Source organism: Acinetobacter sp. ANC_7553 (assembly GCF_056779895.1).
Window position 1 is genome coordinate 1 of record NZ_JBWYIV010000011.1, and the last position, 57671, is coordinate 57671.

A 57671-nucleotide genomic window follows, 5' to 3' on the forward strand; every position below is an offset into this window, starting at 1 on the left:
GGCATATCCAGTGGGATGTTCACATCCATTCGTACATGAAACAGCATGTCTCACTCCTGATGTATCACGTCGCTTATTTGCGGCGAAGGTTGTCAATCTTGTCTAAATCCAACTCAATACCTAAACCATTGCCTTGAGGCAGATGTAATTCGAAATCACGATATTGAAGCGGGGTCTTTAAAATTTCGTCAGTTAACAGCAATGGACCAAACAATTCAGTGCCATATGCCAAATTCTCAAAGGTCGAGAACAAATGTGCAGAAGCGATGGTGCCAACAGAACCTTCAAGCATCGTGCCACCATACAGATCTACACCAGCGAGGTTTGCAATGGTTGCTACATCACGACCTTCGAGTAGGCCACCAGACTGAGCAACTTTTACAGCAAACACAGAAGCAGCATTGCGCTTTGCTAAACGATAAGCTGTACTTGGACCCATCAATGACTCATCCGCCATAATGGCAATATCAAAACGACGAGTTAAACGCTCCATGGCATCAATATTGTCAATCGCACATGGCTGTTCAATTAGATCCACACCACCATCTTGCAGCAGTTGAATACCTTTGATCGCTTCTAACTCAGACCAAGCACGGTTCACATCGACACGGATAGAAATATCAGCGCCTAACGCTTTTTTGATGGTGAGAACATGCTCAACATCTGCTTCTACAGCACGAGAACCAATTTTTAATTTAAAGAAGTTATGACGCTTAGCTTCGATCATCTTTTTCGCTTCAGCGATATCTTTATCCGTATCACCAGAAGCCAACACCCAAAGTACAGGGACGCTGTCACGCAGACGGCCACCTAGCACTTCAGACAGCGGCAAGCCTAAACGTTGAGCTTGAATATCGAGTAAAGCAGTTTGAATGGCACATTTTGCAAAACGGTTGCCATTAATATTCTTCTTCAACACTTGCATAATTTGAGCAACGTTGAGATCAGTAAAAGTTTTGAGTAGTGGAGCAAAATAAGTATCGATATTGGTTTTGATACTTTCAGGGCTTTCTTCACCATAGCCTAAGCCACCGATGGTGGTTGCTTCGCCCCAACCAATGAAACCATCCGAAGTTTCGATTTTAATGAGGACTAAGGTTTGAGTTTGCATCGTTGCGACCGCCATCTTGTGTGGGCGGATCGTCGGGATTTCAACGAGCAAGGTTTCAATATTTTTGTACATGCAGCAATATATTCCATTAATATATGCGAAATACCTTATTTGAAATAAAGTATTGAAAATAGAGGTTAAGTAGTATATTAAAATACTAAAAAAGTATGGATTAAGGAAATTTCAATGGAATTAAGAACATTAAAGTATTTTGCTACTGTGGTCGAAGAAAAAAGTATTACAAAAGCTGCTGAGAAGTTATGTATCGCACAACCACCACTTACACGACAAATCAAAAACTTAGAGTCAGAGTTAGGTGTCGTATTATTTGAAAGAGGCATGAGACCGATCAAAACAACTGAAGTTGGAGAGTTTTTTTACCAATATGCTGTACAGATACTGACCTTAACAGCACATGCTAAATCGATGGTAAATCGATATAAAGTGACAGATACTACGGTACGAATTGGATATGTTGGTTCGCTTTTTTATTGGAAATTACCTGAGATTATTGATTATTTAAGAAAGCATATTGCAAATATAAAAGTTGAATTGGTGGAATGCGGAACCAGGGATCAGGTAGAAGCTTTGAAATTGGGAAAAATTGATATTGGGTTTGGTCGATTAGGAATTAGTGATCCTTCAATAAAAAGAATAGTGATCGAAAGAGAGCAACTTTTTTTAGCAGTGCACAAAGATCATACGTTAGTGACCCAAAATGTTAAGGAAGTACATTTATCACAATTGGTTAACGAACATATTTATATATATCCAAATACTCCTAAACCAAACTTCTCAACTTTTGTTCAAGGAATATTCTCTGAACTTGACTTAATTCCCCAAAATCTGATCGAGACGAGAGAAATCCATATGGCATTGGGGATGGTGTCATCTGGTGAGGGGGGGTGTATTATTCCAAAGAGTGCATGCTCTATAGGTATGAAAAATTTGAAGTTTATACCTATTCTAGATAATGAGGCTGAAAGTCCAATTACAGTTGCCTATAGAAGTATCGATAATAATGAATACATAAAACAAATATTAGATTATCTAGACGAATTGAAGAGCATGAACTAATTTTTTTAGATTAGATTAATATAAAATATCTATTTATATGCAATATTTAATGGAAAAATAAATAGAATAATAGTGTTAAAAATGATATTTATTTTATAAATCAGCATAAATTGGCATGGATTTGTCATAGGGATAGCGCTGATCTATAAAATATTTAGGATGATTTCGATGGAAAAAATTTCCGAGTTAAAGAGCAATGATGCAAAAAAGAAGGATATTTATGCTTGGTATGTTGTAATACTTTGCATGATTGCATATATATTTTCTTTTATCGATCGTCAAATTTTGGCTTTGATGATTGAACCGATAAAAGCAGATTTGAATTTAACAGACACGCAATTTAGTCTACTCCATGGACTAGCTTTTTCTTTATTTTATGCATTCATGGGGCTGCCGCTGGCTTATATCGCAGATCGATTCTCAAGACCAAAATTAATTGCTGCCGGGATTGTATTTTGGAGCATTGCAACAGCTTTATGTGGTTTAAGTAAGAACTTTATCCAGTTGTTTTTGAGCAGAATGGGTGTAGGAATTGGTGAAGCTGCTTTGTCACCTGCAGCCTATTCAATGTTTAGTGATATGTTTGCAAAAGATAAATTGGGACGAGCTGTCGCTATTTATTCGATTGGATCTTTTGTTGGTGGGGGAATCGCATTCTTAGTAGGTGGTTTTGTCATTGGATTACTCAAGGACATGTCACTTATCGCTGTACCTTTGCTCGGGATGTTAAAGGCATGGCAAGTGGCGTTTATTTTAGTGGGTTTGCCAGGAGTCATTATTGGCATATTGGTACTTTTAACTGTTAAAGATCCTAAGCGTAAAGGGCAGATGGTCGATGCGCAGGGGAAAGTGGTAAAAGTAAAGCTTAGTGATACTTTTAAATTCCTGAAAAAGCATAAAAAAACATTTACATGTCATTATTTAGGATTTACTTTTTATGCCATGGCATTGTTTTGCTTAATTAGCTGGACACCTGCATTTTACATACGACATTATAATATGACAGCCACTGAAGTGGGTTATATGTTGGGTGCCGTGTTGCTGATTTCAAATACTTTGGGTGTATTTTCGGCTGGTTGGATGAATGATTATTTTATTCAAAAAGGCAGAAAAGATTCGCCTATGTTTGTGGGGGTGATTGGAATTGTAGGTCTTATTATTCCAATGATTTTGTTTTCACAAGTTAATGAATTATGGCTATCAGTTACATTGTTGGTTGTTGCAATGTTTTTTGCTTCTTTCCCAATGCCGATCTCAACAACAGCAATGCAAATGCTTTCGCCAAATCAATTACGTGCCCAAATCTCATCTATCTTTTTACTCATCAGTAATTTGATTGCTTTAGGTATTGGTACCACATTAGTGGCTTTAATTACGGATCGTATTTTTGAAAATCCTTTAATGGTCGGTTCATCGATATCTATTGTTGGTGCAATATCATGCGTATTGTGCTTTGTATTATTGAAAGTGGGTTGTAAAGCCTTCGAAAATAGCTTGCAAGTTGAGTCTAAATAAAACATGTCTGAATAAAATAATGAGGGTACACCTATCATGTATTTATCGAATCTGAAACTTTTAAAGAAATTCAACTTATTGTCTTCAAAAGATTATTTTCAGATTAAAGATGTGATAGGACAATACTTGTGCCCTCATCAATTTGAAGTATGTAATGATGAATCTTTAGAGGTAAAATTAAGTGGGTTTTCATTTGGTCAAGTTGCACTATTTGAATTAAGTTACAACGCTCCAGTTCAAATTAGTTTCGGTGCTGAGTGTCAAAGTTATCTGTTTAGATTTAATTTGGAAGGGGGATGTAAAGTCAAATATGATCATTCAATTTATCAACAACGTCCTGGATTACTTACAGTTTCTCATCCTCATTTTGAAAATAGAATTGAACTCCAAGCCAAATGTAGAAATATTATATTAAAAATTGATCATGAGTTGATCAATACTGTTTTATATCGCTTATTGGGATATATACCTCAAAAAAATCTTATTTTCGATAGTGGCATTTCCTATACATCTGAAGAAAGAATTTCAATTTTAGAAACACTGAACTACTTATGCTTTGCATATTCAAATATTGAAAACTGGTGGCAAATTTCTGATAGCTTTAGTTCATATTTGACTGAGTTATTATTGATCAAAATTCCACATAATTTCAGTGAACGAATCGCAGATAAAAAAAATCAACTCATCCCAAGTTATATCAAAAATGCAGCTCACTTGATTGAGCAACATTATATGGAAGCAATCTCGATTGAGGAAGTTGCTAGGCTTGTAAAAGTCTCGGTAAGAACGCTTCAAAAGGGATTTAATACCTATTTGAACCAAACGCCTCTCAGTTTCATGACATCAATCAAATTGGACCGAGTTCATCAAGAACTTAAACACACTCAGGTTGATCAGCCTATAATTGATATCTTCAATGCTCATGGTGTAAGAAGCTTTGGACACTTTACTCGGCTTTATAAAAAACGTTATGGATGCACGCCTTCAGAAACCGTGAAACAAAACAAATTAATAGAAATAAATTCGTAATTCGAATAGCAGTACCGCTTTTTGACGCGAGCAAAAAGAAGAATCTTTCCTACTATCACAATACACAATAAATATGTAAGGGAAGAAAATGAAAATCACAGTTCTCGGCGGTGGACATGGATGTTATGCATCAGCAGTGGAAATGGCGGAAAAAAATCACGAAGTTAAATTATGGCGAAGAGATCGAGATTCACTAAAAGAATTAGCGAAATATGGTGAGCTTACTGTAAAAGACTTTCGTGGCACTAGAACAGTATCTGTTGGGGATGAACATCAAAAAATTCAACTTGAAACTGATTTATCCAAAGCTATTGAAAACGCTGAATTGATTATTATTCCTTTACCCGCAACAAGCCATGAAGATTTATCGATTGAAATAGCACCCTACTTAACATCTGGTCAAGTCGTATTTTTACCCCCAGGTACTTTTGGAACATACCTATTTGCTCAAGCAATGCTTAAAGTTGGGAATAAGTCTGACGTGGCTTTTGCAGAAACGGGTACGTTGCCATATTTAGTAAGAAAACATAGTCCGAATTCTATCGTGATTAGTGTATATGCGACGAGATTGCCTACTGGGGTCTATCCAGCAAAATTAAAAGATCATGCTATTAGAGTATTAAAGCAAGCTTATGACAGCATCGAGCCTATAGAGGATGCTTTGAGTGGAGCTTTAATGAATGCAGGACCCATTATTCATCCTCCATTAATTATGCTCAATGCTGCACCTTTAGAACATTTTGATGTATGGGATATTCATAATGAAGGTACTCAACCTTCAGTGAGGAGAGTAACGAGCTTATTAGATCAAGAGCGAATGAATATTCGTGAAGCATTGGGATACTCGAAACAGCATTTCCCACTCGCAGATCACTACAATAAAGAGGGTGAAGGAGATGAGTGGATGTATGGTAGGGGGGCACATGGTAAGTTGACTGACAGTGGCGATTGGCGTGAGAAAATAGATTTACATTCACATCGGTATATGCTCGAAGACACACGATTAGGCCTGTCATTTATTGTATCGGTTGGTAAGTATGTTGGAGTCAAAACGCCGATTGCTGAAGGGCTTCTGAATATCGCATCATCAATTACTGGTAGGGATTTGTATAGTGAGGGTCGCACTCTTGAAAATTTAGGGTTATTTGATTTAACACAGCAACAATTAAAACACCTGTTGAACTCCGGAGAGCAATCTGCATGATTAAAAATATTATTATTGTAGGTGCAGGCAGAATGGGTAATGCGATTGCGATCGCATTCGCATATGCAGGAATTGAGATTGCACTTGTAGACGTAAAAGATCGAAACCCAGCAGAAAAAAATGAATTTCTGCAAAAATGGAATGACAGCCTCGAACAAGAGTTGCATCTCTTAGAACATATCGGGATGTTAGTGAATGATCAATGTAAAGTATTAAAAGAAAGAATTCATTTCTATTTCAAAGATAATCAAACTATTGATTGGAAAAATTGTGAATTAATTATTGAAGGTGTACCTGAAATAATGACTCATAAACAACACTGTTTTCGGTGGTTGGAACCCTTAATTTCTAAAAACTGTATTGTGGCATCAACGACTTCGACCTTTTTGGTCACTGATATAGCAAAATTAATTTCTCATCCAGAACGTATTGTTAATGCGCATTGGCTTAATCCTGGATATTTAATGCCTTTAGTTGAGCTAAGCCGATCTGAGCATACTGCTGATATAGTAGTAGAAAAACTAAAAACATTACTTGAGGCAATTGGTAAAGTCCCTGTGATTTGTAATGCAGTTGCTGGATACATTGTTCCAAGAATTCAAGCATTGGCAATGAATGAAGCAGCGAGAATGGTTGAAGAAAACGTAGCAAGTGCTGAGGATATTGATAAAGCGATTCGTACAGGTTTTGGTTTGCGTTTTTCAGTGTTAGGTATGCTAGAGTTTATCGATTGGGGTGGAGGAGATATTTTGTATCATGCTTCTGAGTATTTGAGAGAAGAACTTGGTGAGCGTTACAAAGCCCCTGATATTATCAAAAAAAATATGAGGGAAAATAGAAATGGTATTAGAGAACTATCAGGTTTTTACAAATATGAAAGCATGGATATTTATCAATATAAACTAAATGTCATATCAAAATTCGCTGAAAATTTGCGATTTAATCAGCTTATTCCACAATATGAAATTATGAAATAAGCGTTAGTAGGTAAAAAGATTTTAGTCTTTTTACCTATTTGGCATTAAATTGAATATTTTCTTTAATTGTAAATTTAGTGACTCAAGTTCTTGTTCATCAAAAGAATTTAATATACCAGCTAAAGTAACACGATTGATCTGATTAATTTCATCCACAAGACCATATCCTTTTTCAGTGAGCTTCACCATAGAAATCCTTTCATCATGAGGGGATGAGAAAACTTCAACTATACCTTCTTCGACTAATCTATAGATTGCCTTAGTTGCAGTTGTTAATTTGATTGTTGCTAAATTTGCTATTTCAGTGATATTGGCTTCACCGAGAGCATTTGTACTCAAAATGATTTTTCTTTTTGTATTATCGAGACCTATTTTTTTTAAAGATTTATCAATCAATTGGGAATACTTACCATTAACTTGAGATATCCAAAAAAATGGGAAATTTTCCAAACTTTTGGGATCGTTATTTGGCAAATAATTTTCAAAATTTTTTAACATGAGCAGCAATTAAACTTAAAAAAATATAATTGATTATACAAGAAAAAAGACAAAGATTATTTTATTTCAAAATAACTTGACAAATACATTAATTTTTCAGATATTGATGTTGAGTATAAAAATACATGGAAAAGTGAATTGAATATTATATCTAGAAGTCTCTCTTTAGGAGATGGAAAAATTAGAGTCGTGGTTAAAGACTCAATTGATATACAAAATGAAGTGACGACACTTGGAACTCAGGCGCGCAGTGGAGCATGCCCTGCAATTTCACATGCTGAAATTATAAAAAATATACTCAGCAGTGATTGCAAAATTATTGGAAAAACTCATCTTCATGAACTTGCATTCGGTATAACTGGAATAAACAAAAACTTCGGAACACCATTAAATGTTAAATATCCGCAACTTATTCCAGGAGGCTCTTCCAGTGGTTCGGCTGCAGCTATTGCGGCAGGTCTAGCAGACTTCAGTATTGGTACGGATACTGGTGGCTCAATTCGTATGCCAGCCGCTTGCTGTGGAGTGTATGGATTAAAACCTTCATTTGGTCGTGTAAGTCGTGATGGTGTTTGGCCAAAAGATACCACTTTAGACTGCGTCGGACCATTCGCATCAGATATCAACAATCTGATTCTTGCTATGCAGATCATTGATCCTACATTTAACGAAATCCAAATCGATCTACAGCAGATTCAATTAGGAATATTACGTGTCGAAGCGGAATCTGAAATTTGGCGTGTCTTAGATGCTGAGTTAACAAAAATTGATTTACCTCAAAAAAATCTATTCATAGACAATATTGATGAGGCATATCAAGCAGGTATGTCGATCATTAATTACGAAACTTGGGGTGCATATCATGATCTTACTCAAACTGGACTTCTAGCCAATGATGTTCAGCAGCGTTTATTAAAAGCATCTGAAACCACTCAACAAGATGTAGAAAATGCTGAATTAATAAGAACTCAATTCACAGAGCAGATCAATGATTTACTCAACAATGTTGATGTTTTGATACTGCCGACACTACCTCAATTTCCACCTAAATTAGACGAAGCTGAAAATACTGTTGCTTTCCTCAATTTAACTAAGCTCGTGCGACCATTCAATCTATCGGGCCATCCAGCGCTTACGATTCCATATGAAACATCAAATGGCTTACCTGTCGGTATGCAATTAATTGCTAAGCATGGTGAAGATGAAAAATTGTGTGCTATTGCACAACACATTGTCGATATTACGAAGCATTCACAAGGAGGTGGCAAATGAGCAATTTAGCCAAAGATCAAACAGAGAGCTTGATTGATCTTGAAGAATTATGTCAAGAGATTAGACAGCGAGCGTGTTCAGGTGAATTTGACGAACAAGCATACGTGAGTCAAGACATTATTCAAAAACTGAAATCAATTGGGGTATATCGTGCTTTAGTTCCTAAACGTTTCGGTGGTGATGAGGTTTCACCGCGTACGTTTTGTGAACTTATTGAAAGGCTCTCTAAAGCAGATGGATCAGTAGGTTGGGTTGCAAGTTTTGGTATGAGCCCAGCTTATCTTGGGAGTTTACCTGAAGAGACACTTTCTGAACTTTATAAAAAAGGTCCAGATATCGTTTTTGCTGGTGGAATTTTTCCACCGCAAGCTGCTCAAGTGACCGATGAGGGTTTAGTTGTAAAAGGTCGTTGGAAATTCTCAAGTGGTTGTAAAGGTGCAGATATCGTTGGTGTAGGCATTGCCCCGATCAAAGATAATGAATCTCATGGCTTACCACGTATGGCTGTTTTACCAGCGCATAAAGCTAAAATTGAAATGACGTGGGATACAGTAGGTTTAAAAGGCACAGGTAGTCACGATCTCATTGTCGATAATGTACTTGTACCTGAGCATTGGACTTTTGTTCGGGGTGAGCCATCTAAACTCAGCGAACCATTTTTCAAATATCCATCCCTCTCTTTGGCGACTCAAGTCCTTACCGTAGTCGGAATTGGCGTAGCCTCGGCGTCATTGGAAGAATTTAGAAAATTAGCTCCAGGTAAGTCGTCAATTACTGGAGGTGCAGAAATTGCTAATCGACCTATCACTCAGTACGAATTTGCGAAAGCTGAAGCTGAGTTCCTAGCTGCAAGAACATGGTTCTACAACACCATGGATATTGTATGGGAAGAAGTACTCAACGGACGAAAACCTGAACCACATTTAATTAGTGATATGCGTCTATCTTGTACACATGCGGCAAGAGTCTGTTCAAAGGTCACCCGCAAAATGCAAATGTTAGCTGGCATGACTGCCATTTATACCAACCATCCATTTAGTCGCTTTGTGAATGACACGAATGTCGTGACACAGCATGCATTTATGGGTGATGCAACTTTACAAAATGCTGGTGCGATGAGCTTTGGGCTTAATCCGACACCTGGATATTTATAAATGACCGAAAAGAAGGAAATCGAAATGGAAGCTAAAAAATCATTACGCGTATTGTTCTGTATGGGGATTAACCAAAACTTTTTTGATGCAGAGCCAGCAGAAGCAAAAGCAGTGTGGGCAGCATTTGGTGAAATGTGGAATGGTATCCATGATTTACCTGGCGTGCATGTATACGGCAACTTAGATGATGATCAAAGCATGGTAGGTGCAAGTACGGGTTGGCCTTGGACAACCTATTTATTGGCTGATGTACCTGATATTGAAACAGTTCATGCTGCATGTAACTTATTCCGTACGACTGTGGTCGGAGAAGGTCCATATAAACTTTGGAAGTATTGCAAAGTTGAAGCAAGAGTTGGTCGTGAATTAATTATTCAACGATAAGGATATCGATATGGTCGACTCTAATGAACTCAAAAGCATTCTTCAACGTCTTCAACAGTTGGAAGCGCAGAATCAAATTCGTAATTGCCTAAATCGCTATATGGAAATTTGTGATGAACTTAATCAAAACACAAATTTAGAAGCGCTGATGGATTTATTTGATCCTGAGTGTATTTGGGAGGGGGTAGGGAAAAAATACGCCCAGTCATTTGGTCGGCTTGAGTCTTGGCTGGCGGTATATGACATGTTTAAAGCATACACGCTGAAGGACTCGCATTTTGTTATGAATGCACATTTTGTGAATTCTGAACAAATTTATATTGATGGTGATGTGGCTATTGGGCATTGGTTGATGTTGCAAACATCTACTTTCAAAACGGGTGCAAGCCACTTGAATGCAGCCAAACTGACAATCCGTTTTAAGCAACAAAATAATGGCATTTGGAAAATCAAACACTTCCAAACAGAAAATATTTTCAGTCGACCAGTAACGCATTGGACCAGTGATGATGAGTTACCAGTACCGCAATCAAATTTAGTCGGTTGAGTTGCATAAGTTATAAGGGAATACATGATGAATAGTGCAATACCAGTTCAAAATATTGAAATTGATTACAATGAATTAGTTCAAAGTGACCGAGTGCATACCTCTTTATATAAAGATGCACAAATCTTTGAAGATGAAATGGAAAAAATTTTTTACAGCACTTGGGTTTGGGTTGCTCATGCAAGTGAAATTCCAGATGCTGGTAGTTATAAAACGATTAATATTGGTAAACAACCTGTAGTTGCTGTACGGGATCGTAAGAAAAAAGTCCACGTTTTACTCAACCGCTGTCGCCATCGTGCTGCTACAGTTTGTGAGCATAAAAAAGGCAAAACAAATAGCTTTGTATGTCCATATCATGGTTGGAGTTACGCTTTGGATGGTACATTGCGTGGCGTTCCTTCACCTGAAAGTTATGGCGAATGTTTAGATAAATCTGAATTTCCACTGATCAGCCTACGTGTAGAAGAATATAACGGTATGATCTTTGCAACCTTCAAAGACGATATCGAGCCATTAGAAGACTTTTTAGGTGCTGCGAAAAAGTGGATTGATCTATTCATGAAGCAAGGCGCAGGTTATCCAGTCAAAGTATTAGGTGAACATCGTTTTACATTCCCAGGTAACTGGAAGATTCAGTTGGAAAATACAACTGACGCGTATCATTTCCCATTAGTTCATAAATCATTCTTAAGTTCTGTAGACGAAAAAACAGAAGAGCTTTTCAACTTTGAAAATCAACCAGGCTATGTTGAAGATCTAGGAAATGGTCACAGCGTGATGGTGATGATTCCAGAACTGGTAGATCTTGATGAAGAGTTGATGGAGCGACCAATCCAAGAGCGTTTTGAAGAACTTGCCCAAGCGCTGCGTGAAGAAGGTCATGAGGAACTTGAAGTTCGTCGAATTTGCCGTGCTGTCGGTGGTTCGGGCTTTAACTTAAATATTTTCCCTAACATTGCATGTTCTATGGCGTTCTTCCGTGTAATGCAACCATTAGCGGTAGATAAAACTGAAATTCACCACTCAGTGATTACGATGGATGGTGGACCACAAATTGCCAACCAATATCGCCTACGTCTACATGAACATTTCCAAGGTCCTTTCGGTTTTGGTACGCCAGATGATGCGGAAGCTTGGGAGCGTGTACAGCATGGTGCAAATGCGGGCAATGATCTTTGGATCATGTTGAACCGTGGTTTACCAGGAGAAGTCAAAACTGAAGATGGTCTGAAGAGTGACGTGAGTGCTGAAACAGGCATGCGTGGCGCTTACCAACAATGGAAAAAGTTGATGACGGCTTAAGGGGAAGAGCATGAAAATTAATTTAAATCTTTTGAACGAAGTAACAGCATTCATTTGGGCTGAAGCTGACATGTTAGATCATTCAGAGTATCAAGCATGGTTAAATTTATGGAATGAAAATGGCAAATACATCATTCCAATTGATCCATCATTGACAGATTACGAAAACCATTTGAACTATGCATATGACAATCACCACATGCGTCAATTACGTGTAGAGCGTTTAGAAAATGGTGAAGCAATCTCGACAGCTCCCAAGGCCAATACTGTTCGCAGCCTGTCACGTGTGCGAATTATTGAAGAAACTGATCACAAGATAATTTTACGCTGTGCACAAAATTTAAGAGAGTTCCGCAAAGAAAATTTGCGTCATTACACTGCTGATGTGATTTATGAGCTAATACGTCAAGAGAATGGCGAACTCAAAATAGACCGTAAAATTATCAATCTAGTCAATTCGACAGATACCTTAGCTGGTATCAGTTACATTCTATAGGAGGTGACCATGTCACAAGTTGTTTTGGTTACTGGTGCTGCCTCTGGTTTAGGTAATGTGATTGCTGAATATTTTGCTGAACAAGGGCATCAAGTTATTTTAACTGCAAGTACCTTAGAAAAAGCGGAAAGCGCTAAAGCTGCGAGTCAGTATCCATCGCAGATGTATCCCTTAAAACTGGATATATCAGTAGAGCAGGACTTTAGAGATGCAGTGAGTTGGATTGAAACTCATTTCAACAAGTTGGATGTTTTAATCAATAACGCCACAGTAACTAAAGCAACTCCTGTCCTTGAAATCACTGCGAGAGATTTTGATTGGGTGACACAAGTCAACCAACGAGGAACCTTTCAGTCATGTCAAATTATTGGTCAATATATGGCATCTAAAGGCTTTGGTCGAATTATCAACATGGCTTCGTTGGCTGGTCAGAATGGTGGTACTGCAACAGGAGCACATTATGCAGCTTCAAAAGGTGCAATCGTAACTTTGACTAAAATTTTTGCAAAAGAATTTGCCGCTAAAGGTGTGACGGTAAATGCCGTAGCACCAGGACCAATGGAGTCTCCAATAGTACACAGCGTTGTTTCAGATGAAAAAATGGAAGCGTTTATCAATAATATTCCTGTTAAGGCTTTAGGCAGTATGAGTTTTATCGCTGAAACTTGTGCTTTGTTAGCATCCCCACAAGCAGCTTTTGTGACAGGAGCAACATGGGATATTAACGGAGGACTATTTATGCGCTAAGCATTGGCTTAGTCATAAAGGGGGAAAACTATGAACGAAAAATACTCCGTAATTGTCAATAAAAGATCAGTAGAAGCGGAAAATGTTGTTGTCTTAGATTTAATTTCAGCAACTGAGTCTCCATTACCTGAAATCGAAGCTGGATCACATATCGATCTATTCCTGCCTAATGGTTTAATCCGTCAGTATTCTCTATGTCAAGATCCTAGTTTAAAAGGTGTTTTTCGATTAGGGATCTTAAAAGATGAAGCATCAAGAGGGGGATCACTGTCGGCGTTTAATGACATCACTGAAGGGATGCAACTACAAGTCAGCCATCCTAAAAATTTGTTCCCATTGTTAGATGCATCTCACAGCGTTTTAGTTGGTGGTGGTATTGGGATTACACCGTTAATTACCATGGCTTATGATTTATTGAATAACAATAAGTCATTTGAATTGCATTATTGTGCAGCTTCTAAACAAACCGCTGCATTTGTAGATGAAATCAAGCAAGGTCCCTTAGCGAGTTATACAACTTTCCATTTTAAAGATGATGGTGCAAATCATCGTGAATTTTTTGATCACGCAATGAAAGATATTGCCAAAGATTCACATTTATATACCTGTGGTCCTAATGGATTTATGGATTGGATTATTAATCTTGCTGAGTCTAAGGGTTTTAGTTCCGATCAATTACATAAAGAATATTTTCAGGTAGATATTGATTTAGGTGGCGCTAGTTTTGAAGTTGTTGCACAACAAAGTGGTAAAACGATTCAAGTAGCTCCAGAGGAAACTATTCTGCAAGCTTTAGCGCGAGAAGGGATTAAAGTCGAGTTATCGTGCGAACAGGGCGTTTGTGGAACGTGTATGTGTGATGTGCTTGAAGGCGAACCCGATCATCGAGACGTCTACTTTACTGACGAAGAAAAAGAAAGTAATGAGCAGATTTTAGTGTGTTGTTCTCGATCAAAAACACCGAGATTAGTTTTAGATATTTAATAGTTGAATTGCCATCATGGAAGGTCATTTTGGGATTCAGGAGAAGGGAATGAATAGTTATCAAAAATCGGAAGAACAAGCTATTGATCCGATGAAATTCCGCAGAGCACTCGGTAATTTTGCAACTGGGGTTACCATTATTACAGCGCAAAATGCGCAAGGTGAAAAAGTGGGTGTAACTGCCAATAGTTTTAACTCAGTTTCATTAGACCCACCTTTAATCTTGTGGAGTATTGATAAAAAATCGACCAGTTTTGAAGTTTTTAAAAACTCTAGTCATTTTGCAGTCAATATTTTATCTGGATCTCAAATCGAAGTATCGAATAAATTTGCTAAACGCAATATTGATAAATTCGAAGGAGCAAACTACCGTTTGGGTGTAGGTAATGCTCCAGTTCTGGAAAATTGCTCTGCTGTTTTTGAATGTGAATTATTTCAAATTGTAGAAGGCGGGGATCACTGGATTATTATTGGAAAGGTCGTTAATTTTCAAGATGAAGGTCGTAGTCCATTAGTATATCACCAGGGTGCGTACTCAGCAGTAACACCACACCCAATGTTAAGAATTAAAGATTCAAATCCAGTCCAAACTGATGATTTGGGTCAACTATATCAAGGTAACTTATATAATAATGTTGCCTATCTCATGAGTCGAGCATTCAAGTTTTATCAAAATGATTACATCCCAAAGCAATTAGTCACAGGTTTTAGAACGAGTGAAGCTCGAATGCTTTTAGTGCTAGGCAGTGGTGCAAGTTCATGCAAAGATGATTTGCCACGTGATATAGCAATGCCTATGCGAGAAATAGAAAGAGCAGCGGAAATCCTTAAGAAAGATGAGCTACTAGTCGAAACAGAAGAATTCTACCAATTAACGGATAAAGGTAAAAAAACCGCACATTATTTATTTGATATAGCTGATGAGCATCAAAATGAAGTATTTGCAAATTACAGTGACCAAGAAAAGAATACTTTTATCACCATTCTAAAAGATATTGCGGGTATTCATTAAATCAAATTGGGCTAAATGTTAGATCATTTGGCCTTTTTTTCAATCTATAAAGATTTAAAAGGGATTTAATTATTAATTAAGGTATATAAATATACTTAAAAGAAAATTGAATTTTCTATGGAATTGGAAAAGAATTGGGTTGAATATATGAAATTTCATATAGCTGAATAGAAAAAATTAAACAGGGTTGAGTGAGAAAATCAGTAAAAAACTAAGGGGAAGTTGAGTGAAAAAGTTACCTACATTTGCAATACTAGCAATTTGCTGTAATACAGCAGTTTATGCGGACTTGGTAAAAGATAGTCAAACGACAATAAATTTAAGAAATTTCTTTATTGATCGAAATAACACAACACAGCCTGATGTTGGTAGTTGGTCACAAGCATTAGGTCTAAAGTTTAGTTCAGGTTATACCAATACACCCGTTCAGGTGGGTTTTGACGTGACTTCAAGTTACGCACTAAGATTATCAAATCATAATGCTGAAAGGTCTGATTCGATCTTACCATTTGATCCCATAAAAAATGAGCAAGAACGTAGTTATAATAAATTTGGTGCAACCTTAAAGCTGAAATATAAAGATTCTGAGCTATTAGTTGGGGAACTTTCGCCAAGAACACCTGTTGCATTTATTGATGATTCACGTCAGTTGGTGACAACATATGCTGGTGCGGCATTTGAAACGAAAGCGATTCAAAATTTAAAATTTTCAGCTGGAAGAATCACTCATATAAACGCGCGTAATGATGATGAGTTTGAAAAACTAAGCTTGTTTGCACCAGGTAAAGCAAGAATAGAAAGTAATGGTTTAAGTTATGTTGGTTTAGACTATAATTTTAGCCCTAAAATTTCAGGCTCTTACTGGTTTGGTCAGCTGGAAGATATTTATAACCAACATTATTTAAATGCAGCATATAACACTCAAATTGGCGACTCTAAAATTAAATTAGATGCACGTTATTTCCATAACAGTGAAGCTGGTGACAAATACTATGGAAACATAGATAGCAAAACATTTGGCGTTCAGGCCAACATTCAAAATGGCTCACATAGTTTTGCTGCAGGTGTTCAAAAAAATTCCGGGGATACCAATTTTCCAACATTTGATGGATTCGCTCCTCAACCTTTCCTACATACTTGGTCAACTTTAGGTTTCATCAAACCTGAAGAACTTACTTATCATGCACTTTATTCTTATGACTTTAAAAATGTTGGTTTGCCGGGTTTAAGAACGACTTTGCGTTATTTATATGGCACGAACATAGAGCGTAATGGCCTACCAGATAATAAAGAGACTGAAGCTAATTTCATTGTCGGCTATACCGTTTCAGAAGGGTCTTTTAAAGGGTTGGGTATAGAGTGGAGGTATATCGACACGACTACTAAATATGGTGCAGGAACAACCAATGGTAATGATTTTGTTGAAAATCGAATCATTACTACATATAGCTATAAATTCTAATTACATAAACAGTTAATGGACAAACTGGAGATTATATGATGTTTAAAAAATTATTATTATCAACAAGCTTAATCGCAATTGCCACTTATGCTCAAGCTGATATCACGATTGGAGTTGTGACATCATCATCCGGACCTGTAGCAATGGTAGGTATACCACAAAAAAATACAGTTGCTTTATTACCTAAAAAAATTGGTAATGAAAACGTTCGATATATTTCTCTTGATGATGCGAGTGATCCTACAGCATCTGTCAAAGCTGTCGAGAAACTAATAAAAGAAAACAAAGTTGATGCAATTATTGGTCCTTCTGGTTCACCAAATGCTTCTGCAGTGATAGGGACAATTGCTAAAGCGAAAGTACCTCTTCTTGCACCGGTTGGAACTTCTACGATAGTCATGCCAATGAATGACCAAAAAAAATGGGTGTTTAAAACCACCCAGAATGATGAAATCATCGCAGAAGCGCTTGTGCAAGATATGGTGAAGCGAAAAATTACAACTCTAGGATTTATCGGTACTGCTGATCCGTATGGAGAAAACTGGGGAAAAGTCTTAGCGAATTTAGCAAAGAAAAATGGGATTAAAATCGTTGCTCAAGAATCATTTCAACGTCAAGATACCTCTCTAACTGGTCAAGCGTTAAAACTCATAAGTAAAAAACCACAGGCAATTCTAGTTGCAGCACCAGGTAGTTCAGCAGTGCCTCCACAAACTGCTTTATATGATCGAGGCTATCGAGGGCAAATTTATCAAACGCATGGTGCGGCTTTAGATCAATATTTAAAAATGGGTGGCAAGAAAGTAGAAAATACGATTTTAGCTGCCAGTTTAATGCTTGTTTTAAATGAAGTATCTAATACACATCCTTCTAAGAAAATTGCTACTAAATATATCAATGATTATAAAGCAAAATATAAACAAACACCTGCAACCTTCGGGGCAAATGTGTATGACGCAGGTATTTTGCTTGAAAAAGCTGTACCGACTGCTTTGAAAAAAGCAAAGCCTGGCACCGTGCAATTCCGTGAAGCTCTACGTGATGCATTGGAATCTACAAAAGAAGTCGCAGGAACTCAAGGCGTGTATAACATGAGCCCATCTGATCATAGTGGATTTGACAAGCGTGGGCGTGAAATGATCATTGTTAAAAATGGTCAGTGGAAACTACTGAAGTAAATTTAGCTTTTCATCATAAATGAACTCAGAGCGATATGCATATGTCGCTCTAGGTAAATTCATCCTCAAAAAAGGGTAGGAAGATGTTATGGATTTAAATATCGCGTTAATTTTGGGGCAGGATGGTATTACCAGTGGTGCTATTTATGCATTATTAGCGCTATGTATCATTTTGGTTTTTACTGTCACTCGGATATTACTCATTCCATTGGGTGAATTTGCTGTATTTGGTGCATTGACTTTGGCATCCATTCAAGCAGGTATTCCAAGCTTAATAGTTTGGCTGGTAGTTGCGTTTTTTATTGTCAATACAAGTCTGGATTTATACGCTAAATTTTTTAAAAATCAAATATTTAATATCAAAATTTTTATTGCGTCATTGATTTATATTTCTTTGATCGTTATCGCGATGTACACACTACCTTTAGCGACGCTTCCAATGCCAATTCAAGTTTTATTGACTTTGGCTGTGATTACACCGCTTGGTCCTCAAATGTATCGCACTTTTTTTCAACCTTTAGTCGCAGCCAAACCTTTAGTTTTATTGATCGTGTCGATAGCGGTTCATGTGGCATTAGTCGGTTTAGGACTCGTGATATTCGGTCCAAATGGTGCTCAAACACAACCGTTTAGTGACAAAAGCTTTGAGATTGGAACTCTTGTTTTAAGTAGTCAAACTTTGATCATTATCGCTTCATTCTTTGTGATGATTTTAGTGCTTTGGTATTTTTTTGAAAAAACACTCTATGGCAAGGCATTGCATGCAACCGCTGTCAATCGAATCGGTGCACAGCTCATGGGTATTTCTCCAATCTTTGCGGGCAAACTGACTTTTGTTTTAGCTACATTTATCGGAACCTTATCAGGCATTTTAATTGCACCGATCACAACCCTGTATTACGACTCAGGATTTATTTTAAGTCTGAAGGGATTTGTAGGGGCAATCATTGGAGGACTAATCAGCTTCCCAGTCGCAGCAATTGGTGCCGTGATTGTTGGTGTTATTGAGTCTTTCTCCATGTTTTGGGCAAGTGATTACAAAGAAATCCTCGTCTTTACATTAATTATTCCTTTCTTACTTTGGAAATCACTCACAACTCGTCATGTTGAGGAGGATGAAGAATGAAATCAAAAACTTATTTCTTTATATTTGCGCTAATTGTATTCATCAGCCCATTTTTTTTACCGACCTATCAAGTCACGTTATTGAACTATATTGGTCTAAATGCATTAGTCGTGTTAGGTCTTGTATTGGTGACAGGCGTTGGAGGCATGACTACATTTGGTCAAGCAGCCTTAGTTGGAATTGGCGCATACGCAACTGCTTACTTAACTGTGACTGAACAATTACCAAGTTTCCTCGCATGGACAGGTGGTAATCCTTGGTTTGGACTTCTGCTCGGAATAGTCATTACAGTCGCATCTGCGATTTTGGTGGGTGGCTTAACACTAAAACTTTCAGGGCATTATCTGCCTTTAGGTACGATCGCTTGGGGCATTTCACTTTATTATTTCTTTTCGACCATTGAAACTTTAGGTGGGCATTCTGGAATTTCGAATATTCCCTCTATCTCTATCGCAGGATTTGCCTTTGATAATGGCAATAAAATGTTCTACCTCATTTGGCTCATTGTATTTATTGCCATTATTTTGACAAAAAATCTTTTAAATTCTCGAGAGGGTCGAGCAATCCGCGCTTTGAAAGGCGGACAAGTAATGGCTGAGTCTATGGGAGTAAATACGTTTAGAGCAAAAATGATCATCTTTGTGATTGCTGCAATTTTTGCATCAATTTCAGGGTGGCTTTATGCACACACGCAAACTTTTATTAACCCGACACCTTTTGGACTCCAAATGGGTATCGACTACTTGTTTATGGCGTTGTTAGGCGGTGTCGGTAGTATTTGGGGTGCAATATTAGGTGCAGGCATATTCACCATGGTACGCCAATGGTTGCAAGATGCTTTGCCTATTATTTTTGGCGGACAAGGTCATTATGAAACAATCGTATTTGGATTAATCATTGTTGTATTGATGCAAAAAGCACCATCAGGGATTTGGTCATTTATTACTAAGTTGATCCCAAATAAATATAAGCCTGTAGATTTATATCCTTCAATCCACCCCATTCCTCAAATGGACAAAGTAGAAAATCAAATCAACAAGGGTGAATTGATATTAGATGCGAAGAACATCACGAAAAAATTTGGTGGCTTAGTTGCGAACAATGAAATGAATCTGAAAATTCACGCTGGAGAGGTTCTCGCTTTAATTGGTCCGAATGGTGCTGGTAAAAGTACCATGTTCAATCAAATATCAGGTGTAGATGTTCCAACAAGTGGTGAAGTTTTATTTAAAGGTAAAAAAATAAATGGCATACCATCCAGAGAAATTGCCAAATTAGGATTAAGTCGCACATTCCAACACGTAAAAATATTGCCTGAAATGACTGTATTAGAAAATACAGCCATAGGTGCACATTTGCGCGGAGAAAAAAGTGTCATCTCATCCATGTTACTTCTTGATCGAGTTGAAGAAAATGAACTTCTCAATGAGGCTAAATATCAACTAGAACGTGTAGGGCTTGGAGAATATTTGTATGTCGAAGCTGGCAGTTTAGCACTCGGGCAGCAACGTATTTTAGAAATTGCACGTGCTTTATGTGCGAACCCAAGCTTATTACTACTTGATGAGCCCGCAGCAGGATTAAGATTTAAAGAGAAACAAGCCTTAGCTGAACTTCTAGCCAAATTACGTGCTGAAGGTATGGCGATTCTCTTGGTCGAGCATGATATGGACTTTGTCATGAATCTCGCAGACCGAATTGTGGTCATGGAGTTCGGTCAAAAAATTGCTGAAGGATTACCAGAAGAAGTTCAAAAAAATGAAGCTGTATTGGAAGCTTATTTAGGAGGTGCTGCATGATCACAATGCTTGGAAATCAAGAGGGCACGCCTCTGCTAGAAGTAAATAATTTGAGTGTTGCTTACGGAAAAGTCGAAGCGCTTTCAAATTTTAATATGCGTGTTAATCAAGGTCAAATTGTTTCTGTCGTTGGTCCAAATGGTGCGGGTAAAACAACTTTATTGTCTGCAATTATGGGCGTGCTGGGTTCTAAAGGAAACGTCGATTTCGATGGGCATGTGGAGCAATGTCCACAGGTTGAGCAAATGGTCATTCGTGGGCTTGGATTAGTGCCTGAAAAACGAGAGTTATTTGGAACAATGTCTATCGAAGACAATCTTATGCTTGGCGCTTTTCAACGCTATCGCCAAAGAGACAAAGAGATTTTCAGCACTTTAGATGAAGTGTATGACATTTTTCCTCGTTTGAAAGAAAGACGATCACAGCAAGCAGGGACACTTTCAGGTGGTGAACGACAAATGCTTGCAGTGGGTCGTGCACTCATGGCTAAACCTAAATTGTTGATGCTTGATGAGCCGAGTTTGGGATTAGCACCACTCATCACTCGAGAAATTTTTAAGGTCATTGACCAATTAAGAGGACATGGCGTGTCTATCTTGTTAGTTGAGCAGAATGCCAGAGCTGCTTTAAAACTTGCAGATTATGCTTATGTCCTTGAAATGGGAGAACTATCAATGGAAGGAAGGGGCTCTGATTTAGTTGAAGATCCAAGAATCATCGAAAGTTACTTAGGAATTAATAGTAAGCATCAAGACGTATTAGCTATATAGAACATAACAAATCATACGATTTTCAGGGATTTGAATGGATGTCAAAAAAAATTTTGGTATATGGTGCTGGGGCCATAGGCTGTGTAGTTGCTGCTAGATTAACGCTAGCAGGACACCAAGTCACTGTTCTAGCGCGAGGGGAAAAAGTCGAAACGCTAAAGCAAAAAGGGATTCATTTAAAAGATGTACTGGGTGAGTTCCAAGTACATCCATCTCGAATTGTGGATACTGAAGAATGCATTGAAAAACAGGATTTTATCTTTATAGCAACCAAGTTTAACGCTTTATATGAAATTTCAACTCAGTTGAAGCGTTATATGCATAACGCGACAGTTATTGTCCCGTTAATGAATGGAATACCCTTTTGGTATTTTTACGGTTTAGAGAATAACTCTAAAAAATCAAGGATAAATTGTTTAGATCAACAGGGAGTTTTAAACGAGCATTTTCCATTAGAACATTTAATTGGCGCTGTTGTATTTATTACAGCGCAAAGTGTCAATGAAAATGAGGTCAAATCAGACAATCCATATTTGTTGATCTTTGGTGAGCCAAGTCATCAAATGACTGAACGATTACATGCGCTTGTTGAATTGTTTGAAAATACAAGTATCGAAGCACGACCCGTAGAGAACATCCGAGATCAAATTTGGACCAAGGTTATGGCTAACTTGAGCTCCAATCCATTATCGGTTGTGGCTGATGCTCCGCTAAGTAAAATTTATTCTGATCACAATTTAACTCGAATTACGCAACAAATTTTATATGAAGTTCGAGCTGTTGCGGCTTGCTATGGCGCTCGTATCAATATCGACCCAAACACATTTTTAAAATTGGGTTCAGAGATGGGGGAAACATATACATCAATGTGGCATGACTACAAAAATCATCGCCCTTTAGAGTTAGCACCCATTGCAGAAGCTGTATTTGAATTGGCAGATGCTTATGAATGTCCGATGCCGACATCCAAACTTATATATGAATTAACGGTCTATTTAAGCGAACAAGCCAGAACAAGGAATAATGAAGATGAAAAATAATGTATTGAATGTGTCTGAAGCTGAATGGGCGCTCAGAGTTAAATTAGCGAATTGTTATCACCTTATTGATTATTTTGGTTGGACGGAAACAATTTTTAATCATGTCTCAGCGCGCTTACCAGGAGCTGAACACTATTATTTAGTAAATCCTTTCGGCTTGAACTATACGGAAATCACACCCGAAAATTTATTAAAAGTTGATTTAAACGGTAATAAAGTGATTCATTCTGAATATGATGCCAATCCTGCAGGATTTGCTTTACATAGTGCTGTTCATGGTGCTCGTGATGATATTCGATGTTTAATACATACACATACCACACCAATCAGTGCCATTGCACAAAAGAAAGATGGCTTTAAAAATGACAATTTTTATGGTGCGCAGTTATATGGTCGGGTAGGCTATCATGCCTTTGAAGGCATTACCCTATTCGAAGAAGAAAAACAAAGAATGATCAAAAGTTTAGGTGATCATCACATTCTGGTACTTAGAAATCATGGTGTAGCTGTGGGAGAGAGTACGATTGAAAAAGCTTTTTTCCTACTCTGGACAGTTCAACGAGCGGCAGAAATACAATGCCAAGCGGATTCAATGCGTGGTGACGATGTTGAATTAGATCATATCGTAAAACAGAAGTGTGCAGACTTAACTCAAATGTTAATTCAAGAAAGTGCTTTCGCAGATAAGTTTTTTAATGCGATGGTCCGAAAAATGCAGGAAAACAAACACTAGTTCAGGGATAAATTGCGATGAATACGATATTAAAAGAGAAAATCAGTCATAAGTCGGCATGGGTGGGCAAAGACCTAAAAAATCAGACAGATTGGATTTATTATTTAAGCGAAGAAATGCTTCATGAATTAAGCCAAAATTTGCAATTGATAGAACAACAAGATCTAGAAATTGATCAATTGAATAACACGCATTTAACGATTAATAATTCACAAGTTTTATCTGAATTTAAAAAATATGCCGATGAGCTTGAGAATGGATATGGTTTCTTTCTATTAAAAGGTTTGGATGTCTCTAAATTTAGTGAACGCCAATTGGCGATTATTTACTATTTAATAGGCATGTATATGGGTCAACCCGTTACCCAAAATCCTAAAGGCGATTTATTGGGTAAAGTAGAAAACGTTGGTGATCTTAATAACAAATCAACGCGAGTTTATGAAACAAACGCATATCTCCCTTACCACACTGACTTATCTGACGTAGTTGGATTGCTATCAATTAGAAAAGCAAAGAGTGGAGGATTGAGTAGTCTCGTCAGTGCTGCCACAGTCTACAATAGAATTTTAGAAAATTATCCTGAATATCTTGGTTATTATTATCATCCAACATATTGTGATCATTTGGGAGATCTAGAACCTACCTTGACACCAATTTTTAGTTATTATGAAAACAAATTAAGCTGTCGCTATTTAAGAGCTTATATTGAACTTGGGCATGAGCGAAAAGGAATCCCTTTATCCAGAGTTCAAGTCGATGCACTTGATATTTTCGATCAGTACATACAAGATCCTGATCTCAGACTAGATATGATGCTTGAACCGGGTGATATGCAGTTCTGTAATAACTATTGTGTAATGCATTCACGATCGTCATTTGTAGATGATGAAGACATCTCAAAGCGAAGAAAATTATTAAGATTATGGTTAAAAATGCCTAATGCCCGATCTTTAGCCAAGGATTTCCCAGGTAGAAATGGTATTCAAAAAGTAAATCTTTCTTAAAAAATGTTCAATATTTGACTACAACCTGACTCGGACTTTTAAGGCCGAGTCTTTTTTTTGCGATTACTCAAAAGTTGTAAGACTGAATCTGATTCAGAGATGAGTATAAATAATAATTACGCACTCATCTGATTGATCACCTAAACAATATTCTTTTTTTGTTAGCGCTATATGGTTCGGCATCATATCTTCAAACAATAATCACACTTTGAATGAGTTAAGTTAAATCAGCTTCTGGAAGTGAGTTTTCCTTATTCAGCAGTCCTGAACGCATTTTAGTAAATTTGAGAGTGATTTTTATTCAAGTTGTTGAGGGAGAATAATCTGCTCTTCAAACGAAAAATGTTGAAAGCCTTGACCTGACACGGGGTACGTCATTTATTTTTATTTAATCGGGCATCGGACATGGGTAATCATCATAATGCGGCTTTGGCTTGCAAGAAGTAGACGTTGATTATTTTTTCTCGCCTTCTAATTAGTTTAATCATTACTGGCTTTCAGTTGTGAAAAAAGAACTCGAACAGATGTTCGAGTTCTTTTTCCAAAATAAACCAAATTTGAGCTTAGATTTAAGAAAATGGTTTTATGCTATTTTGCTCAAATCACGTCTTATCTGACCATTTCATCTTTTTCTACATCTAGACTTTTCACAAAATGTTTACATCCTGTTTTAAGTAAAATAATCGTCAATAGCGCTGAGAACCCACCTACGATTGAAATTGAATAACCCACCATGTTGGTATCTCCGAATACTTTATCGGTAATTAATGCGACTAAAGTTGTTCCAATACCTAAACCGATTAAGCTGCTGATTAACAAGAAAATTGCAGAAATTTGAGCTCGTAATTGATTTGGAGCTAAAATTTGCATAGCTGCTGTTGAGGTTGGCATTGGGAAAGATGCAAAGAACATAGCCACTGTAAAAATAGCAACAGATAACCACAGTGAGTCTACTAATGTATAGCTAATAATCGGTAAGATAATTCCTAAACCACCTAAATAACCAGCATACATTGCAGCATCACGTCGACCTTTACTTGTCAGATAATCAGTTAACCAGCCTGCAAAGAAAACGCCAGATGTGTTTGCGATAAGTAGAATCGTTCCTAACATATAACCTGTTTCAACAGGACTTAGACCAAAGTTACGCATATAAAATGCAGGTGACCAGCTCATGACACAAAACAATGCCATTGCATAGAATGTGAAGCCCATATAGTGACAAGTAAATGTCTTACTGTGCTTTTTTAAGAATTTAAACGAATCCGTAAATTTAACTTTTACGACATTGCCTGAGGCATCGAGTTTTTGTCCTGTTCGTTGCGGATCTCTTACTGTCAAAATAAATAAAAGACCAATAAAAATACCTGGCAATCCAACAAGAATAAAGGCAACTTGCCAAGCCTTCATCATGCCGAGTAGAGGAACATCAATAAACGCTGCATCTTTTAATAAGCTGATCACATAGCCGCCAACGAGAAAAGCCATCCCTCCACCGATAAAAGAACCAATGGAGTAAATACCAACGGCTTTACCTAATTTATCTTTACTGAACATATCACTAAACATGGAATATGCTGCGGGTGATAATGCTGCTTCACCAATGCCGATCCCCATTCTTGAAAGAAAAAGTTGAATGAAGTTTTTACTTAGACCACAAGCCGCTGTTGCTAAGCTCCAAAAAATAATGCCAATTGCAATAATTTTTGGTCGGGAAAATCGGTCTGCTAAATAAGCGATAGGCAATCCCATAAATGCGTAAAATAGGGAAAAAGCTAAACCGTGCAATAGACTAAACTGAGTATCAGTTAAATTTAAATCTGCTTTGATCGGTTCAATCATCAAGACTAAAATTTGTCGATCAATATAAGAAAATATATAAGCCAACATACATAGTGTGACTACGTACCAAGCGTATCTCGTATTTTTTTTGACCGAAGCGGGTTCTTCAGCATTAGAGTATTCTGCATTTTCGTATCCTATATCCTTAAGGGTTTGATTTTTATTCCATTATTTTTTTAGCTAAACTGTGACTAGGTATTCAAATTTCAGCAGCATTAGTCATATATAATGCAAAGTTAAACTCAAATACTTTTTTATCAGCATACTGATAATATTTATGATTTTATAAAAGGGCAATAGGTATGTTTAAAAAAAATACGAATTCACCTGAAATATTTGATAATGAATCGGGTTACCTTGGATTTTTATTAAGAAAGACATCCCATGTATATCGTTTAAAAATGGAGCGTGTACTTGCTGAATATTCAATCACTCCACCACAGTTCACAATTTTGAAAATTATTTTGACTTACCCAGGTTTCACAAATGCGGAAATAGCACGTTTTGCTTCATTAACACCGCAAACAGTAAATTTGATGATCTCAAAATTAGAAAAACAAAATATTCTCTACAAAACTTCTCATTCTACGAATAAGAAAATTCAATTAATTGAGATAACAGATTTAGGGAAAAAACTTATGGAAGATTGTGGTGATGCTATTGATCGTTTAGAAGATTCTTTAGTCGATGGTTTTAGTGAAAGTGAAATAAGAATTGTAAGGAAATGGATGAAAAAAATTAATGAAGAATAATTTTCTAAATTATTTGGTTTTTGAACTTGCATAATTATCAGCACACTGATAATTTTTAAGTACATTAAAAAAACTGAATGGATTTAGAGGAAAACAAAATGATCAAACCTTATGGTGTAGTAGGATTAGTTCCAACAATATGGGGCACAAGTTGTAGAGCAGATATTATGAAAAATATCTCTCATTTAGAGGAACTTACATCCGGTGCATTATGGTTGAGTTCTTTAGATATTCCAGTAAGACTGTTGGTTCTCCCAGAGGGAGCATTACAGGGCTTCAACGATGAAGCACTCGATGTTGATATTCAAGAATTCTTGGATGATGGTGCGATCGATATACCAGGCCCTGAAACAGATCGTTTAGGTGAATTAGCTAAAAAGCATAATGTTTTTATCATGGCGCAAGCCAAAGCTAAAAATGAGGATTGGCCAGGCATTATGTTCAATGTCGGATTTATTATAAATCCTCAAGGCGAAATTATTTTAAAACACCACAAAATGTCTGCTTTATTGCCATGCGAGCGTTCAGCATCACCTCATGATTTGTATGATGAGTGGGTAAAAAAAATATGGCGAAGAGCTTCAATCATTTTGGCCAGTAGTTGATACGGAAATTGGTCGATTGGGCATCATGATGGCAATGGAAGGTAATTTTCCAGAAAATGGTCGAGGCCTAGCGATGAATGGTGCTGAAGTGGTCTATCGTGCATCTTTACCAGCTTCATTTACTGAAAATGATGTATTTGAAATCTCCAATCGTGCTCGTGCTTTAGAAAATAATATGTATGTAGTAGCACCTAATATTGGTGGGATGTATCTTGATGAAAATACATTAGCACCGATCGATTGTGGTGGTGGTCTTTCTATGATTGTGGACCATAAGGGTAAAATTGTGGGTAAACAGCATGATACCAATGGATCTACCTATGTGACTGGTGTAGTCGATATTGAGGCACTTCGTTATCATCGTACACACGCTCAGGTGACCAATTGGATGAAAGATATACGTGCAGAATGCGCACAATTAATTTATAAAAATAATATATATCCTAAAAATTTGTATTTACAGCAAAAACAGGGACATCACGACGAATATAAAGCGGAAGTGATTGATAAGCAAATTCAGAAGCTTATTGATATGGGTGTCTGGAAAAAAAGCGCATATGATGAGTCTTAATCAATGCACTAGCTTAAAAACCCAATAATGTATTGGGTTTTTTTGGGTTTATATATTTTTTAAATGATCTTTTTTTACATAAATCAAAGCGCCAGAACCACCTGCTTTGATTTCAATACGATGTTGAATCGGAAACCTCATCCACGAACCGGCTGAATAATTTCGTTCATTCATCACCAATTTACCTTTGATAATGAAAATTTCAATACCGTTATGATATGTTGATTCGAAAAATTGTTGGCTTTCGAGTTTTTCGAGAAAGGTGTGTTCATGCTCAGATTGAAACAGTTGGCAAATCTTTCTGTTGTTAAAATAGGTCCAGTTTCGCTCGTCACGAGTATCAATTCGGGTAGCTACTTTTTCTTCTTCAGACATTTGCATGAGTTTCACCAAGATCAGACATCCATCTAAGCTCGAGACAATATGTTTAGAAAGGTGAGGATTTCGCATATACCATCCAGATGGATAGTGCTGATGATCATCTTCAGTAAAAGTCCCGTTTAACACTAGAACTTCTTCACCGAAGGGGTGTTGATGCTCTGGGAACTGAGAATTTGAAGGGAACTCAACTAGGCTGGTTGCTCTTGCTTGTTCTAAGCCAACACGATCAAACATCATTCGTTTAACTTCGCCTCTTGGGGATTGAATCCATTGATAATCCTCTGGAGTAATTATTACAGGTTGAGAGAAGTCAGCATTTAATCTCATGCTTTTAGCCTAAAAAAGAGCATTAAAGTAATTAATATTATCAAAAAAAGCGTGAATGTAAGATGAAAACCTGTTCAAGTTCGAGAGTGATTGCGCGTGGAGCAACTTTGACTTTGGTCGGCTAGCTTCTCTTTTCTCCTTCCAATAATTTAATCTAGGTCGACTTTATTTGAGAATCTAAGTCAATAAAAAAGCACTTTATAAGTGCTTAATTGCAACATAAGAATGAACTAGTTCGGGATATTTGATTGTTTTACGATACATGGATATTCAAACGTTCCAGCGGTAGTATCTTTTAATAAATTTGACCAAAGTTTATTTTTGGTATTAATCCAACCATAAATATCTTCATAGAACTCCGAGTTTAAATTAGCTTTTTCAATATAAGATTTATTGAGTAGAAATTTAGTCATTAAGCACATAGAGTTAAGCTCAACAGGATTACGATCTTTTTCTAGACTGAAGTTATTTTTGGCTTCTTTTTCATACTTACGAAGCAGAGTTGCTTTTAGAAGAGTAGATTCGAATAACTCCATTGTTAAATTATTTGGGGAGGTTTGATTAGCTAAAGCAAAAATATTTCCATCAATACGTAACATTGTAGGTAAAAAACTTGCTTGAATATCCACTTCTTGTTGAAGTGAAGGCGATGAATTACATCCAGTAGCAAACAATGCAGCAGTTAAAATAGTAACTATTAATAAATGTGAATTTTTAAGCATCAGGATAAATTCCTTGTTCAGCTAAAACCTTGAGCATTTTTGAATTATAATCTTGGTTGAAGAGTAATTTACACATTGCTCGGTTGATTTTTTCACCACTATTTTTTATCTATAATACTGCCGCACTAGCCATTACAACACTAATATTAAGATCATCTAAAGTCCCTTTGAGTCCAATCAGATCTTGAATAGCGAAAGTTTTCCAAACCTGGTTTTAAACTCATGACTTTTAAATTCTGCAAAGATTAATGTTGCTTCTTTCACAACACTTTTTTTAAATATTTCTGAAAGAGAACGTAAATTCTTGTGTGGTAGCTTATTGCAGATAATAGATTCTCATGTGGTGAACATCATGTTCTAATCCAAAACGAATTGCTAATGTGTATTCTAGCTTATTTGTATTTGCTACGTGTTTCCATATATGAGTAAGTATCACGGTTGAACTATTTAGTTGGTGATTAGACTTTAAAAAGAAAATGCTTGACTGACAGAACATTTCAGTTTCATTAGCGTAGCCCTCCCATGCATTAGCATTACTAAGAACTGATTCCGTGTTTGGACCTAATTTTTCAGTGCCTTAAAATTAATATGTGCAAGACTATTACTAACTATAATAGCTGAAACTATTGTTTTGCATTAATACAGTAATCGATTTCTAAATTTTTGGTTTCTAACCTTTCATTTAAATCTCATTTTTTAAAATAATTTGTCTGTTACCTGTATTGTTGAAGTGTTCAATTGACTCATTCAAATAATTTAATCTAGGTCGACTTTATTTGAGAATTTAAGTCAATAAAAAAAAGCCTCAATCTTTCGATTGAGGCTTTTAAAATTTTGGAGCGGGAAACGAGACTCGAACTCGCGACCCCAACCTTGGCAAGGTTGTGCTCTACCAACTGAGCTATTCCCGCAATATGGTGTGAATTATAGTGATTTTGCACACCCTGTCAACACTTCCAAAACTTAATTGATGAATTAATCAGCACGTCGCCATAAAGTTCCTTGACGCGTATCTTCAAGTACAATGCCTTGATCAAGAAGATTTTGGCGAATCTCATCTGCACGTGCAAAGTTTTTCTCTTTCTTGGCATCTTTGCGTTGTTGGATGAGATCTTCAATTTCATCATTACTCAAAGATGAGCTTTCTTGACCAATATCTGATTTTAGGAATTCATCAACATTATGTTGAACAAGACCTAAGATATTGGTCAGATGGCGCAAGGTGGCATAATATATGGCCGCCTGTTCAGCAAGTTCGTCTTTTACGGCACGATTTAATTCTTTATTGATTTCAAACAGTACCGCAATCGCTTCTGATGTGTTGAAATCATCCCGCATTGCTGCATTAAACTTTTCAACGAGTGCTTCATCGTATTGCGAATTAATTTCGGCACCATATATCTGTTGATATGCTTTAAATGAATGATAAAAACGACTTAATGTGTTTTTAGCTTCTTTAAGCGCAGTATCAGAAAAATTCACAGGGCTACGATAGTGTGATGAAACGATAAAGTAACGAATAACTTCAGGATGGAATTTTTCCATGACATCGCGAATCGTGAAAAAATTGCCTAAAGATTTAGACATTTTTTCACCATCGACATTGATAAAGCCTACGTGCATCCAATAGTTTACATATTGTTCGCCAGTTGCAGCTTCACTTTGTGCGATTTCATTTTCGTGATGGGGGAAGGTTAAGTCAGAACCACCACCATGGATATCAAAATGATTACCAAGGCAACATGTAGACATTGCTGAACATTCGATATGCCAACCTGGACGACCATTCCCCCAAGGAGATTTCCAAGAAGGTTCATTTTCTTTTGCATGCTTCCATAGCACAAAATCGAAAGGATGTTTCTTTTCAACTTCAACATCGACTCGTTCGGAAGCACCTGCTTGCATGTCTTCGAGTTTACGACCAGACAGACGCCCGTATTTTTTAAATTTTTCAACTTCGAAGTACACATCGCCGTTTGACGCAGGATATGCAGTGCCATTATTGACCAAAGTACCAATCATATTTTGCATTTGATCGATGTACTCTGTCGCACGTGGTGCTTCATCAGGTGCCAAGCATCCTAAATTGGCAGCATCTTCATTCATTGCCTGAATAAAGCGATCAGTGAGTGCTGTAATGCTTTCACCATTTTCATTTGCACGTGCAATGATTTTGTCATCAATGTCAGTAATATTGCGAATATATTTAACTTTCCAACCTTGGCTACGAAGAAAACGAATAATATAGTCAAATGCAACCATAACCCGAGCATGACCGATATGACAGTAGTCGTAAACTGTCATCCCACAGACATACATATCAATATGTCCTTCTTTGCGTGGTACAAACTCAACTTTTTTTCGTTGCTCTGAGTTATATAGAACAAATGGTTGCATAGGTCTTCAAAAAGCTAAAAAAATGGTGGTTCATCTTAACCTAAGGCTTATCTTTCACAAAGTTTTATGCGTAAAAAATCTATGCAAATGAAATTTATACATTTAAGAAAAAGATACTTGCATGCTTATGTTAATATATGAAGAATAATTTAATGATTGAAATTGTGGCTGAATCCAGCCTCAAGGTGCCCAGATTTGAATTCTGAAAATACTATATATCCAATTGATTTTCAAAAGGTTGCAAAAGAAACCTTGGAGATTGAGCGTCAAGCTTTATCGGTACTATCCAATCAGATTGATGATCGTTTTTCCCAAGCATGTCAAATTATCCTACAGTGTCAAGGTCGTTTAGTGGTCACTGGTATGGGGAAATCTGGTCATATCGGTCGAAAAATGGCTGCAACATTTGCATCAACAGGAACGCCGTCTTTCTTTATGCATCCAGGTGAAGCTGGCCATGGTGATCTAGGGATGTTAGTGCGTGGAGATGTACTGATCGCGATTTCGAACTCTGGTAAAAGTGACGAAATCATGATGTTAATGCCACTCATCAAACATTTGGGTGTGCCACTGATTACAATTTCAGGTGATGACCGTGGACCAATGCCACAGAACGCTGATGTTGCGCTCACACTTGGTCATATTCAAGAGGCATGCCCATTAGGTTTGGCACCAACTTCAAGCACGACAGCGACTTTAGCTTTAGGTGATGCTTTAGCGGTTGCTTTACTTGAAGCACGTGGATTTACTGCAAATGATTTTGCGATGTCGCATCCAGCTGGTGCACTCGGTAAACGATTACTGTTGCATGTTAAACATCTGATGCACGTGGGTGAATCTCTACCAAAAGTTTCACCAGATACACCAATGAATAAAGTTCTATACGAAATATCTAACAAACGTCTCGGATTAACCACAATTGTGGATGAAAATGATGTTTTGTTAGGTATATTTACGGATGGTGACTTGCGACGTCTCATTGATAAGCAACAAGGTTTTGATGTTAATCTTGCTGTATCAAAGGTTATGATTGAAAATCCTCTAACCATTTCACAAGAAGCAAGAGCGGTTGAAGCGCTAGAGCAAATGAATGCTAAAAAAATCAATCAATTTGTAGTAGTCAATGATGCCAAACAAGTGATTGGTGTGATTAGCATGCACGATTTAATTCAAGCTGGGGTAAATTAATTCATGGCATCTTATGTATTGTTAGAACAAGCACGACATATCGAAGCGTTGGTTTTGGATGTGGATGGTATTCTAAGTGATGGTTTTGTAACGTTGACGAACTCAGGTGATGAAATTAAGTCATTTGATATTCGTGATGGACTTGGGATGAAACTTGTTCAGCAAGCTGGAATTAAAGTTGTCATTATTACCGGTCGCCAAAGCAATATTGTGACAAAGCGTATGAATGATTTAGGTGTAGACTTAGTTTATCAGGGGCGTGAAGACAAAGGGACTGCCTTACAGCAAGCTTGTACGCAACTGGGTTTAAAACCAGAAGATTGCTTGTATATGGGGGATGATTGGCCAGATTTATCAGCTTTTGCGATTGCGGGAATGAAAGTAACAGTGCCAAATGGTCATGTTGAAGTTCGTCGTCGTGCAGACCTTGTAACCCAAGCTTATGGTGGTCGTGGCGCTGTGCGTGAAATTTGTGACATGTTATTGTTGTCAAAAGGGGTTTACCATGAACTTCTTGAAAAATATTTGGCTGTAACGCATTAATACACAGTTGATATGAACGCTGAATATAGTTGATGATTTATGGATACTAAAGTTTTATACATTACTGCTGTTATTGTCGCTGCTATAAGTGGTGGCTATTATTATTACAGCGGTAAAGGGAAAAAATTAGAGGGTTCATCCGCTCAATCGATGACATATTCAGCAAAGAATATTAATCTTTTGCAAACTGATGAAAAAGGCATGCTTTATGTTAAGGCTACAGTGGATGAGCTGAACCAAGATATGAAACAGAAAACATCAAGTTTGCAGAATTTAAATGCCAGCATGTTTACTGATAATGTAGAAGACGCTACGTTTTATGCTAAACAAGCACATGGTTTCAATGACAATGAGAAGATTGTGTTATCTGGAGATGTTGTTGCAACCAAGCAAGGAGAAATGGGCAAAATGGTTTTTCGAACCGATGCGCTTACAGGATATCCAAAAACAAGAAAGCTTGAAACATCTGAGCAAGTTACTGTACAAACACCAAATGCAGATTTTGTCAGCCAAGGCTTAGAAGCAGATTTGAATGAAGGTCAGTACGATTTTAAAAATATTCGAGGAAAGTATGCACCAAACTAAACCTTCTTATTTATCAGGTTCGAAAATGCTTAAAGCAATAGCAATGGTGGCACTCAGTTCTATTTCTGTTATGGCATTTGCATTGCCAAGTGATCGTAATCAACCCATCATGCTTTTAGCTGATCGTGCGACCTATAATGACAAAACAGGTATAACGACCTATGTGGGGAATGTTTCTGTTGAACAAGGTACTTTCAAGTTAAATGCAGCCTCTATAGTTGCTAATCTCAATGCCAATCGCCAAATTAGCTCGGTAAATGCGTCAGGTTCTCCTGCAAAGTTCCAACAACAATTAGAGTCTAAACGTGGCATTGCACGTGGTGAAGCCTCTAAAATTGTATATAACGCTGATACAGGCATTATTACTTTGTCGGGCAATGCATATTTGTATCAAGATGGCGCAAGTATTCGTGGGAACACTTTGCGTTACAGTATGAATAAGGGGGATATCGAAGTTGTAGGCGGTGGCAGTAGTGAAACGGGTAGTTCAAAAGGTCGCGTACAAATTATAATTCCTCCTTCTGCCTCAAAATCATTCTCTGGAGTACGTGATTAATGAGCGTCGATGAATCACCAATCCAAACATTAAAAATTAAACATCTTGCCAAAGTTTATAGTAAACGCTGGGTGGTGAAAGATGTTTCATTTAGTATGCAGAGTGGTCAAATTGTTGGTTTGCTTGGACCGAACGGGGCGGGAAAAACGACAAGCTTTTACATGGTAGTCGGACTGGTTCGAATGGACAAAGGTGAAATTCATTTAGATAATCTTGATCTTTCGGATCTTGCAATGCATGAGCGTGCTCGTCATGGAATTGGTTATTTGCCACAAGAGGCTTCAATTTTTCGTAAATTGAGTATTTCAGATAATATTATGGCGATTCTTGAAACGCGCAAGGATCTTAATAAGCAACAACGTAAAGAGAGACTTCAAGAGTTATTAGAAGACTTTAAAATTACACATATTAAAGATTCTTTGGGGATGAGTGTGTCAGGGGGGGAACGTCGCCGTGCTGAAATCGCTCGAGCATTAGCCGCAGATCCTAAGTTTATGCTCCTTGATGAGCCTTTTGCTGGGGTAGATCCAATTTCTGTAGGTGATATCAAAGATATCATTCGCAATTTAAAAGAACGAGGAATAGGTGTGCTTATTACAGATCATAACGTTCGCGAAACGCTCGCGATTTGTGAGCATGCTTATATTGTCAGCGAAGGATCTGTCATTGCGGAAGGAACACCAGATCAAGTACTTATGGATGAAACTGTCCGTAAAGTTTATTTAGGTGATGATTTCACAGTTTAAAAAAATAGTGTGATATCTATAAAATAATGTTGTTTTATAGATATTTAGACTGTAAATTAACTCAAACAAATCGTAAGTTTACAATTGACGCAGAAATAATATAAAAATCATTGTAGAATACGATTGATTTTATGTGACGTAGTTCACACTTTTTAATAGAGATTACAAGTGGCTAAACATCAATTAAGTCAGAAGGATATGGGGTATATCACGCTGTTTGCGATCAGTTTATGTGCGACACAAGTACATGCTGAAGATGCAATCGCTCCTCTAGCAATTGACGATACCCAACGTGCACTATCAGCAGAATTACAAAAACCCAAAATCAATTTTAGTTTGGAAAAAAAGACTGTTGAAGATATACCTGAACAGCTTGAAAAGCCACGTTTTAAATTATTCCAATCGAAATCCAAAATCTCGAAAGAGCAAGTGAAAGAACAGGTTCTTGTTCCTAAAGTTATTGAACAAGTTCCTGATTTAGACGACATAGTCGAAAATGAAATTGCTCAAGTTAACACTATACCTTTATCTAATTCGCAGTCTCAGAATGAGTCGAAGGTAAAGACTCAAAAGAAATCTTTCTTTGCATTTGTTAAGCGTGAAAAAGCGGCATCTGAACCAAAAGTATTGCTGCCAAAGGTAAAGCAGGATATTGAAGAGGCTTCAGCGCCAAATGTTCTAAAACCTACTATTTCATCTACTGTACAACCCGCTACTAAAGACACTCGTCAGGTTTTAAAACCGCTTAAACCAAAGATCCAAAATCAACTAACAGAATCTTTAATTGACGCGCAACACGCAAAATTACTAGAAAATGAAACATCGGTTTCAGAAGACAAAACAGAAAAACCAAAAAGTAAACTCTTTACATTTATTGGGAATATAGGCAAAGATAAAACTAAGTTGGATGAGGGTCATCACCAAGCTACTGGCAATGTTTCAAATACAAAAGTTTTGACACCGACTTTACAAAAATCGGTGAGTGAATCTTCATTGAAAGTGTCTAGTACACCAAAACCGAAGATTGTTAATGATCAACAAATTAACAGCCAAAACAACTTGCTACAAGCTCCACCTTCAACAGTAGCACAAGTTGAACATCGTCAAAGTCTTGTATCTAAAGCCAAAGCTTTTTGGCCTTTTAAATCAGGTTCTCATAATAAGTTAGAAACACAGAATGTAATTGAGCGTCCAAACTTGATCGTTCAACAACAGACTAGTGCTTTGGCTGTAAATAAACCTACAATTGTTTATTCAAAACCAATAGAGCAGAAAGCGAAAATATCTGAACAATCGCAGTCGATTAAGCCAGTTGTAAATATTAAGCCTAAAGCTGATAAAGTCGTATCCGAACAAAAATACAATACGGTGAATGCTGAACCGCAAGAAAAGAAAAAATTCAGTTTAACTGCATTAAAATCAAATATGGATCAGTTTTTTAAACCTAAAGCTGATGATGACTTTAGACAAGTTAAGTTAAATGAACTGAGTGATTTTAGCTTTGATCCTAAACAGGTTGAGCAATTGCCTGTGATCACGACACAAGCTTCGCCAAGTGCTCCAATATCTATGATGCCACTTGTGAATGGTACGGCTGATAAACAAACGTTAAGTTTATACGATGCGATCAAGATCGCAGTAGCTAGACATCCTGAAGTGACACAAAGTGTTTCTTCACTCGCATCACAAAATGCATTTATTGATGTTGCTAAAGCAGGTTATTACCCACAGTTGAGTGCAGGTGTTTCAACTGGAGATATGACTTCAGGAGAAAGAGGGCGTCAATTATTTAATGTCAATGCGACACAACTACTTTTTGACTTTGGTAAACAAAAATCACTAGTGAGTACAGAAGAAGCCAAGTTACAGTTGAGCCAAGCTCAAGTTCTTGTCACAATTGACCAAATTGCTCTTGAAGTGGCTTCTGCCATTGTGAATATTAAGCGATATGAAGAAATTACACGTATTGCACGTGAGCAAATTGCTGGTATATCACGAATCCGAGAAATTGCTAACTTACGTGCAGAGGCAGGTATCAGCAGTCAGGCCGATCCAATTCAAGCGCAATCATATTATGAATCTGCACAATCAAATTTAATTCTGCAAGAAACACAGCTCAATGTATTTAAACAACGACTTAGAACTTTGATGGGAACAGATATATCAAAATATAACTGGGAGATACCTGAGAGTTTAATTAAGGCTTCAGAGATTTATTCAGAGCCAAAGTTTAACGAAATTCCGAAAATGATGGCTGCCAAAGCTGAAGTTGATGTTGCAGAATTAGAAAAAAAACAAACTCAATTGAGTCGTTATCCTACGTTAAATGTTAAAGGTACATTGAGTCAAGCAGTCAACGGACGTAATCCGAATAACAATCAAGACGATGGAACAGATAGTTCTATTATGCTTGAAGCAAATAGTACTTTCTTCCAAGGTGGTGCAATTAGTTCACGCAGTCGTGCGGCATCGTTTGCAGAAGAAGCTGCCAAAGCAAAAGTAAATGCAGTTTATTTAGAAACAATAGATGAAATTCGTCGTGCTCAAGAACAAGTTGAAAATAAACAGCGACAAATGAAAGTATTAATTGATCAACAAGCGACATCAGTCAGAACGAAAGAGTTATATCAAGAACAATATAAACTTGGCACTCGTACAGCTGTTGATCTTTTAAATGCTGAGCAAGCGATTCACCGTTCGAATTCAGATATTGAAACTGCACGTTATGATATTTATGAAAACTTAGTTCAATATATTGCCGCTTCTGGTAAGAGCCGCGATGTATATCAACTTAATAATTTGACCATTCAAGGGGTAGAATTGAAACCATGAATACAAGAATAAATTATCAACCATGGTTACAAGGTGTCCTGACGGTTGCACGTCATTATCGAATTGAAACCTCTGCTGAACGTATTCGCTTAGAACTAAATTGGAATCAGAACCAGTCAGTCGATGACATCTTGGCAATTATGACACGCCAAGTAGGTTTACATGTCCGTAAAGTGGATTTTAGCCCTGATATTTTAAATCCGTGGCGTTTACCGGTATTGGTCGGATTTAAAGATGGGCAAGTTGGCGTCATTGATCGTGCAGATGCACAAGGTAACGCAAGTGTTCAACTGAGCGGTGATGAAGGGTTAGCGCAGACATTTTCAGTAGATACATTATTAGATGTCATCGACTCAGTCTATATTTTAAGACCAGAAACCTCAGTACCTGATGCGCGTATTGACGAATACATTAAACCATATGAAAAAAACTGGTTTTGGGAAATTGTATTACGCGATTGGAAACGCTATATCGATATTATGTTTGCATCATTGCTTGCAAACGTATTAGCACTCGCGACAATCGTCTTCTCGATGAATGTGTATGATCGTGTTATTCCAGCACAATCTATCCCAACCTTGTGGGTGCTGGCAGGTGGTGTATTACTTGCTGCAATCTTTGAATTCGCATTGAAATACTCACGATTAATTCTTTCAGATATGATTGGTAAGCGTGCAGATTTAAGAGTCTCAGATCGGGTCTTTGGTCATGCTTTACGTATTAAAAATAGTGAACGATCTAAATCCACGGGAACGTTTATTTCACAAATTCGTGAACTAGAAGGTGTACGTGAGCTTGTAACATCTACAACAATTACCGCCTTTGCTGATTTACCATTCTTCTTCCTGTTTCTTGGTATTTTTTGGCTTATTGGTGGCAATCTTTTCTGGGTAATTTTGGTGGTTGTACCGCTGATGATTATTCCAGGGCTTTTGGCGCAAAAAAAATTAGCGCAATTGGCTAAAGAGGGTATGCGTGAGTCATCAATACGAAATGCGATTCTTGTTGAAGCCGTTCAAGGTATTGAAGATATTAAACTGTTACGTGCAGAGTCTCGTTTTCAAAATCAGTGGAATCACATGAATGATGTTTCAGCTTCTATCAGCATGAAACAACGTAAAATCGTAGGCGTATTGAATCTCTGGACTCAAAAATTACAGGGGTTGACCTTTGCAATTGTAGTATTGGTGGGTTGTTTTGCGGTAATGGATGGAGAAATGACCACTGGTGCGTTGGTGGCATGTTCGATTCTATCTTCACGTATGTTAGCGCCAATTGCGCAAGTTACTGGTGTTCTTGGTCGTTATCAGCAAGCCAAAACGGCGAAAGAAAGTCTTGATGAATTAATGAGTAAACAGGTTGACCATCCTGAACGTTCACAATTGATTCAGCGATCAGTACTCAATGGTCATTATGAATTAAATGGTGTGGTCTTTAAATACGGCGAAGAAGATCCTAAACCAAGTATTGTTATTCCTAAACTTGAAATTAAACCAGGTGAAAAAATTGCGATTCTTGGCCGTAACGGTGCAGGTAAATCGACCATTCTTCAATTACTTTCAGGTATGCAAACTGCAGTTCAAGGTAAAGTTCAATTAGATAATATTGATATTACCTTGTTGGATCCATCGGACGTTCGTCGTGACGTAGGTTTGTTGAATCAAAATGCGCACCTATTCTTTGGTACAGTCAGAGAAAACTTAACGTTAGGTGCACCATTAGCTACAGATGATGATTTATTAAAAGCACTTGCTGTAACAGGTGCACTCAACTTCATTCAAGAAAAGAAAGAAGGACTAGATCATATTATTTTAGAAGGTGGTGTAGGCTTCTCAGGTGGACAACGTCAGGCACTTTTATTGTCAAGACTCCTCATTTGTCAGCCAAATATTCTGTTGTTAGATGAGCCTACAGCTGCGATTGATGATGTATCTGAAAAACAATTAATTGATCATATGAAGAACTGGCTTGGACATCGCACATTGGTTGTGGCAACCCACCGCCGTGCAGTATTAGAGTTAGTGGATCGTATTATTGTGGTGAATGATGGTCGTATCGTTATGGATGGCCCACGTGATCAAATTTTAAATAATTCTGGCCAGCAACAAGCAAATTCAGGGGCTAAATCATGAGCGAAGAATTAAAACAACAACGTTCATTAAAAGTGTCTCAGTTAGAGCCACCATTACCGAAGGTCAGTATTACGATTTGGATTATTGGTCTGGGTTTGCTTGCACTCATTATTTGGGCAGCTATTTTCAAACTTGAAGAAGTTTCTAATGGTACAGGTAAAGTGGTTCCAACTTCTAAAGAACAAGTGATTCAATCTTTAGAGGGCGGGATTCTAACCAAACTTGAAGTTAAAGAAGGTGATATTGTTGAAAAAGGGCAAACCCTTGCTCAACTTGATCCGACACGATTTGCTTCAAATGTGGGTGAATCAGAATCGTTACTACTGTCATCGCAAGCAACAGCTGCGCGTTTACGTGCGGAAGTGAATGGTGGTCCACTGGTATTTCCAGAATCAGTTCAAAAAATTCCAAAATTGGTTGCTGAAGAAACTCAGCTTTATCGTTCTAGACGTGCCAATATGGAAGAATCTATTGCTGGCCTAACGCAAGCACTTACGTTAGTTCAGCAAGAATTGAGAATGACAGAACCGCTTGTTGCCAAAGGTGCTGCGAGTGAAGTTGAAGTTTTACGTTTAAAACGTCAAGCAAATGAATTGACCAACCAAATTAACGATATTCGTAACCAGTACTATGTGCAGGCACGCGAAGAGTTATCTAAGGCGAGCACTGATGTCGAAACTCAACAACAAGTAATCAAAGGTAAATCTGATAGTCTGAATCGTACAATCTTTAAAGCACCAGTCCGCGGTGTAGTGAAAGAAATTGATGTGATGACTTTGGGTGGTGTTATTCCTCAGAATGGTAAGTTAATGACCATTGTCCCTTTGGATGAACAACTTTTAATTGAGGCGCGAATTTCACCGCGTGATATTGCATTTATTCATCCTGGACAGGAAGCTTTAGTTAAAATCACTGCGTACGATTATTCAATTTACGGTGGCTTAAAAGGAGAGGTAACAGTCATTTCTCCTGATACGCTACGTGATGAAGTTAAACAAGATCAGTTTTATTATCGTGTGTATATTCGTACTGATTCAGACAAGCTTTATAACAAAGCTGGGCAAGCTTTCCCAATCACGCCGGGTATGGTATCAACGGTTGATATTAAGACAGGTCAAAAAACGATTCTTGAATACCTGTTGAAACCATTCAATAAGGCGAAGGAAGCGTTACGCGAACGATAATCTTTATTTTTCAGTCTGTTTAAAACCCAATCAATGATCTTTTGATTGGGTTTTTTAATATGATTGAATCACGCATAATGTATTTGAGTTCAATTGTTGTAATTTACCATGCCATTTACTCTTGCTCAGACTTATATCTATGAAGAAGATATTAAGAAAAGCCGTTTTCAGGCGATCACCGCACCTGTGGAAAATGAACAGGATGTAAAAGAATTTTTAAACCAGTATTTTGATGCCTCGACGACCCATCAATGCTGGGCATGGAAAATTGGGCATCAAGTCCGTTTTAATGATGATGGAGAACCTTCAGGAACAGCTGGAAGACCCATACTTGCAACGATTGAAGGGAATGAGCTCACTAATATTATTGTATTGGTAAACCGCTGGTATGGTGGTATCAAACTCGGAACTGGAGGCTTAGTACGAGCATACGGAGGTGTAGCAGGGAAATGCTTATTACAGGTCGAAAAAATTGAACTCATCGATAAGAAAACTGTAAATTTTAAATGCCAATTTAATGAGTGGTCTATTTTTCAATATGAGTTAAATCAACAAAAAATTGAATATATTGAAGAATATGTTGATTCTGGAGTATTGATTACTGCACGTATGCAAATTCATGAAATTGAGCCGTTTAAACTGAAAATCCAAGATGTGACTCGTGGACGTGAGCAATTGAATATAGAGGATGTCGAACGTGACGGAACATGATCCTTTACTCAAGTACCGAGAACAGCATAAACATCGTTTGAATTACATGCCTTGGTTATATTGGTCACTCAAGGCAAAGCATCGTGAATGGGCAGAAGCTTGGCAAAAAGATTATCAAGCCTATTTAATGGATATGGAGACTGTTGAAATTGGGAAAAATTGTTTCATTTCCCCTTTAGCCCATATTTTTGCTGAGCGTGGTCGGAAGATTATTATTGGGGATAATACTTTTATTGCCGCGGATTGTACCTTGCATGGTCCTTTAGAAATTGGGTCTGAAGTCGCCATTAATCATCATTGTATTTTAGATGGTGGACGCGTTGGGATTAAGATTCATGACCAAGTACGGATCGCAGCTTATTGTCATCTTTATGCCTTTGATCATGGCATGAGTTTAGATCAACCTATTTACCAGCAAGCAGTACGCTCAAAAGGCATTGAGATTCATCGTGATGTTTGGTTAGGGGCGCATGTGGGTATAAAAGATGGCGTGACCATACATGAACAGGTGATTGTAGGTATGAATAGTATGGTTACTAAGGATATTCAGGCAAGAGAAGTTGTTGCAGGGAATCCAGCTCAATTTATACGAATGCGTGAATAATTCGTAACGCGAAAGATTGAATTAAATTACATAAACCATGTTCATTTGCCCGAAAGCTATGATAGTTTAAAGAAAAGAACAATCAGACATCATGTCAAAGTGAGGCAATCATGAACCGTGTAATTGCGTGTATTGATTCATCCCCATGTATTCATGCCTTAGCTGAAGCAGCAGCCTGGATTGCGGATCGAACTAAACGTGAGTTAGTCCTTTTACAGGTTTTAGATTACTATCCTGCAAGTTATCATCTGGGTGAAATTAGTGGTGTGATTGGATTTGAAAGTAATGCGATGCTCTTAAAAGAACTCGCGGAATTAGAACAAAAACAAAGTGAATTAGCTTTAGATTATAGTAATAATCTTCTTTCACATATTTCAGAAGTGATTGAAGAAAAATATGGTATTACGCCGATAAAAATTCAAGAAAAAGGCGATTTCCTCGAACAGAGTTTCAATGTTTTAAATGAAAATGATATTGCAATTATTGGTCGAGTAGGTGAGCGCTCCGCGGAAAAACACAAAAGCTTAGGGAGTAATGTAGAGAATTTTATTCGTGGTGCTCGTTGTACGGTTTTAACTGTTGGTGAAACCTTTAAGCCACCAACACGTTTTATTTTCGCCTATGAAGATTCTCAGACTTGTAAAGAAATGATGCATCGTGTTGCTAAAAGTGATTTATTAAGAACACTTCAGTGTCATTTGCTTTATGTGGGTGATCATCCTGAAATTCTTGATATCCCAGCTCAGTATTTACGTGAAGCTGGATTGGATGTGGTTGTTGAATATCGTTTTGGAGATGTCGCTGAGAATATTTTAGATTATCAGCAACAACATCAAATTCAATTAATTGTGCTAGGCGCTTATAGTCGCAGTAAAGTAAAACAATTTTTCTTGGGCAGTATTACGACCAATATATTTAGAAATTCAGTCGTTCCATTGTTGGTTGCTAAATGATCAATCAGTTTTGATTAATTTTACTTGATAAATATTCGGTCAACTTAACTGATAGAAGGTGGATAAATTTTTAGAATAATAGGGTTTTATGGTTTGATTATTTTATAATCTTTTTATTAAAACGTATGAAAATCAGGTGTTTGCCATAATATTTTATTTTTATCCACAGGAATACAAACAGGAATCGGGGATAACTTTTTCAGGGCTTTAGTGCAAGAAAAAGGAGTATTCAAATTGATGAATACTCCTTTAAGTGATACTAATGACTAGTATTAAGATTTATTTGACAATCGCCAGTGCAAAACCATCATGTCCTTTACTGCCGACGGTTTGTAAGGCTGTACTCGACAGTAGTCGAGGATGATTCTGCATGATGCGGTACATTTCACGAATACCTTCGATGCTTGGTTTGACATTTTTTTCATCCAGAATATCACCAGCGCGAATTACATTATCTAAAAAAATAATGGTACCTGAGCGTGAAAATTTAAGTGATAGTTCTAAATACTCTGGGTAACTTTGTTTATCAGCATCAATAAATATAAAGTCAAATGGTTCAAAATTTTCAGGTAAAGATTTGAGAATATCCGCAGCGCGACCGACTTTTAATTCAACCGTTTGCTTTAATTTCGCATTGTCGATATTTTCTTGACCGAGTGCTGCATGTGTATCACGACCCTCGATCGTGAGAATATATCCATCCTCAGGAAGGGCTCTTGCTAGCCACATGGTGCTATAAGCCGCAAAGGTTCCAAGCTCTAACACACGCTTACACTGATTCATTTGAATCAACATTTGTAATAACATGCCTTGGTTAGCAGCAACTGCTAGATGGTCAGGAAAACCCTTATCAGCTGTATTTTGTAGAGTCTGAGTTAAAATTGGATCTTCTGGCATCAGATGAGATTCAATATAAGCATCAATATCTGACCATTGTTGTTGCATAACTGAGTACCTTCAGGGAGTTCAGTGCATTGTAATCGTTTCGAGTGAATGTGCAAATTTCTGATGCTTTGATGCTGAAAAATCAGTCAAAAAAAAAGAGGTCAAAGACCTCTTAATTAAATGTGATCATCTAAAATTAGTAATGGCATAAAGATGTATTTCGAGTCAGATCGGGTCCCCAAGTTCGGTAACCTTGAGTATCAATATGTATTTGACCAGTCGCATACAAACCTAAGCCCATATTTAAGCTTTGACCATAATTTTGCCAAAATTGGCACAATTTAAATTTAGAATTTTCGATGAATGCATAATCTTCAGCCTGAGGAAATTCAGGACCGATTCTGAAATCAATGGCTGAGTTATACAAGTGTCGAGACGAACCTGCGCCACCAGCACACTGATTTAATGGAAGGTCACGATATACAGATGTAACCTCAAAATCAGTTAAAATCCTTGCTGCAACGAGATATTTAAATACTTTCAGTGTTGGTAACTGATTCGACCATAGCTCACGGTTTGGAACCATATATTCAGATTTACCACATTTCTGCCAAGCACGTGCTGATTTAAATAATTCAAAACTTGGGATAATATTGCCAACATTATTACGTTCTAAGTATTGTTCATATTCTCGTGCTTGAGCTTGGTTATTACCTTGTATCAGCCAAACACGATAAGAGTTCGGCATGACTTTTGGTCGCGCTGGACGTTCATAGGTTATTTTTTCTTGTGGAATATATATGCGTTGACCATCATTGGTGACGATTGTTCGTCCTTTTTGAGGGGAGGACGTACATCCAATCAATATCAACGATATTGCACTGATTGAGCACAAGCCCTTCAAAATTAATTTCATTATAAATAAATTTTACTAAAGCAAATAAGTTTCTATTTTATGCTAATTGATTATCAAGAATGCGTATAAATTGCAAATAAATGTACCAATTGGGTATAAAAAAGATCAGCCGAAGCTGATCTCTCATTGATTATTTTTCTAAATATTGCAATTTGTTTGGTTTGCCATTCCATTCTTCACGGTCAGCTGGTTGATCACCAATCTGAGTAATGTTTGGCCATTTTTCAGCAAGTTCAGCATTGAGTTCGATAAAGACTTCTTGACCTTCAGGCAGTTCATCTTCCGAGAAAATGGCATTAGCAGGGCATTCAGGCTCACATAACGCGCAGTCAATACACTCATCTGGATTAATGACTAGAAAGTTTGGACCTTCATAGAAACAGTCAACTGGGCAAACTTCTACGCAGTCTTGATACTTACATTTAATACAATTTTCAGTGACAACAAAGGTCATGGCGTCAGCTACCTAAAAAATATGGTTCTAATAACGAATGCTGTATTTTAGGCAAATTGAACGAAACTAACAATTCCTTTTCTTGATATTTAATATAGGGGATGCTACTAAATCAGTAATATTTATGATGAGATCGTACTAATTTGCAAATTCTCAGGCATTCTACCTCTGATTTCAAAAATCATGATTAAAAAAAGCCAGCAGATCGCTGGCTTATTGATTGAGTGTGCTTGAACTAAGATTTTTGGAGTAATTGTTTGAGTTGGTAGAGTTGGTCTAAAGCCTGTCTTGGACTTAAGTCATCTACAATAATTTCTGAAAGAAGTTGTTCAACTTGAGAAGGTTGATGAATTTCAACCACTTTTTCAACTTCAATAATTTTTTCTACAGGTTCACTATTTGAAAATAAATCTTGAGAGAACAAATCTTTTTGCACAGGTTGGGTTTGCAGTTGGAGTTTCTCTAGTTTTTTAAGTTTAGCTTGAGCCTCTTTAATCACGTTTTGAGGAATACCTGCTAGTTTAGCGACCTGTAAACCATGACTTTGACTTGCAGGACCTTTTTGAACCTTATGCAATAAGATGAGATGACCATTCACTTCTTGCGCAGTGACATGATAATTATCAATACACGGATCCATGCCTAATTCTGTTAATTCAAAATAGTGCGTTGCAAAAAGACATAAACATTTAATGCGATGCGTCAAATCAAGGACACAAGCCCAAGCTAATGACAAACCATCATAAGTACTTGTACCACGACCCACTTCGTCCATTAATACCAAAGATTGTTGAGTGGCATGATGTAAAATTTGAGAAGTTTCCGTCATTTCCACCATAAATGTAGATTTGCCTGAAGAAAGATCGTCTGCTGAACCGATACGCGTAAAGATCCGATCAATAGGTCCCAATTTGGCAGATTTCGCTGGAACGAAGCTACCGCAATATGCCAAGAGCGTAATTAACGCCGTCTGACGCATGAATGTGGATTTACCACCCATATTTGGGCCTGTAATAATCGACATACGATGCTGTACATCTAAATAAGTATCATTTGGGGTGTAAGGCGTTTTAATCAGTGATTCAACAACGGGATGGCGTCCTGCTTGAATGTGTATTCCAATTTCAGGGCTAAATTCCGGACGATTCCAATTATATAATCTTGATAGATGTGCGAAGTTTGTCAGTACATCCAGTTGAGCAATAGCGCTCGCCATCATTTGAAGATTGGCAATATCTTGACGTAATTCATCCAATAACATTTCAAACAAAAGTTTTTCACGAGCCAATGCACGTGATTCGCTTGAAAGCACTTTATCTTCGAAAGACTTCAACTCAGGGGTGATATAACGTTCAGCATTTTTTAATGTTTGACGACGAATATAATGGGCAGGAGCTTGTTCTGCTTGCGCTCTGGTTAATTCAATATAATACCCACTCACTCGGTTATAACCGATTTTTAGTGTGTTTACACCTGTTGTTTCTCTTTCTTTGATTTCTAAATCAATTAAAAATTGTCCTGCATGATCGCGTATTTGACGAAGTTCATCCAATTCATGATCAAAACCATTTGCAATGACATTGCCATCTCTGAGTAGAACAGGTGGGTTTTCCACAATGGCTGACATGAGGCGATGATGTAAACCATTAAAGTCACCCAATTCCTCATTCAATTGATTGATTAAAGCGGATTGCGGTGTTGAGGTCATCGGTGCTAATGCATGGCGTAAATACGGAATCTGAGCACAGGCTTGACGTAGTTGCACTAAATCACGTGGTCGCGCACTTCCTAATGCCACACGGCTGAGTACGCGTTCGATATCACTGATTTCTTTTAATACCAGACGAATTGGAGCTTCATGATAGCCAGAGAGTATTGTTTGTATCGCATCTAAACGCTGATCTAACAACGCAGTATCACGAATCGGTTGCATTAGGGTTCGACTAAGTAGTCGGCTACCCATAGCCGTTTGACATTGGTTGGTCAAATCAAATAATGAAGTGCCATGCTCAAACAAAGGATCAATGATCTCTAGATTTCGTCGCGTCACAGGATCAAGAGCGATAAAATCGGAGCTTTGTTCAAGTCGAATTGAACGAATATGTGGCAAAGCTGTTTTTTGGGTATCTTTAGCATAATGAATTAAAGCTGCCGCAGCTGCTTTCGCCAACTCAAGATGTTCAATTCCAAAACCAGATAAAGTACTTACGGCGAATTGATCACATAAAGTTTTTTGCGCATTATTCAGATTGAAGTCTACATTTGGGCGTTTTGTAACGGGACAATCAAGGATTTGCTTAATCTGTTCAACCACTTCTGGATGCTTGAAATCTTCATCAATCAAAACTTCACTTGGCATAAGACGTGCGAGTTCCAGAGGAAGTTGTTCAGCTTGAAAATTTTGTTGTTGGACTTTAAAAATACCTGCACTGAGATCTAATAGGGCGATACCAATTTCATCAGATTTAATACAGATGGATACTAAATTTGAACTCTGATAGTCATTCAGCAATGCATCGTCTGTCAATGTACCCGGTGTAATAATTCTGACTACACCACGTTCGACAGGTCCTTTACCAGTGACTTCCCCAAGTTGTTCACAAATAACAACGGTTTCACCTTTTTTAACTAAACGCGCTAAGTATCCTTCTGCTGCATGATACGGAACTCCAGCCATGGGTATCGGTTGTCCATTCGCTTTACCGCGGTGGGTTAACGTAATCCCTAAAATTTTGGCGGCTTTATGCGCATCGTCAAAAAATAACTCGTAGAAATCACCCATACGATAGAACATTAACGAATGCGGGTGCTGTAATTTCACCGTCATGTATTGCTGCATCATTGGCGTCAATGTTGAAAGATCGATATTGGATTGATCTAAAGTCATCTTTGAAAAAAACCTGTAGTTAAATTTTGAAACGAAGAAGTACTGCTCAAGCTTAGCATGAGAAAAAATGCGTAAATCGATTATAAGATCTATTTTTAGCAAAAAATAAATGAGTCGAACCAATATTATAACCAACGACTCAATTTCGTTCATTGAATAATTAAATTCGATATCCATTTATGCAAATTCTTTGTGTAAAGAATCAGCAGTCTCTGGATAGTCTCCGCATCTTTTGGACAGTTTGTTATCGCATTTCATTTCATGATCAGATCATATTCGATGTCTTAGGGAAGAAAAAATGACAGGTCAAACGATTGAGATCACTACCAAATCGGGGAATCGCTATTCAGGGTATTTGGCAGTCCCAGAAGCTAAGAAAGGTCCAGGGATTGTATTGTGTCATGAAATATTTGGTATCAATGCAGCGATGCGAGCAAAAGCTGACTTTCTCGCAGAGGAAGGCTATACCGTTTTAGTCCCTGATCTATTTTGGCGTACTGCACCAAACATTGATTTAGGTTATACACCTGAGGATTTTGAAAAAGCTTTTCAACTTTATCAGCAATATGATGAAGATCAGGGTGTAAATGATATTCGTGAAAGTTTAGATTTTTTAACGACTTTAGATGCGTGTGACACGACTACGGGTCAGTCAGTGGTTGGATATTGTCTTGGTGGAAAACTTGCATATTTGGCTGCATGCCGTATTGATAACTTAGCGTGTTCGGTTGCTTACTACGGTGTAGGCATTGAAAAAGCGCTCGATGAACTCTCGAATGTGAAGGGTAAGCTTGTGCTACACATGGCTGAACTTGATCAATTCTGTCCAGCTGAAGCGCGAAATCAAATTACTGAAGCATGCGCACAATTTAAACATATTCATGCTTATGTTTATGAAGGTGTTGATCACGCATTTGCACGACCGAACAGCGATCATTATCACAAACCATCGGCGCGATTTGCCCATGAACGTACCGTAACAGCATTACATGAAACGGTTGGCCCTCACTATGACTTAGTTGCATTGTGGGAAGAGCATATCAGACATGAGTTCGACACGCGCGATGTACCAGCAACCATGGCAACGATGGTCGCTCAACCATATGTGAATCACATTCCAACATTGACAGGTGGTGTGGGATATAGCCAGTTAGCGCGATTCTATCGATATCATTTTGTACATCAAAACCCTCAAGATATGAAAATCACCTCAATTTCTAGAACTGTGGGATCTACTCAGGTTGTGGATGAATTCATCATGAGTTTCACTCACGACACTGAAATTGATTGGTTATTACCAGGTGTAAAACCGACTGGAAAATATGTCGAAATTCCAATGTTGGGGGTCATTCAGTTTAGAGGTCCAAAACTTTGTCACGAACATATTTATTGGGATCAAGCTTCTGTACTTGTCCAAATCGGATTACTTAATCCAGAAGGATTGCCTGTTGCAGGTGTAGAAACAGCGAAAAAACTTTTAGATGAAGATATTCCTTCAAATGGCTTGATGCCAAGTTGGGAGTCGAGTGCTGGTAAGCCAATCGAATAATCAAAATATATGGGGCAAAAAATGGAATTAAATATTAAAGATAAAGTTGCCATTGTCAGTGGTGGATCAACGTTGATTGGACAGGCTGTGGTTCAAAGTCTCGTGAATTTAGGGGCTAAAGTTGCCATTTTAGACATTGATGACTACGGAAAAACCATAGCTGCGCAACATCCTTATGAAGTGATGTTTATACAAACTGATCTAACTTCAGACATCGCAATTCATGAAGCGGTGAACAGCATTAGAAATCATCTAGGTGAAGTCAGTTATTTAGTGAACTTGGCATGTACCTATCTTGATGATGGTTTCAAATCACCACGATCAGATTGGTTAAAAGCATTAGATATCAATTTGGTGTCTATTGTTGAGCTAACGCGTGCCGTATATGAAGATTTGCAAAAAAATAAAGGGTCAGTGGTGAATTTCACCTCGATTTCAGCGCAATGCGCTCAAACGGGACGTTGGTTATATCCAGTTTCTAAAGCGGCAATTTTACAACTGACCAAATCGATGGCAATGGATTTTGCGCCAGATGGTATCCGTGTCAACTCAGTTTCACCAGGTTGGACTTGGTCGAGAGTGATTTCTGAAGTGAGTGGACAAAATCGTGCGAAAGCTGATGCTGTAGCAAGTGATTATCATCTCTTGGGACGTTTGGGTAATCCGGCAGAAGTGGCAAATGTAGTGACATTCTTATTGTCGGATGCTGCAAGTTTTGTGACTGGCGCAGACTATGCGGTAGATGGTGGGTATTCAGTCATGGGGCCTGAAACGAATCAACCCGCAATACCACGTTTAGCAGAATAAATTAAATATTGGAGAATAAAGATGAGAAAAATTGCAATTGTTGGTGCAGGTCAGTCAGGACTTCAACTTGGATTAGGACTGCTTGATAAGGGATATGACATCACGATTTTGTCGAATAAAACTCCTGATGAGATTCGTCAAGGTAAAGTTATGTCTAGTCAATGTATGTTCCATACTGCGTTACAGACTGAACGTGATTTAGGATTAAATTTTTGGGAAGAGCATTGTCCAGCGGTAGAAGGTATTAGTTTTGCTTTGGTTGATCCAGCAAGTGGTGAAAGAGCATTTAAATGGAGTGCGCGATTAGAGCGTTATGCTCAATCTGTTGATCAACGTGTCAAGATGCCTTATTGGCTTGAAGAGTTTCAGCGCCGTGGAGGCAAGTTTGTTCTCCAAGACGTCGGTCTAAACGAATTAGAACATTTGGCTGACGAGTATGAATTAGTGCTCTTGGCTGCGGGTAAAGGTGAAGTGGTTAAAGAGTTTGTACGTGACGCAGAACGTAGCACTTTTGACAAACCTCAGCGTGCATTGGCTTTGACTTATGTGAATGGAATGAAGCCAATTTCGCCATACTCGAGAGTGAGCTTTAATATTATTCCTGGGGTGGGTGAGTATTTTTGTTTTCCTGCGCTTACAGTAAATGGTCCATGTGACATTATGGTTTTTGAAGGGATTCCTAATGGTCCTATGGATTGCTGGGCTGAAGTTAAAACACCAGAAGAACATTTAAATAAAAGCTTAGAAATTCTGAAACAACATTTGCCGTGGGAATATGAGCGTTGTCAAGACGTGACGCTGACAGATCATGGAGGATATTTAGCAGGACGATTCCCGCCAACAGTACGTAAACCTGTCATGACATTGGCTTCTGGTAAAAAAATATTTGGTATGGCAGATGCATTGGTGGTGAATGATCCAATCACAGGTCAAGGATCAAATAATGCAGCTAAGTGTAGCAAGGTTTATTTCGATGCGATCTTAGCACACGGTAATCAAGCGTTTACTGAAGATTGGATGGAGTCAACGTTTGAGAAATATTGGTCATATGCTGAAAAAGTCGTGAGCTGGACAAATAGTTTATTGGTTCCACCTCGACCTCATGTTGTTGAGCTACTAGGTGCAGCCTCTCAAAATCACAATTTAGCTTCTCAGATCGTTAATAATTTTGATGATCCACGTAACTTTTCACCGTGGTGGTTTGACGAAAACGCAGCGAAAGAATTATTAGAAACAGATCAAGTTTCTCAAGTGGCTTGATGGAACTGAGGTGTTAAAAATGGATGTATTAGATAAAATTAATCTGCAAGAGATTGACATCAGTAATCCTCGCGAGATTCGTAATCTTCTTGGTCAGTTTGCCACAGGTGTTACCGTAATCACCACACGTGGAACGGATGGACGAAAAGTGGGTATGACAGCCAATTCATTTTCTTCGTTGTCATTAGATCCACCGCTTGTGTTGTGGAGCTTGTCGAAAACAGCACCAAGTTTGCCCGATTTTGTTGCAGCTGAGCACTTTGCAGTTCATATGTTAACGAAGGAGCAGCATCAGCTTTCTACCCATTTTGCCCGTGGTGCACAAGATAAGTTTGCCACAGTTGATCATGGTGAATGTGATACAGGTGTTCCATTACTGAACGAAGCACTTGCTACACTTGTCTGTAAAAATGTACAGCAATACGAAGGTGGCGATCACTTGATTTTTATCGGTGAAATTCAAAAATATCAACAAACTGCTGGTGAGCCCTTAGTGTTTCATGCTGGTCGTTACCAAATTGCAGCGAGCCATCCAGACCTTTAATCATTGCTTTAAAAACCACGATGAACAATCGTGGTTTTTTTATGGGAAATACACATGAAAAATAAAATTATATTAAGTACTTTAACCTTGTTTACTACAGCAAATTCATCACATGTTTTTGCTTATGATTTACCGACTGTGAATTTGGGTATGACCAGCTTTCTAGATGGTGGACTACCAGCTGGACCTGGTTGGTATTCGCAAACGTATTTTCAACATTATGACAGTGATAAGTTGAGAGATACGAGTGGACAAAAGCTTCCGCTGCCCAAAACAGATTTAAATTATCAAGTGATTGTCGAGCAATTAAGTTACATGTCGACCTATAAACCGACTGCTCATTCAAGTCTAGGTCTGAATTTACTTATCCCTTATTTAAGTAAAATAAGTGTTGACGATGGTTTAAATAATCAAGCCTTAAAAGCTAAAAGTGGATTTGGAGATTTGATGATTGGTCCATTTCTCCAGTTTGATCCAGTCATGGGTGAACAGGGACCAAAATTTGTCCATCGAATAGAATTACAGATAAATTTGCCAACAGGGGAATATCAGCAAAACCGTGATATTAATCCGGGTAATAATGCATTTTCCTTCAATCCATATTGGGCTGCAACGTATTGGTTTAATCCGAAATGGACAGCTTCGACACGCGCTCATTATTTGTATAATTTTAAAAATGATGATCCAACTTATGGTTTTGGTGCTGCTGATGACATCCAAGCGGGGCAAGCAGTACACATTAACCTAGCATCTGAATATGCTGTACATGATCAGATTCGATTGGGTTTAAGTGGGTACTATTTAAAACAGCTTACCGATACTAAAGTTGATGGTGTAAAAGTCGATGGTCGCAAAGAAAGTGTGTGGGCAGTTGGACCTGGACTTATGTATAGTCACTCGCCAAAAAATCATGTCATCGCAAATGCATATTTCGAGCATGATGCAAAAAATAGAACTGAAGGCGATCGATTTCAAATTCGATACATTCATCATTTCTAATCAAAAAAGCCTGTGATTTCACAGGCTTTTTTATTGACAGACATAAAATTAAGAGAAGAGTGAATTTTGTGTAATCTTACGCGTTGATGATGGCAGCTCGCCATAACGACGTTTGTACTCTTGTGAAAAACGACCTAAATGAGTAAAGCCCCACTTAAATGCAACATCAGTGACCGTGGCATGTTCATTATTCATCAGTTCAAGATGAGCTTGTTCAAAACGAAGCTCACGTAAATATGCCATAGGGGTAATGCCAAAATGGTTTTTGAATCCTGCAAAGAGTGTTCGTGCACTTACACCTGATTGTTCAGCTAAGACTTCTATGTTGAGTGGTTCATGTAAGTGGTGGTGAATGTATGCTTCAGCACGTTTGATAAAGTAGGGCGCTAATTTTTTCTCATGATGAGCATTTGCTTTAAAAAAAGCATTATTTGGTTGTCCATAAATAAGCGCATTAAATAGATTTGATTCAACTGCTTAAATGCAAGTGGGTGGTGGAGAGGATGATGCTCACATTTAAGTGCATCCATCATGGTTCTCAAAAGTTGCAGAAAATAACCACCAGATTGGGTGGTAAAATCAAGTCGAGGATTAAAAATTACATTTTTTTGTTCAGATTTCACGATATGTTGCTGACAATGATGTGCAAAATCATCTTTTGAAATTTTGAGAATGAGTTGAGGGGAGTGAGCACGCCAGCGCATTCTGAGTGACTGGTCAGGTGAGATAATTGACGCTACTTCTGAGTATGAAATAAATTTATCTTGACCAAATTCAATTTCAGCATAGCCTCGAGTAGGAATCTGAATAAGATAAAACTTTTCAAGTTGATCTGGTTCGATCAATACATCTGCGCCATATTCCAAGCGGCTGATAGAAAGAGCCCCAGTTTGAACATGATGCATGCTTGCACTAAAATTTTTAGCTGATTTTAACACTTTTAGAGCATGAGGCTTAAAAATTTGCCCTACATTTTTACAAGTTTCGCTCAAATCTGCTTGATTGAAGACCAAGTTTTGACTGTTGAAAATTGATTCATTACTAAAATTTTGCCCAGTTAGCTGAGAGGAATGAAGCTGGTTCATTGTGAATCCTTTTGGCTCATTAGTAGTCCGTACCATGACAGTAGTGTTAAATTGATATCATGGAATGAGATTTACGATATAAATAAATGAAGCAATATTCAGACCAGAAATAATAATTTTAAAATTTAATAGCTATAGTGGTAATTGAAAAAAATTACATTTATTTATATCAGTCCTATCCTTAGGACGTTATTTAAAAATCTATCTCTATAATCGCTGAATGTCAAATAAAACCGAATTTTTTATCATTGTAATTTTATATAAGTTAATGAAAAATAATAAAAAATTAAAATACCTATTAAGTAATATAAGATACCAAATTAGTATTTTTTAATTTACTAATCTGTGTTCAAAAATATATTTAAATATTTAGTCGAAGCGAAGAGACTTTATTTCGACATTATTATTAAAAATGTTTTATAGTATTTATCATGATTCAAAATAGCTAGGTGAACAGGATGATCACACTCAGCCAACATAAGGATCTTAGTCACGCATCGCGTGAATTGAATGTTGCTCAACGATTAATGAGCCTTATTTGTGGTTCACATCAATTAGAAACTGCTCGTAAAGATCAGCTTGATTTTCATTATTCAGGTATACGCTTGCCGAGTAAAAAAATGGCAATTGGCTGTATCAGTTATGGCACAGATGTATCTATTCAAATTCAGCAGCTAGGTGCATACAGTATCAGTTTGCCTATTCATGGACAGCAAACATTGCGTATGAATGGAGAAACTCATTTATCACATAGTAATAATGGAATCATTGTTTCTAGTCAGGATCAGCAAGAACTCATCATTCACCGTAATTGTAAAAAATTTCAAGTGGTGATTCCTGAAGAAAGTGTCAAATCTGTACTTTCCAATTTGCTTTCTAAACCTGTTAAAGAGCGGGTGATTTTTGAGCCAGATATGCCATTTAGTGAAGATAACTTCCTAAGATTGTGGTGGAATAATATTCAACAATGTTTATCGCTCAGGCAAGATTATTCTCGTTTTGATGGTTTAAATCTGCTTTCTCAAGATTATGAAAGTTTTTTGATTAAGGCTTTGCTTTTAACCCAGCAGAATAATTATTCCAATGAATTAAGATCGCTCCAAGAGTATCAGCTTCCGAAGCCAGTCATGGTGGTCAGAGAGTTTATCCATCGTTTTGCTGATCAAGAGTTGGATGCATCAGATTTAGTCATGATATCGGGAACTTCAAAATCGACTTTATACCGTGAGTTTCAACAAGCGCTGCATATGAGTCCTATGGATTATTTAAAAAACTATAGACTTGAACAGATTCATCATGCTTTGCTGCAGAACAATGCAAATATTTCCATTTCGAGATTGGCTTATGACTGGGGATTCAGACATTTAGGACGATTTTCTCAAGAATACAAAGCCAAATATGGGGTTCTCCCGAGTGAAACACTTAAAATAATGGTTTAAAAAAAAGCCCCTTGATTGGGGCTTTTTAATGACTGAGTTGAGATTACTGCGTTACCTCTGCAGTTGCAGTATTGGCTGATTCAGGTTGTTTTAGTCCTTTTAATGCAAGCGCAATAAACGAAATGAAGGTTGGAATTGCTAGGACATAGAAAATACCTGCAAGAGATAATTCAAAAGTAAAAATCAGTGATCCGTAGAACGCACCTAAGATCGCACCGATACGACCAATACCATGCATCCATGAAACACCTACACCGCGGCACACTGAAGGGTAGAACAGTGCTGTTAATGGAAGTAGTGATGATTGAGCACCCACTAATAATGCGCCAATTAAGAAAATTGCAATACCGAGTAAAACAATACTTTGGCTTACGAATGCTGCAACGAAGAACAATACAAATGCTGCGAGATAAGAATATTTAATCACAGTATTTGGATTAACTTTATCCATATACCACCCCATAAAGCATGCACCTATTACACCGCCGAATGGGAAAATCGCTGCAATTAAACTAAACTGCTCTGTTGTAAATCCAGCGGTTTTAAGAATAGTTGGCATCCAGCTGGTTAACAGATAAAACACCATTAGGCTGGTAAAGCAACACAGCCAAAGCATTACCGAACCCCAAAAGTATTTGCTAAACAAAATTTTAACAGGGCTTTGTTTAGGATCTAATACTTCTGCTTCAGGTAGAACAAATACAGTACTTTGATCAAATGTTTGACCGTGAATCTTCTCAAGAATTGGTTTTGCTTTTTCTTGACGATTTTGTTTGATGAGGTATTGAGGT

Annotated in this window: 53 protein-coding genes, 1 tRNA gene and 1 pseudogene (1 of these 55 running past the window's edge); 42 read left to right on the forward strand and 13 right to left on the reverse strand. The window is 37.5% G+C overall.

All coding sequences use genetic code 11. From position 1 onward, the window contains the following. Positions 1-73 precede the first annotated feature (73 nt). On the reverse strand, positions 74-1183 hold the full coding sequence (locus tag AC1M9I_RS09745) for a muconate/chloromuconate family cycloisomerase (protein WP_092767668.1): 1110 nt from the start codon (positions 1181-1183) through the stop codon (positions 74-76). Positions 1184-1297: 114 nt separating this feature from the next. Here AC1M9I_RS09745 and AC1M9I_RS09750 point away from each other — a divergent pair, with 114 nt between their 5' ends. The 5 genes from AC1M9I_RS09750 (at position 1298) to AC1M9I_RS09770 (ending at position 6913) form a co-directional block, all read left to right on the forward strand. Beyond that, positions 1298-2188 carry a LysR family transcriptional regulator gene (locus AC1M9I_RS09750; RefSeq protein WP_035266330.1) on the forward strand — a complete coding sequence of 297 codons (891 nt, stop codon included), beginning with the start codon at positions 1298-1300 and terminating at the stop codon, positions 2186-2188. A gap of 168 nt (positions 2189-2356) precedes the next feature. Further along, positions 2357-3703 (forward strand): spinster family MFS transporter, encoded by a 1347-nt coding sequence (locus tag AC1M9I_RS09755; protein WP_481610978.1) that lies wholly within the window; start codon positions 2357-2359, stop codon positions 3701-3703. Positions 3704-3781: 78 nt separating this feature from the next. Further along, complete coding sequence (locus tag AC1M9I_RS09760) at positions 3782-4732, forward strand: helix-turn-helix transcriptional regulator (RefSeq protein WP_481610979.1); 951 nt, start codon at positions 3782-3784, stop codon at positions 4730-4732. 88 nt (positions 4733-4820) lie between these two features. Next, entirely contained in the window at positions 4821-5936 is a 1116-nt protein-coding gene (locus AC1M9I_RS09765) for an NAD/NADP octopine/nopaline dehydrogenase family protein (RefSeq protein WP_481587687.1), read from the forward strand. Beyond that, positions 5927-6913, forward strand: coding sequence for a 3-hydroxybutyryl-CoA dehydrogenase (locus tag AC1M9I_RS09770; protein WP_171260716.1), 987 nt, complete (start codon positions 5927-5929; stop codon positions 6911-6913). Before AC1M9I_RS09765 ends, AC1M9I_RS09770 begins: the two co-directional genes overlap by 10 nt. Before the next feature lie 30 nt (positions 6914-6943). On the opposite strand, the gene AC1M9I_RS09775 is transcribed toward AC1M9I_RS09770, so the two are convergent. Next, on the reverse strand, positions 6944-7411 hold the full coding sequence (locus AC1M9I_RS09775) for a MarR family winged helix-turn-helix transcriptional regulator (protein ID WP_092767678.1): 468 nt from the start codon (positions 7409-7411) through the stop codon (positions 6944-6946). Positions 7412-7549: 138 nt separating this feature from the next. On the opposite strand from AC1M9I_RS09775, the gene AC1M9I_RS09780 reads away from it, so the two are divergent. The 17 genes from AC1M9I_RS09780 (at position 7550) to AC1M9I_RS09860 (ending at position 24424) form a co-directional block, all read left to right on the forward strand. Next, positions 7550-8683 carry an amidase gene (locus AC1M9I_RS09780; protein WP_481589336.1) on the forward strand — a complete coding sequence of 378 codons (1134 nt, stop codon included), beginning with the start codon at positions 7550-7552 and terminating at the stop codon, positions 8681-8683. Beyond that, positions 8680-9837 carry an acyl-CoA dehydrogenase family protein gene (locus AC1M9I_RS09785; protein WP_481594853.1) on the forward strand — a complete coding sequence of 386 codons (1158 nt, stop codon included), beginning with the start codon at positions 8680-8682 and terminating at the stop codon, positions 9835-9837. The genes AC1M9I_RS09780 and AC1M9I_RS09785 overlap by 4 nt, the downstream gene beginning before the upstream one ends. A gap of 24 nt (positions 9838-9861) precedes the next feature. Continuing rightward, positions 9862-10221 (forward strand): hypothetical protein, encoded by a 360-nt coding sequence (locus AC1M9I_RS09790; RefSeq protein ID WP_035266405.1) that lies wholly within the window; start codon positions 9862-9864, stop codon positions 10219-10221. Positions 10222-10231: 10 nt separating this feature from the next. Next, complete coding sequence (locus AC1M9I_RS09795; RefSeq protein ID WP_481594854.1) at positions 10232-10768, forward strand: nuclear transport factor 2 family protein; 537 nt, start codon at positions 10232-10234, stop codon at positions 10766-10768. Between the two features lie 27 nt (positions 10769-10795). Then, positions 10796-12073: an aromatic ring-hydroxylating oxygenase subunit alpha gene (locus tag AC1M9I_RS09800; protein WP_035266339.1), complete on the forward strand. Its 1278-nt coding sequence runs from the start codon at positions 10796-10798 to the stop codon at positions 12071-12073. A 10-nt stretch (positions 12074-12083) separates the two neighbouring features. Continuing rightward, positions 12084-12569 carry an aromatic-ring-hydroxylating dioxygenase subunit beta gene (locus tag AC1M9I_RS09805; protein WP_092767687.1) on the forward strand — a complete coding sequence of 162 codons (486 nt, stop codon included), beginning with the start codon at positions 12084-12086 and terminating at the stop codon, positions 12567-12569. Positions 12570-12578: 9 nt separating this feature from the next. Next, the gene (locus tag AC1M9I_RS09810; protein WP_481589334.1) at positions 12579-13316 is read left to right on the forward strand and encodes an SDR family NAD(P)-dependent oxidoreductase; all 738 of its coding nucleotides are present in this window, start codon (positions 12579-12581) and stop codon (positions 13314-13316) included. A gap of 30 nt (positions 13317-13346) precedes the next feature. Continuing rightward, on the forward strand, positions 13347-14300 hold the full coding sequence (locus AC1M9I_RS09815; RefSeq protein ID WP_481594855.1) for a PDR/VanB family oxidoreductase: 954 nt from the start codon (positions 13347-13349) through the stop codon (positions 14298-14300). Between the two features lie 49 nt (positions 14301-14349). Continuing rightward, entirely contained in the window at positions 14350-15312 is a 963-nt protein-coding gene (locus AC1M9I_RS09820; RefSeq protein WP_481610980.1) for a p-hydroxyphenylacetate 3-hydroxylase reductase component, read from the forward strand. Between the two features lie 226 nt (positions 15313-15538). After that, positions 15539-16774, forward strand: a complete 1236-nt coding sequence (locus tag AC1M9I_RS09825) for an OprD family outer membrane porin (protein ID WP_481610981.1) — start codon at positions 15539-15541, stop codon at positions 16772-16774. Positions 16775-16812: 38 nt separating this feature from the next. After that, complete coding sequence (locus AC1M9I_RS09830; protein ID WP_481594856.1) at positions 16813-17952, forward strand: ABC transporter substrate-binding protein; 1140 nt, start codon at positions 16813-16815, stop codon at positions 17950-17952. An 88-nt stretch (positions 17953-18040) separates the two neighbouring features. Further along, positions 18041-19078, forward strand: a complete 1038-nt coding sequence (locus AC1M9I_RS09835) for a branched-chain amino acid ABC transporter permease (protein ID WP_481610982.1) — start codon at positions 18041-18043, stop codon at positions 19076-19078. Beyond that, entirely contained in the window at positions 19075-20877 is a 1803-nt protein-coding gene (locus tag AC1M9I_RS09840; RefSeq protein WP_481610983.1) for a branched-chain amino acid ABC transporter ATP-binding protein/permease, read from the forward strand. The genes AC1M9I_RS09835 and AC1M9I_RS09840 overlap by 4 nt, the downstream gene beginning before the upstream one ends. Further along, positions 20874-21647: an ABC transporter ATP-binding protein gene (locus tag AC1M9I_RS09845; RefSeq protein ID WP_035266352.1), complete on the forward strand. Its 774-nt coding sequence runs from the start codon at positions 20874-20876 to the stop codon at positions 21645-21647. The genes AC1M9I_RS09840 and AC1M9I_RS09845 overlap by 4 nt, the downstream gene beginning before the upstream one ends. A 38-nt stretch (positions 21648-21685) precedes the next feature. Beyond that, the gene (locus tag AC1M9I_RS09850) at positions 21686-22687 is read left to right on the forward strand and encodes a ketopantoate reductase family protein (protein ID WP_481589329.1); all 1002 of its coding nucleotides are present in this window, start codon (positions 21686-21688) and stop codon (positions 22685-22687) included. Beyond that, positions 22677-23420 carry a class II aldolase/adducin family protein gene (locus AC1M9I_RS09855; RefSeq protein ID WP_228143120.1) on the forward strand — a complete coding sequence of 248 codons (744 nt, stop codon included), beginning with the start codon at positions 22677-22679 and terminating at the stop codon, positions 23418-23420. The genes AC1M9I_RS09850 and AC1M9I_RS09855 overlap by 11 nt, the downstream gene beginning before the upstream one ends. A 17-nt stretch (positions 23421-23437) precedes the next feature. Further along, positions 23438-24424, forward strand: coding sequence for a TauD/TfdA family dioxygenase (locus tag AC1M9I_RS09860; RefSeq protein WP_481610984.1), 987 nt, complete (start codon positions 23438-23440; stop codon positions 24422-24424). A 609-nt stretch (positions 24425-25033) separates the two neighbouring features. On the opposite strand, the gene AC1M9I_RS09865 is transcribed toward AC1M9I_RS09860, so the two are convergent. Next, a complete protein-coding gene (locus tag AC1M9I_RS09865) occupies positions 25034-26407 on the reverse strand; it encodes a spinster family MFS transporter (protein ID WP_481593706.1) in 1374 nt (457 codons plus the stop codon). A 161-nt stretch (positions 26408-26568) separates the two neighbouring features. On the opposite strand from AC1M9I_RS09865, the gene AC1M9I_RS09870 reads away from it, so the two are divergent. From AC1M9I_RS09870 to AC1M9I_RS09880, 3 genes are all read left to right on the forward strand, one after another. After that, positions 26569-27018 (forward strand): MarR family winged helix-turn-helix transcriptional regulator, encoded by a 450-nt coding sequence (locus AC1M9I_RS09870; RefSeq protein WP_481593660.1) that lies wholly within the window; start codon positions 26569-26571, stop codon positions 27016-27018. A 98-nt stretch (positions 27019-27116) separates the two neighbouring features. Beyond that, positions 27117-27623 (forward strand): nitrilase-related carbon-nitrogen hydrolase, encoded by a 507-nt coding sequence (locus AC1M9I_RS09875; RefSeq protein WP_481610985.1) that lies wholly within the window; start codon positions 27117-27119, stop codon positions 27621-27623. Between the two features lie 16 nt (positions 27624-27639). Next, positions 27640-28194 (forward strand): nitrilase-related carbon-nitrogen hydrolase, encoded by a 555-nt coding sequence (locus AC1M9I_RS09880; RefSeq protein ID WP_481610986.1) that lies wholly within the window; start codon positions 27640-27642, stop codon positions 28192-28194. A 48-nt stretch (positions 28195-28242) separates the two neighbouring features. Here AC1M9I_RS09880 and AC1M9I_RS09885 read toward each other — a convergent pair whose 3' ends face one another. The 4 genes from AC1M9I_RS09885 to cysS form a co-directional block, all read right to left on the reverse strand. Continuing rightward, on the reverse strand, positions 28243-28902 hold the full coding sequence (locus AC1M9I_RS09885; protein WP_481593661.1) for a cupin domain-containing protein: 660 nt from the start codon (positions 28900-28902) through the stop codon (positions 28243-28245). Positions 28903-29132: 230 nt separating this feature from the next. Continuing rightward, the gene (locus AC1M9I_RS09890) at positions 29133-29624 is read right to left on the reverse strand and encodes a hypothetical protein (RefSeq protein WP_481593662.1); all 492 of its coding nucleotides are present in this window, start codon (positions 29622-29624) and stop codon (positions 29133-29135) included. Positions 29625-30459: 835 nt separating this feature from the next. After that, positions 30460-30535 (reverse strand) — tRNA-Gly (locus AC1M9I_RS09895). Between the two features lie 64 nt (positions 30536-30599). Then, entirely contained in the window at positions 30600-32021 is a 1422-nt protein-coding gene (gene cysS / locus AC1M9I_RS09900) for a cysteine--tRNA ligase (protein WP_481593663.1), read from the reverse strand. Positions 32022-32234: 213 nt separating this feature from the next. Here cysS and AC1M9I_RS09905 point away from each other — a divergent pair, with 213 nt between their 5' ends. The 11 genes from AC1M9I_RS09905 to AC1M9I_RS09955 all read left to right on the forward strand — a co-directional run bounded on the left by AC1M9I_RS09905 (position 32235) and on the right by AC1M9I_RS09955 (position 44055). After that, positions 32235-33209, forward strand: a complete 975-nt coding sequence (locus tag AC1M9I_RS09905; protein ID WP_179999591.1) for a KpsF/GutQ family sugar-phosphate isomerase — start codon at positions 32235-32237, stop codon at positions 33207-33209. A gap of 3 nt (positions 33210-33212) precedes the next feature. After that, positions 33213-33752 carry a KdsC family phosphatase gene (locus AC1M9I_RS09910; RefSeq protein ID WP_035266365.1) on the forward strand — a complete coding sequence of 180 codons (540 nt, stop codon included), beginning with the start codon at positions 33213-33215 and terminating at the stop codon, positions 33750-33752. Between the two features lie 39 nt (positions 33753-33791). Further along, positions 33792-34337 carry an LPS export ABC transporter periplasmic protein LptC gene (gene lptC, locus AC1M9I_RS09915; protein WP_481593664.1) on the forward strand — a complete coding sequence of 182 codons (546 nt, stop codon included), beginning with the start codon at positions 33792-33794 and terminating at the stop codon, positions 34335-34337. A 25-nt stretch (positions 34338-34362) separates the two neighbouring features. Next, complete coding sequence (lptA, locus tag AC1M9I_RS09920; protein ID WP_481593707.1) at positions 34363-34893, forward strand: lipopolysaccharide transport periplasmic protein LptA; 531 nt, start codon at positions 34363-34365, stop codon at positions 34891-34893. Next, positions 34893-35639, forward strand: coding sequence for an LPS export ABC transporter ATP-binding protein (lptB, locus tag AC1M9I_RS09925; RefSeq protein WP_481587670.1), 747 nt, complete (start codon positions 34893-34895; stop codon positions 35637-35639). The genes lptA and lptB overlap by 1 nt, the downstream gene beginning before the upstream one ends. Before the next feature lie 1425 nt (positions 35640-37064). Further along, on the forward strand, positions 37065-38471 hold the full coding sequence (locus tag AC1M9I_RS09930; RefSeq protein ID WP_481594881.1) for a TolC family outer membrane protein: 1407 nt from the start codon (positions 37065-37067) through the stop codon (positions 38469-38471). Next, entirely contained in the window at positions 38468-40603 is a 2136-nt protein-coding gene (locus tag AC1M9I_RS09935) for a type I secretion system permease/ATPase (protein ID WP_035266372.1), read from the forward strand. Before AC1M9I_RS09930 ends, AC1M9I_RS09935 begins: the two co-directional genes overlap by 4 nt. Further along, positions 40600-41787: an HlyD family type I secretion periplasmic adaptor subunit gene (locus tag AC1M9I_RS09940; protein WP_035266373.1), complete on the forward strand. Its 1188-nt coding sequence runs from the start codon at positions 40600-40602 to the stop codon at positions 41785-41787. The genes AC1M9I_RS09935 and AC1M9I_RS09940 overlap by 4 nt, the downstream gene beginning before the upstream one ends. A 108-nt stretch (positions 41788-41895) precedes the next feature. Continuing rightward, positions 41896-42498, forward strand: coding sequence for an IMPACT family protein (locus tag AC1M9I_RS09945; protein WP_481594859.1), 603 nt, complete (start codon positions 41896-41898; stop codon positions 42496-42498). Continuing rightward, positions 42476-43102: an acyltransferase gene (locus AC1M9I_RS09950; protein WP_481594860.1), complete on the forward strand. Its 627-nt coding sequence runs from the start codon at positions 42476-42478 to the stop codon at positions 43100-43102. The genes AC1M9I_RS09945 and AC1M9I_RS09950 overlap by 23 nt, the downstream gene beginning before the upstream one ends. Positions 43103-43212: 110 nt before the next feature. After that, the gene (locus AC1M9I_RS09955; protein ID WP_035266378.1) at positions 43213-44055 is read left to right on the forward strand and encodes a universal stress protein; all 843 of its coding nucleotides are present in this window, start codon (positions 43213-43215) and stop codon (positions 44053-44055) included. A gap of 279 nt (positions 44056-44334) precedes the next feature. Here AC1M9I_RS09955 and AC1M9I_RS09960 read toward each other — a convergent pair whose 3' ends face one another. The 4 genes from AC1M9I_RS09960 to mutS form a co-directional block, all read right to left on the reverse strand. After that, the gene (locus tag AC1M9I_RS09960; RefSeq protein ID WP_481594861.1) at positions 44335-45000 is read right to left on the reverse strand and encodes an O-methyltransferase; all 666 of its coding nucleotides are present in this window, start codon (positions 44998-45000) and stop codon (positions 44335-44337) included. 136 nt (positions 45001-45136) lie between these two features. Further along, on the reverse strand, positions 45137-45856 hold the full coding sequence (locus AC1M9I_RS09965; protein ID WP_481593668.1) for a peptidase M15: 720 nt from the start codon (positions 45854-45856) through the stop codon (positions 45137-45139). A gap of 130 nt (positions 45857-45986) precedes the next feature. Continuing rightward, a complete protein-coding gene (gene fdxA / locus AC1M9I_RS09970; protein ID WP_035266386.1) occupies positions 45987-46310 on the reverse strand; it encodes a ferredoxin FdxA in 324 nt (107 codons plus the stop codon). Positions 46311-46545: 235 nt separating this feature from the next. Then, a complete protein-coding gene (mutS, locus tag AC1M9I_RS09975) occupies positions 46546-49197 on the reverse strand; it encodes a DNA mismatch repair protein MutS (RefSeq protein WP_481593669.1) in 2652 nt (883 codons plus the stop codon). Between the two features lie 298 nt (positions 49198-49495). Between mutS and AC1M9I_RS09980 the strand changes: the two genes are divergently transcribed. The 5 genes from AC1M9I_RS09980 to AC1M9I_RS10000 are packed head-to-tail and all read left to right on the forward strand — an operon-like array spanning position 49496 to position 54356. Further along, the gene (locus AC1M9I_RS09980) at positions 49496-50746 is read left to right on the forward strand and encodes a dienelactone hydrolase family protein (RefSeq protein WP_481593670.1); all 1251 of its coding nucleotides are present in this window, start codon (positions 49496-49498) and stop codon (positions 50744-50746) included. Positions 50747-50767: 21 nt separating this feature from the next. Beyond that, the gene (locus AC1M9I_RS09985) at positions 50768-51553 is read left to right on the forward strand and encodes an SDR family oxidoreductase (protein ID WP_481590738.1); all 786 of its coding nucleotides are present in this window, start codon (positions 50768-50770) and stop codon (positions 51551-51553) included. Between the two features lie 21 nt (positions 51554-51574). Continuing rightward, positions 51575-52813 (forward strand): styrene monooxygenase/indole monooxygenase family protein, encoded by a 1239-nt coding sequence (locus AC1M9I_RS09990; protein ID WP_092767736.1) that lies wholly within the window; start codon positions 51575-51577, stop codon positions 52811-52813. A gap of 19 nt (positions 52814-52832) precedes the next feature. After that, positions 52833-53357: a flavin reductase family protein gene (locus tag AC1M9I_RS09995; protein WP_180028210.1), complete on the forward strand. Its 525-nt coding sequence runs from the start codon at positions 52833-52835 to the stop codon at positions 53355-53357. A gap of 54 nt (positions 53358-53411) precedes the next feature. Next, positions 53412-54356 carry a SphA family protein gene (locus AC1M9I_RS10000; RefSeq protein ID WP_481593671.1) on the forward strand — a complete coding sequence of 315 codons (945 nt, stop codon included), beginning with the start codon at positions 53412-53414 and terminating at the stop codon, positions 54354-54356. 48 nt (positions 54357-54404) lie between these two features. On the opposite strand, the pseudogene AC1M9I_RS10005 reads toward AC1M9I_RS10000, so the two are convergent. Further along, positions 54405-55441, reverse strand: a pseudogene (locus AC1M9I_RS10005) (AraC family transcriptional regulator). Between the two features lie 458 nt (positions 55442-55899). On the opposite strand from AC1M9I_RS10005, the gene AC1M9I_RS10010 reads away from it, so the two are divergent. Beyond that, positions 55900-56880: an AraC family transcriptional regulator gene (locus tag AC1M9I_RS10010; RefSeq protein WP_481593673.1), complete on the forward strand. Its 981-nt coding sequence runs from the start codon at positions 55900-55902 to the stop codon at positions 56878-56880. Positions 56881-56923: 43 nt separating this feature from the next. Here AC1M9I_RS10010 and AC1M9I_RS10015 read toward each other — a convergent pair whose 3' ends face one another. Further along, positions 56924-57671: the 3' portion of an MFS transporter gene (locus AC1M9I_RS10015; protein WP_481610987.1), read on the reverse strand. 596 nt of this gene lie beyond the right edge of the window; only the last 748 of its 1344 coding nucleotides appear in the window; its start codon lies beyond the right edge, outside the window; its stop codon occupies positions 56924-56926.

Bases quoted from the DNA above. Each gene is read 5' to 3' on its own strand.
- AC1M9I_RS09765 (WP_481587687.1), top strand. From the start codon at position 4,821: ATGAAAATCACAGTTCTCGGCGGTGGACATGGATGTTATGCATCAGCA.
- AC1M9I_RS09850 (WP_481589329.1), top strand. From the start codon at position 21,686: ATGTCAAAAAAAATTTTGGTATATGGTGCTGGGGCCATAGGCTGTGTA.
- AC1M9I_RS09945 (WP_481594859.1), top strand. From the start codon at position 41,896: ATGCCATTTACTCTTGCTCAGACTTATATCTATGAAGAAGATATTAAG.
- AC1M9I_RS09910 (WP_035266365.1), top strand. From the start codon at position 33,213: ATGGCATCTTATGTATTGTTAGAACAAGCACGACATATCGAAGCGTTG.
- lptB (WP_481587670.1), top strand. From the start codon at position 34,893: ATGAGCGTCGATGAATCACCAATCCAAACATTAAAAATTAAACATCTT.
- AC1M9I_RS09890 (WP_481593662.1), bottom strand. From the start codon at position 29,624: ATGCTTAAAAATTCACATTTATTAATAGTTACTATTTTAACTGCTGCA.
- AC1M9I_RS09815 (WP_481594855.1), top strand. From the start codon at position 13,347: ATGAACGAAAAATACTCCGTAATTGTCAATAAAAGATCAGTAGAAGCG.
- AC1M9I_RS10010 (WP_481593673.1), top strand. From the start codon at position 55,900: ATGATCACACTCAGCCAACATAAGGATCTTAGTCACGCATCGCGTGAA.
- AC1M9I_RS09990 (WP_092767736.1), top strand. From the start codon at position 51,575: ATGAGAAAAATTGCAATTGTTGGTGCAGGTCAGTCAGGACTTCAACTT.
- AC1M9I_RS09930 (WP_481594881.1), top strand. From the start codon at position 37,065: ATGGATCAGTTTTTTAAACCTAAAGCTGATGATGACTTTAGACAAGTT.
- AC1M9I_RS09750 (WP_035266330.1), top strand. From the start codon at position 1,298: ATGGAATTAAGAACATTAAAGTATTTTGCTACTGTGGTCGAAGAAAAA.
- AC1M9I_RS09840 (WP_481610983.1), top strand. From the start codon at position 19,075: ATGAAATCAAAAACTTATTTCTTTATATTTGCGCTAATTGTATTCATC.
- AC1M9I_RS09745 (WP_092767668.1), bottom strand. From the start codon at position 1,183: ATGTACAAAAATATTGAAACCTTGCTCGTTGAAATCCCGACGATCCGC.
- lptC (WP_481593664.1), top strand. From the start codon at position 33,792: ATGGATACTAAAGTTTTATACATTACTGCTGTTATTGTCGCTGCTATA.
- AC1M9I_RS09805 (WP_092767687.1), top strand. From the start codon at position 12,084: ATGAAAATTAATTTAAATCTTTTGAACGAAGTAACAGCATTCATTTGG.
- AC1M9I_RS09935 (WP_035266372.1), top strand. From the start codon at position 38,468: ATGAATACAAGAATAAATTATCAACCATGGTTACAAGGTGTCCTGACG.
- AC1M9I_RS09995 (WP_180028210.1), top strand. From the start codon at position 52,833: ATGGATGTATTAGATAAAATTAATCTGCAAGAGATTGACATCAGTAAT.
- AC1M9I_RS09955 (WP_035266378.1), top strand. From the start codon at position 43,213: ATGAACCGTGTAATTGCGTGTATTGATTCATCCCCATGTATTCATGCC.
- AC1M9I_RS09830 (WP_481594856.1), top strand. From the start codon at position 16,813: ATGTTTAAAAAATTATTATTATCAACAAGCTTAATCGCAATTGCCACT.
- cysS (WP_481593663.1), bottom strand. From the start codon at position 32,021: ATGCAACCATTTGTTCTATATAACTCAGAGCAACGAAAAAAAGTTGAG.
- lptA (WP_481593707.1), top strand. From the start codon at position 34,363: ATGCTTAAAGCAATAGCAATGGTGGCACTCAGTTCTATTTCTGTTATG.
- AC1M9I_RS09985 (WP_481590738.1), top strand. From the start codon at position 50,768: ATGGAATTAAATATTAAAGATAAAGTTGCCATTGTCAGTGGTGGATCA.
- AC1M9I_RS09980 (WP_481593670.1), top strand. From the start codon at position 49,496: ATGACAGGTCAAACGATTGAGATCACTACCAAATCGGGGAATCGCTAT.
- AC1M9I_RS09755 (WP_481610978.1), top strand. From the start codon at position 2,357: ATGGAAAAAATTTCCGAGTTAAAGAGCAATGATGCAAAAAAGAAGGAT.
- AC1M9I_RS09775 (WP_092767678.1), bottom strand. From the start codon at position 7,411: ATGTTAAAAAATTTTGAAAATTATTTGCCAAATAACGATCCCAAAAGT.
- AC1M9I_RS09845 (WP_035266352.1), top strand. From the start codon at position 20,874: ATGATCACAATGCTTGGAAATCAAGAGGGCACGCCTCTGCTAGAAGTA.
- AC1M9I_RS09950 (WP_481594860.1), top strand. From the start codon at position 42,476: ATGTCGAACGTGACGGAACATGATCCTTTACTCAAGTACCGAGAACAG.
- AC1M9I_RS10000 (WP_481593671.1), top strand. From the start codon at position 53,412: ATGAAAAATAAAATTATATTAAGTACTTTAACCTTGTTTACTACAGCA.
- AC1M9I_RS09855 (WP_228143120.1), top strand. From the start codon at position 22,677: ATGAAAAATAATGTATTGAATGTGTCTGAAGCTGAATGGGCGCTCAGA.
- AC1M9I_RS09860 (WP_481610984.1), top strand. From the start codon at position 23,438: ATGAATACGATATTAAAAGAGAAAATCAGTCATAAGTCGGCATGGGTG.
- AC1M9I_RS09785 (WP_481594853.1), top strand. From the start codon at position 8,680: ATGAGCAATTTAGCCAAAGATCAAACAGAGAGCTTGATTGATCTTGAA.
- AC1M9I_RS09875 (WP_481610985.1), top strand. From the start codon at position 27,117: ATGATCAAACCTTATGGTGTAGTAGGATTAGTTCCAACAATATGGGGC.
- AC1M9I_RS09810 (WP_481589334.1), top strand. From the start codon at position 12,579: ATGTCACAAGTTGTTTTGGTTACTGGTGCTGCCTCTGGTTTAGGTAAT.
- AC1M9I_RS09960 (WP_481594861.1), bottom strand. From the start codon at position 45,000: ATGCAACAACAATGGTCAGATATTGATGCTTATATTGAATCTCATCTG.
- fdxA (WP_035266386.1), bottom strand. From the start codon at position 46,310: ATGACCTTTGTTGTCACTGAAAATTGTATTAAATGTAAGTATCAAGAC.
- AC1M9I_RS09820 (WP_481610980.1), top strand. From the start codon at position 14,350: ATGAATAGTTATCAAAAATCGGAAGAACAAGCTATTGATCCGATGAAA.
- AC1M9I_RS09795 (WP_481594854.1), top strand. From the start codon at position 10,232: ATGGTCGACTCTAATGAACTCAAAAGCATTCTTCAACGTCTTCAACAG.
- AC1M9I_RS09870 (WP_481593660.1), top strand. From the start codon at position 26,569: ATGTTTAAAAAAAATACGAATTCACCTGAAATATTTGATAATGAATCG.
- AC1M9I_RS09885 (WP_481593661.1), bottom strand. From the start codon at position 28,902: ATGAGATTAAATGCTGACTTCTCTCAACCTGTAATAATTACTCCAGAG.
- mutS (WP_481593669.1), bottom strand. From the start codon at position 49,197: ATGACTTTAGATCAATCCAATATCGATCTTTCAACATTGACGCCAATG.
- AC1M9I_RS09800 (WP_035266339.1), top strand. From the start codon at position 10,796: ATGAATAGTGCAATACCAGTTCAAAATATTGAAATTGATTACAATGAA.
- AC1M9I_RS09835 (WP_481610982.1), top strand. From the start codon at position 18,041: ATGGATTTAAATATCGCGTTAATTTTGGGGCAGGATGGTATTACCAGT.
- AC1M9I_RS09940 (WP_035266373.1), top strand. From the start codon at position 40,600: ATGAGCGAAGAATTAAAACAACAACGTTCATTAAAAGTGTCTCAGTTA.
- AC1M9I_RS09965 (WP_481593668.1), bottom strand. From the start codon at position 45,856: ATGAAATTAATTTTGAAGGGCTTGTGCTCAATCAGTGCAATATCGTTG.
- AC1M9I_RS09790 (WP_035266405.1), top strand. From the start codon at position 9,862: ATGGAAGCTAAAAAATCATTACGCGTATTGTTCTGTATGGGGATTAAC.